Below are 54,430 nucleotides of genomic sequence, written 5' to 3' on the forward strand. Positions count from 1 at the left end.
GCTACCCGGCCTTGGAGATCCTGGACTTCCTGCCGCTGCTTTCGGCGTTTATCGCCCTGGCCGTCATTGTCGCCGTGAGCATCTCCCGGCGGCGGTTCTCTGTGGCTGTTATCGCCATCGCCACCATGGCCGGCGCGAACCTGGCTACCCAGCTGCTGAAGAACCTGCTGCTGGACCGGCCGTACCGCGGCGTGATCACCCTGGACTTCAATTCCCTGCCGTCCGGGCACACCACCATGGCCGCTTCCGCCATGGCCGCAGTGTTCCTGGTTTCAGCGCCGCGCTGGCGCCCCGCGGTTGCCGCACTGGGCGGCACCTACGCGGTCCTCGCCGGCGCGGCGACGTTCTTCAACCTCTGGCACCGCCCTGCCGACGTCGTCGCCGCCTTCCTGGTGGTCGCCACCTGCACCCTGGTGGGCGGGCTGGTCATGATGCGGACGAACCCTGAGTGGAACACCTTGCCGGCAGGCGGCCGTTCCGGCGGAAGGTTCTGGACCCGGCTCAGCGCCATTGTCGGTGCCCTGGCCCTCGCGGTATCGCTGGCGCTGTACGCCTACGCCACCTGGGGCAGCGGAATTGCCCTGCTGGATGACAAGCCGCTGTACTTCGCAGGCGGCCTGGCATTGGTCGTCGGGACCGGTTATGTGATCGCGGCGCTGGGCTCCTGGCTGTTTAGCCAGCAGGCGGGCGACCGCTAGCCGTTCCCCCCGGCGGCCGAAGAGGGCCGGCCCTTGGGAACGTAGCGCCACAGTACCGCGGCTCCGGCCAGGCCGAGCACCGCCGTCGCTCCGATGCCGGCCGCGAGCGAGAAAAGGGCGGTGACGCCGGAGAGTATTCCCGGTCCGCTGAGGATGCCGATGTCGGAGAGCAGCCGCCAGAGACCAAGGAACTGCGGGCGTCCCGGAGACGGGGAGAAATCTGCGCCCAGGGTCATGACGATTCCCGAGCCGATGCCGTTGCCGAAACCGATCAGCAGGGCGGCCAGCAGCAGTTCCAGCGGACTCGAGGTCAGCGGCAGCAAAGCGAGTCCGGCGGCCATGAAAAGCATGCAGGGAACCGCTACGGCACGGCGTCCGCGCAGGTCCATGACCCGGCCCGCAGGATAGAAGATCAGCATGTCGATGCCCGCGGAGATGCCGTAGATAATCGCCGTCTGTGCTGGGTCGATGCCCAGGTGCAGTGCCCAGAGCGGGATGACCGCCTGGCGCGTGGCCCGGACCGCGGCGATGAGCAGGACGCCGATCCCCACCGTGCGGAAGGTCCGTGAATGGCCGGAGAGGATCTGGCCGATTGCCGGAGACGCTGCGGCTTCCTCCCCCGGCTCTTCGCGGCTGCGCTGTCCGGGCCGCCGGGGACGAACCGTCAGTTCCGGGACCGTCAGGCTGAGCAGCCCTGCGCCCAGCGCCGCGGCAGCACCGACCCAGTACGCACCCGGGGTTCCCGCGAAGTGCATCGCTGCCGCGGCGGCGAACGGCCCCATGAACACACCGATCCGGTTTGAACCGCCCAGCGTCGAAAGCGCGCGGGCCCGGAAATGCAGCGGCACTGCTTCCGTGACGTAGGTCTGCCGTGCGAGGCCAAACACTGCACCCGCCATGCCAACCATAAAAACTGCCAGGGCAAAGACCCACAGCACCGGAACCGTGGCGGCGAGGACCATGGCCAGGGCACACCATCCGGCGGCGGCTACCAGTGCCCACTTTTCGCCGAAGCGGGTAGTGATCAGCGTGGCGGGAACGTTGGTGAGCAGGGACCCGACGCCGGTCAGGGTAATGATGAGCGCGGCCAGCGCCACTGTGGCGCCCAAGTCCCGTGCGGTCAGTGCGATCACCGGAAGGATCGCCCCAATGGCCGTTCCGTAAAGCACTGTCGGCCCGAAGGCCGGGACGGCGATGCCGCGGAGGCTGAAGTTCTCTATTGCTTCAGCCACTTCCACCGGGCCAGGGTCCGCAGCCGGGTCAGCAGCGCCCGGGACTGTTCGGGCCCGTACGGCAGGATGGGGATCGCCTTGGTCATGTCCACGGAGGCCTGGTCCATGGCGCTCCGGGTCACGGCGACAGCGGTGCGCATCTTGTTCATCTGGGTGGTGACGAAGTCCATGGTGACGGGTTTGCCGTGCCCCGGAATGACAGTCGCGTAAAGATCCTCGAGCGCAGCGATTTTCCCGAGCGTGCGGATCCAGTCCTTGGGGTAGGAATCCCCGAAATCCGGATCAGCGCCCTCCTCCACGAGGTCACCGGCAAAGACGACGTCCGGTGTTCCCACCAGCAGGTCATGGTCGGTGTGGCCCCGGCCAAGGTGGAACAGCGTCACGGATATGCCGCCGAGATCCAGGTCCACCGGAGCGCCGTCCACCAGCCGGTTCGGGCCGGCAATCGCGGTGTTCGCGCCGGAGCCCGCTGCCATCTCGGGTTCGTGCGCCGCGACCGAGGCCCGCTGCAACTCCGCCTCGGCTGCTATGGCCTTGGCACAGCCGCTGGTCGCCCAGATCTCCTCGACGCCGTTGGCCAGCAGGTAGGCGTTGCCGAAGTAATGGTCGTAGTGCGCATGGGTGTTAACCGCGGTCACAGGCAGGTCCGTCAGCTGCCGGACCGCCCCGAGGATAGCCTCGGCCTGCCGCGGACCGGCACCGGTATCCACCAGCAGGGCACGTTCGTCCCCAAGAACCAGTCCGGTGTTCATGGCCCAGCCGGGGTTGGTCCGCACATAAGTGCGCGGAGCTACCTCGAGCCAGTCGCCGGGTATCTGCGGGCTTGTCTGCATCATCGCGTCCGTCCTTCGGGTCTATGCGCTACCCAACTTACCGTGGAACGGCAGGTCACAGGTCGGCCAGGACGCTTCCGGGGTTCTCTATGGCGTCCGCGACGTAACGAAGGAAGCCGCCGGCCGTTCCGCCGTCGCAGACGCGGTGGTCAAAGACCAGCGTCAGCTCGGTCAGTTTGCGCACTGCCAGTTCGCCGTCCACTACCCAGGGCTTGTCGATGATGCGGCCGATTCCGAGGATGGCCGATTCGGGATAGTTGATGATGGCGGCACTGCCGTCCACGCCGAAGACTCCGTAGTTGTTCAGGGTGAACGTCCCGGAGGTCAGTTCGGCGGGAGTCGCAGCGCCGGAGCGCGCCGAGGCCGTGAGGCGCCGGATCTCGGCGTCGAGTTCCCGGGCGCTGAGTTTTTCCGCGTGCCGGATCGACGGGACCATGAGCCCGCGGTCGGTCTGCGCGGCAAAGCCCAGGTTGACGCCGTCGAACGAGACCAGCTCGGCATCGCCGTCCGGATTCGGAACGTAGCGTGTGTTCAGTTCCGGGAAGCGGCGCAGCCCGGCCAGGACGAACCGGGCCAGGAACGCCATCAGCCCGGGCGTGTTCTCCGGATCCCGGCGCTTGAGGCCGGCGCGCAAGTCAAGCAGTGCGGTGGCGTCGACGTCCACCCAGACCGTGGCCTCGGGGATCTCGGAACGGCTGGCGCTCAGGTTCGCTGCGACCGTGCGGCGCAGTCCCCGCACCGGGGTCCGTCCCGTGACGGCAAGGCCGGAACGGGCGTCGGTTCCCTCCGCGGGGGCCGAACCTGCCGGGGCAGCTGTCCGGACCGCGGTGTCCGCCGGGAGCATTTCAGTCGTTCCCGCGATAGCTCGCTCGACGTCGCGGCGCAGCACCAGTCCATCGGGACCGGACCCGTCCAGGTTGCGCAGCAGCAGGCCCGCGTCACGGGCAAGCTTGCGGACCAGCGGAGAGATACAGCGGGGTGCTTCGAGTGTGGCTACCGCGCTCCGGGACAGGTCACTGGCCGGCGACATGTCACTGACCGGCCCGGCCAGCGCAGCCGAAGCGGCGGGTACAGCGGAAACGGCCGGGGCAGCCCGGACCGCGGAAGCAACCGGGACCGCGGATCCTGCAGTCCGGCGCGGAGGGCGGGTCCGGCGGTTGATGCCGTGTCCTCCGGGAGTTCCATAGCCGATCAGGACGTTGCCTGAGCCGGCACGTTCTTCCTGCCGGTAGGCTTCACCCGCGGCATCAGCCGGAGAAGGAGCCGCTGCTTTCGCATCGGCGGCGGGAGCCGGCTCGGGAACGCCGGCCACCGCCGTCGTCCGCACTGAAATCAGCGGCTTGCCGACGTCGATGCTTTCGCCCGCAGCGCCGTGGAGGGTTTCCACGATTCCGGCATACGGCGAGGGAACCTCGACCAGTGATTTGGCGGTTTCCACCTCGGCGACCGGCTGGTCGACGGCGATCGTGTCGCCCTCGGCGACGAGCCAGTTCACCAGCTCGGCGTCGGTCAGGCCTTCGCCCAGGTCCGGGAGCAGGAAGGTACGCACGCTCACTGTTCCTCCCACTGGAGTTCGTCAACGGTGTCGAGGATGCGGTCCACTCCGGGGAGGAAGAAGTGCTCCAGCTTCGGTGCCGGATACGGGATGTCGAACCCGGTAACCCGCAGAACCGGAGCAGCGAGCGAGTGGAAGCAGCGTTCCTGGATGCGGGCGGTGATCTCGGAAGCGACGGAGGCAAATCCCGGTGCTTCGGAAATGACGACAGCCCGGCCGGTCTTGCGAACGGAGGCACAGATAGTTTCGTCGTCGAACGGAACGATGCTGCGCACGTCGATGACTTCCAGGCTGCGTCCCTCAGCGGCGGCAGCCTCTGCCGCGGCAAGGGCGGTGGGAACCGAGGGTCCGTAGGCGATCAGCGTGGCGTCGGAGCCCTGCCGGGCCACGGCGGCTGAACCGATGCCGGCGGCCGGCTGGACAGCGGCGCCGCCCTTGGCGCCGTCGTTCGCCCCGTCCCGCGACTGGTCGGAGGCCGCACGCAGTGCTGCCAGGTCCACTTCTTCCTTGGTCCAGTACAGCTTCTTGGGTTCCAGGAAGACCACGGGGTCCGGGAAGCGGATGGCTTCACGCAGCAGGGTGTAGGCGTCGGCAACAGTGGCCGGCGCCAGCACGGTCAGGCCGGGGGTGTGCGCGTAGTAGGACTCGGAGGAATCGCAGTGGTGTTCCACGCCGCCGATTCCGCCGGCGTACGGGATGCGGATGACCAGCGGCAGCTTGACCTTGCCGCGGGTGCGGTTGGACATCTTGGCCACATGGCTGACGACCTGTTCGAAGGCCGGGTAGGCGAAGGCATCGAACTGCATCTCCACCACCGGGCGCATGCCGTTCATGGCCATGCCCACGGCCATGCCCATGATGCCGGACTCGGCCAGCGGTGTGTCGAAGCAGCGGTCTTCACCGAAGCGTGCGGTGAGCCCGTCCGTGATGCGGAAGACTCCGCCGAGCGGTCCCACGTCCTCACCGAAGACGACGACGGCGGGATCGGCGCCGAGCTCATCGGCCAGCGCTGTGTTCAGCGCCTTCGCGAAGGTCAGGCTGACGCGTGTGTCCTCGGAGGCAGGCGCCTGTTCCATAACTGTCATTGTGCGCAGCGCTCCTTAGCCCTGGGTCCGTGCAATTTCGTCCTGCAGCAGGGCGGCCTGCTCGGCCAGCTGCGGGGTGCGCCGTTCATAGACGTAGTTGAAGAGGTCCATGGGTTCAGGCACGGTGTCGGTGTTCAGTCCGTCGCGGATGAGGGAGGCAGTCGTCTCGGCATCGGCAGCCATGGCTTCTTCGGCCGCGTCATCCAGCACGCCCAGTCCGCGCAGGTAGGTGCGCAGACGCTTCAGCGGATCCCGCGGTACCCACTTTTCGACGTCGGCCTCGTTGCGGTACCGGGTCGCGTCGTCCGCGTTGGTGTGCGCCTGCATCCGGTAGGTATGGGCTTCCACCAGTGCCGGCCCGCCGCCTTCACGGGCACGTTCGACGGCGGCGCCCAGGACGGCCAGCAGCGCGGCGGCGTCGTTGCCGTCCACCCGCTCACCCGGCATGCCGTAGCCGATGGCCTTGTGCGCCAGGGACGGTGCGACGCTCTGGTTCTTCAGCGGCACCGAGATGGCGTATTCGTTGTTCTGGACAAAGAAGACCACGGGAACGTGGAACACGGCGGCGAAGTTCAGCGCCTCGTGGAAATCGCCTTCGCTGGTGGCGCCGTCGCCGCACATGGCCAGCACCACGGTGTTCTCGCCGCGCAGCTTCGCAGCGTGGGCCACGCCGACGGCGTGCAGCAGCTGGGTGGCCAGCGGAGTCGCCTGCGGGGCCACCTGGTGCTCGTAGGGGTTGTACCCGGCGTGCCAGTCGCCCTTGAGCAGGGTCAGTACCTGGAGCGGATCCACGCCGCGGTGGATCACCGCCACGGTGTCGCGGTAGGTCGGAAAGAGCCAGTCGCCGTCGGAGAGCACTGCGGCGGCTGCGACCTGGCAGGCTTCCTGGCCGTGCGAAGAGGGGTAGACAGCCAGCCGTCCCTGGCGCACCAGGGCGTTGGCCTGGTCGTTGATGCGGCGGCCCGAGACCAGTCCCGCGTAGGCCGCCTGGAGTGCGTCGCCGTCAGGCAGAGGATATTTTCCGGAAGGCCGGTGGACGCCGTCTGCATCAATGAGCTGGACGGGCTCCGCCGAGGGAAGCATGGTGGCGGTGCGGTCCTCGTTATCCTCCGGACGCAGGCCCGGGGTGGACCCGGCGCGGGTGTTGCCGGTGGGAATAGTCATGGGTGCCTCCGTCAGCAAGCGGCGGATGCGGACGGCCCCGTGTACCTTTTCGAGGACCTCCGGCTCCACCCGCACGATGGAATTTCTGTAAGGCCAGTATGGGGAATCGCACCATTCGCATCCACCACTGCTCAAAATCCTAGATTTTTTGCACGCCTGACCGTATTGTGATGGACGAGTTGTAAATGTGAGCTGGATTACCATGAAGGACGTAGACACTATGGCGGAGACGCAAACGGCCCTGGATGACATCGACAAGCGGATCCTGGGCGAGCTGACCCGTGACGGACGGGCCTCCGTCAGCGCCGTTGCCGAAGCCGTGCATATTTCCCGCGCCCACGCCTACTCGCGCATTTCGAAGCTGACCAGCTCAGGGGTCCTCACCCGCTTTACGGCCCTTGTGGATCCGGCCAAGGCAGGGCTGCGGTCCAGCGCCTACGTCACCCTGAAGGTCCGCCAGCACTCCTGGCGCGAGCTCAAGGAACAGCTGCGCAAGATTCCCGAGATCCACCACATTGCCCTGGTGGGCGGCTCCTTCGACGTGATCCTGCTGGTCCGGGCCGAGGACAACCTCCACCTGCGCCAGGTGATCTTCGACCAGCTGCAGTCCATGCCCGGAGTACTGGACACCCAGACGTTCCTGGTCTTCGAGGACCTCGACGTCCGCTGACCCTCCTCTTCTATACCCGCGAGAGGCCAGTTACGGCTCGTCTCGCGCGGGAAACGAGCCGCAACTGGCCTCTCGGTGAGGGGAGGGGAGGTGAGGTGAGGTGAGGTGAGGTGGGGGTCAGTTTTCGTCGTGCCCCTGGTCCATGCTCATCTGGTTTTCGGCCGGAGGGGTTTCCCCCGGAGGCACGCCCCCGCCAGGCTCGAGGCCGGTGATGTTACCCTCTGCGGGATCGGGATTGGCGCGGCTGCCCTTTTCGCCGCTGCCGGCATGGTTGCCGGTGCCTTCTCCCGTACCGGGACCCTTCTGGGCCGATTCGGCGTCCTTGGGCTTGTCAGGATTCGCCGGATCATTGTTGGGATCGTAGCTCTGCGTCATCGTTGCCTTTCGTCTGCCCCGAAGGGGAAACCGGAAATCAATCAGCATGCTGATAATTCCAACCTAGCGCCGCCCCGGCAGCGGAGCAATCTTCAGCCGAAAAGCTGCTCTCCCACGAAACCGCCCTCCGGGGCGCCCGGAGGAACAGCAAAAACCGCTGAACCAATCGGCGTCGTCCATTCGTTGAGCAGGTCCAGTTTGTCCAGCCGCTCCTGGATGGGCAGGAACTGTGCTCTCACGTCAGCCTGGAAAGCAACGAAGATCTGGCCCGCGTCGGAAATGGTCCCGCCGGGTTCCGGAACGGCGTCGTAGTTGTAGCCCCGGCGGTAGATGCGCTGCCGCGGGTCCTCCGGACGGGCACGGCGCATGTGCGAATACTCCGGAATGACACGGAACCCTAGCGGGGTCACGGCGTCGAAATCCGGTTCGTCATGCTCGGCGGTCCCGGTCAGCGGCGCACCGTTGTCCAGTCTCCGGCCCACTGCTTCCTCCCGTCCGCGGCGGTCCAGTTCGTCCCAGGTGTCCAGGTTCATGGCGATTCGGCGGACCACCATGGACGTTCCGCCCTCCAGCCACGCGGGGATCTGTGTATCCCCCCAGACCACGCGGTCGAACTCAGGCGTGCCGGGCCGGGGATTCGCCGAGCCGTCCACCTGCCCAAAGAGATTGCGCATGGTGGTTCCCGCCGCTTCGCTGCCGTAGGCGTGCCGGAACCCGGTTTGGATCCAGCGCACGACGGCGAACGCACGGCTGTCCTTGAGCAGCATCCGCTGGGCGTGGGCAAGCGTGAGCGGATCATCTGCCCCGATCTGGAGCAGCAGGTCTCCCCCGCTCCAGCGGTCCTGCAGCGCATCGATGCTGAACGCCGGCAAGGGCCCCAGCCACGGCGGCGCCAGGTGCGGGGCGATGGCAGCAACGAGTCCGGGCCCGAATCCGAAGGTCACGGTGAGGCGTGCAGGATTGCCGGCCAGTTCCGGTTCCGTGTCCGCCAGCGCTGCCCGCCCCTGGGTGAGGGAGGCGGCGTCGTCGCTGAGCAGGCGCAGCCAGGACCGGATCCGCTCCCGTCCCACACCCCCGCGCAGGTCCAGCGCGACGAACGCTGCGTGCGCCTGCGGCGCCGTCGCGACGCCGGCCTGGTGCCTGCCGTAGAACGGGACAGTCTCGGCCCCGTTGGCCCCGGACGTATCCAGGGCGGTGCGTGTCAGCTCTGGACTGTCATTCCGGCCTCCGGCGAACTGTGCGCCCACCGCGGCAACCGCTCCCAGGCCCGCCGCCGCTCCTCCGAAAAGGAGGCGCCGGCGGCCAACCCCCTGCGCTTCTGCAGGACTCATCAGTTCTCCGCAGTGCCGTGGGTCTCCCCGGCGCCGTGGGTGTGCCCGTCGTCCGTGTGGCCGGCGTCCCCGTGTCCCGCATCTCCGTGGCCGGTTTCGGGCGCGTAGGTTTCATTGGCCCCGGCGAAGTCCTTGGCGGTGGCCTGGACGTCCAGGGTGCTGCCGTCAGCCAGTTCCAGCGTGATGTCCACCGTGTCACCGGCCAGCAGTCCGGCCTCCAGCTGCATCAGCATCAGGTGGCTGCCGCCGGGCTCGAGCACATATTCACCGCCTGCGGGAACGGTAAAGCCGCCTTCGATTTCCTGCATGGTCATGGCCCCGTCGGCGCCCATGGCCGTCTCGTGCAGTTCAACCATGCCGGCAGAAGGTGAGCTCGCGGCAACTACCGTGATGTCCTCAACTCCGGTGTTCTCCAGCGTGCCAAATGCTCCGGTCATGCCGTCGGCCTCGGCCGCCTTTGCCCACGCGCCGCTGACGGCCAGGGATGCCGCCTGCTCGGCGGCGGCCTGGGTCGGTTCGGCAGCGGGGCTGCCGGCTTCGGCGCAGCCCGCAAGTCCAGCTGCGGAGAGAGCGAGGACAGCTGCGGCAAGGGTAAGTTTCTTTTTCATTCTGGGTACTCCAATGGTGTGCTCGGCACGCTGTGCGGCACGAAAAAGTGGGTGAGGGCTGCTTTCGGGAAGGCCGAAGGCGCCGCTGCCGCGCTAAGTGCGGCCTGGCTGGTGGGTGCTAGCTGTGATTCCCGCGGCGCTTGCGCACCTGGACAACGATCGCCCACGCAGCGAGGGCAGCGGCAGCTCCTACGGCTGCGCCGGCAAGTGCCCACGGAACGTGCGACCCAACCGAGGAAGCATCCTCGGCGGCGTCCGACGGCTCCGCAGAGGCACTGGCAACGGCCGGTGCGCTGGAAGCGGTGCCCGCTGCCTGGGAGGTGGCCGGTGTTGCCGGCTCCGCCTCGGGGGACGCGACCGTGAAGCTGAACGAGCCCGTGATCGGATGTCCGTCGCCGGAAACGGCCCGCCAGTTGACCTGGTAGTCCCCGTTTTCCAGGGCCGGCAGCGCCTGGACCAGGGTTTCCCGGTTCAGGACAGGTTCGCCTTCTGCAACGGTGGTTCCCGCGGCGTCGACGACGATGACCTGGTTGCCGAGGTCCATCAGTTCGGAGCTGAAGACCAGGGCGATTTCCGCGGGCGCTGCTTCGAGGACGCTGCCGTCAGCGGGGGTGGAGGAGACAAGCTCATCGTGAGCCGACGCCGAAGGTGCGGCGGCGAGGGCCGCGGCGAAGGCGCCGAGAAGGACTGCGGCGAAGAGCAGGAATCGGGTGTGGGCGTGCCGGTAGAGAGAGGTAGCCATAGCTGCTTTCCGTTCCGTGGGGCGGAACTGGGATTCATTCGTGCGGGTGCGCGGATGCGCCTAGCGGGACACGAATGCTGCAGGAGGGCCGCGGTGGCGAAGCGTCAGGAGCGGAATGCCGAGGCTGCGCAGCCCCTGGGGCTGGATGGCCAGCACTGCGGCGGGGGCGGGAGGAAAATGGTGCGGCTGGAACAGCGGCAGCAGTGCGCCGGGACGCAGGCCGAGGGATTCCAGGAGCCTGCGGGCTGTTTGCTCGCCGAATGCCAGGATCCAGATGGTCGCCGCTGCGGCGAGGGCGTGGCTGAGCCACATGGCTGCCGCGGCGTCGACGGATCCGGCAGCGGTGACCGCGGCGGCGGCGGGACCGGCGGGGAAGGGCATTCCGTGGCCGGCATGGCCGGCGTGGGCGCCGATGGCCGCAGGTGCGGAGCCGATACTGAAAAGCAGATGGAACAAGCCCTGGCTAAAGACAACTGCTGCGGACAGCCTGCCCAGGGACAGGTTGCGTCCGGCAAGCAGGCAGCTCACCATGGCCGAGACTGCGAGGGAGAAAAGGACCAGCGCGGGCTCAGGCGCCGCGCCTCCGCCCAGCACGTGGGACGCTGCCGCAACGGCTGTGGCTGCGGATGCACCGGCCCAGCCGCGCACCAAGCGTGCGGCACGCGCTGTCATGTCTCCTCCTCGGGCACGAATGCCGGGAAGCAGTCCTCAACCGGCCCTGCCATTCTCCCGGAGTTTACCGGCGGTGTCGAATAACCGCCCTCCCCCGCTCAGCCCTTGAAGCTGGGCTTGCGCTTTTCGTTGAAGGCAGCGAAGCCTTCGGCGTAGTCGTCCGTGCCGCAGAGCATGCCCTGGGCCTTGTTCTCGTCCTCGATGGAATCCCAGAGCCCCAGCCGGGAATCGCGGATCTGGGCGACCAGTTCCTTCGAAGCGCGGAAGGCTCCGGTAGCGCCGGTGGCCACGCGGGCGACTGTGGCCCGGGTGGACTCCAGCAGCTCATCGGCCGGGAAGACCCGGCTGAACAGCCCGGCGGCCACGGCTTCGGATCCGCTCATCAGGTCGGCCGTGTAAATCAGGTCCAGCGTGCGGTGCGCACCGAGGCGTTCGGTGAACAGCCAGTGTCCGCCTGAGTCCAGGGTTGCCCCCAGGTTGGCGAACGGGGAACCGATCTTGGCGTTGTCCGCCACGTAGACCACGTCAGTTGCGACGAGCAGGCCCAGCCCGACGCCGAGGCACGCGCCCTGCGCCGCAGCGAAGGTGGGTGCCGGGAAGGATGCCATCTTCCTCAGCAGCGGAGTCACGAGTTCGCCAAGGTAGGCGTAGGCATCGTCATCGGCCGGAACGACGCCGGAGATGTCGCGTCCGGCGCAGAACGCCCTGCCTTCCCCGCGCAGCAGCAGCGCCCGCACCCCGGCGGCCTCGGCGTCGTCGTACGCCTTGTACAGATCTGCCAGCGCCGCCTCGTCCAGCGAGTTCAGTTTTTTCGGCGCGTTGAGGACAACCTCGGCCACGCCGTCGGCGATGTTCAGCTGGACCATGGACTCGGTGGGTGCGGGGCTCTGCTCGCTCATGGGTTCTGCGTACTCCTAGGCGTCGTAGTCGACGGTGACTTCGGGGCTGGTGGGACGGCTCTGGCAGGTCAGGATGTAACCCTTTTCGATTTCATCCGGTTCCAGCGCGTAGTTCTCTTCCATCTCGACCGTGCCGGAGACGACCTTGGCCCGGCAGGTGCCGCAGACGCCGCCGGCGCACGCGAACGGCACGTCGGGGCGGACGCGCAGCGCGGCGTTGAGGATCGATTCACGCGCATGGGTCGGGCTGGCAACCTTGCCCTGCAGTCCGTCCAGCCGGAAACTGATCTCGTAGTTGTCCGCCGAGGGATCCACCTCGACCGGCCGGCCGATCTGTCCCTCGGGCTTGCCCGGCTGGCCGGTGGTGAACAGTTCGAAGCGGACCTTCTCCGATTCGACGCCGCGCTCGGCCAGGGTGTCCCGGCACAGCTGCACGAGCTCGAACGGTCCGCAGAGGAACCATTCGTCGACGTCGCGGGTGGGCAGCACGGATTCAATCAGCGAGGAGAGCTTCTCGCCGTCGATCCGGCCGGAAAGCAGCGGCGAGATGCGCTGTTCGCGGGAAAGCACATGGTGCAGGGCGAACCGAGCCGGGTACTTGTCCTTCAGGTCTGCCAGTTCCTCCAGGAACATCACGTCCATGGCGGCCTTGTTGGCGTAGACCAGGTCAAACCGGACGTTCTCCGAGGCGGCCAGCACGGTGCGGGCGATCGAGATCACCGGGGTGATGCCGGAACCGGCGGCAACGGCCACGAACACGTTCTCATCCGTGACGTCGATGTCTTCGGGGTGGTTCAGCGCGGTCATGGGGTGCTTGGAGATGAAGCCGCCGGTGGGGCTCATGACGTCCAGGACGTCCCCGGCCTTGAGGTTCTCATTGGCCCAGGTGGAGAACTTGCCGCCGAGGTCGCGCTTGATGGCAACGCGGATCTCGCCCGGCTTCGGCTCGGCGCAGATGGAGTAGCTGCGGCGGATCTCCGCACCGTCCAGGGTGGTGCGGAGCGCAACGTACTGTCCGGGCAGGTAGTCGAAGGACCCGGCCAGTTCCTCGGGAACGGCAAAAGTGACCTCGATGGCGTCTTCGGTGAGCCGGCGGACAGCACTGACCGTCAGCGGGTGGAAGGCGGTGCGGCGCGAAGCCGGGGCTGCGCCGGCCTCGGTGGTGGAGGTTGTCATGGTTAGAGCACCTTGAAGTAGTCGAAGGGTTCCTGGCAGTCGCGGCAGACGTACAGCGCCTTGCAGGAAGTGGAGCCAAAGCGTGTCATTTCACGCGTATTCAGGGAGGAGCACTGCGGGCATTTGACGCTCATGCCCAGCCGGACGGGACCCGCGGCGGCCCGCCCGGTGGGCGGCGCGATTCCGTACTGGTTGAGCTTGGTCTTGCCGGCCTCGCTCATCCAGTCCGTGGTCCACGCCGGGGCCAGGACCAGGTCCACCTGGACCTGGCCGTAGCCCGAGGCGCGGAGGACAGCAGTTACGTCGTCGCGGATGGCGTCCATGGCGGGGCAGCCGGAGTAGGTGGGGGTGATGGCCACCCGCACCGCGTTCCCCGGCTGCACCTCGACGGCGCGCAGCACCCCAAGGTCCTCAATGGTAAGGACCGGGATCTCCGGATCGCAGACTGTGGCGGCAATGTCCCAGGCCGCGGCTGCTGCCGGGTCCTGCGGGCGCAGTTCCGTGCTTGCCGCCGGGTCCACGGGTACTGCCTGTGTCTCGTTCATGGCTGTTACCAGGTCGCGCCGGGGTGCTGGCGGGCCAGGACCTGCATCTCCGCCAGGATGTACCCGAGGTACTCGCTGTGGGCACCGCGGCGGCCACCGCCGGGCGCAGGCTGCACCACGGGAGCCTCAAGTTCGGCTTCAGCCAGGACTGCGCCGACCTTCTCGTCGAACGCTGCGCGGAGCGTCGAAGGCAGGACGGCGATCCCCTCGAGGGAGCGGACCAGGTCGTCATCCTCGAACAGTTCGGCAACGTGGGGCCAGACCAGTTCCAGGGCCCGGATCATCCGGGTGCGGGACTCTTCGGTGCCCAGGCCGAGGCGGAGGACCCACTGCGCGCTGTGGTCGCGGTGGTAATCGACTTCCTTCACTGCTTTGGCAGCGATGGCGGCGAGGGTCTCGTCCTTGGAGGAGAGCATCGCGGTGTAGAGCTCGTACTGGAAGAAGGAGACGACGAGCTGCCGGGCGATGGTCCGGGCGAAGTCGCCGTTCTCCTGCTCGAACATATGCGCCGAACGGTATTCTTCTTCGGTGCGCCAGTAAGCCAGGTCGTCCTCGGTCTTGCCCCAGGCCGTGCCGGCGTAGGTCAGGAAGGAACGGGCATGGCCAATCAGGTCCAGGGCAATGTTGGAGAGGGCAATGTCCTCTTCCAGTTCCGGAGCCCGGGAAATCCACCAGCCCAGGCGCTGGGCCAGGATCAGGGAGTCGTCACCCAGGCGCAGGGCGTATTCCGCAACTGCTTCCGGAGCCTTGACCTCAGAGGCTGCAATGTCCTCCGGACGGAGGGCGTTTCCGGGGGTAATCCGGGTGGCGCTGTCCGTGTTCACAGGTGCTTCACCCCTTCAGACTTGCGGTAGTACGTTGCGTGCCGGTAGTCCTTGCCCTGCGGGGACTCGAAGAACTGGCCCTTGGCGTCGGGGTCGGTGGAAATGATCGCCTCAGCCGGGACCACCCAGAGCGAAACTCCTTCGTTGCGCCGGGTGTAAAGGTCACGCGCGTTGCGAACTGCCATGTCGGCGTCGGGAGCATGCAGTGAACCCGCGTGGACGTGGGAGAGGCCGCGGGAAGAGCGGACAAATACTTCCCACAGCGGCCAGGCCGCGTTGACGCCTGTGTTCGGGGCAACCGAACCGGACGTTGCCGCCGTCTTGGTGCCGTCGTCGCCCGTTGTCGAACCGGAAACCATGCTTATGCCACCTCTGTCTTTCGTGCCTGTTTTGCCGCATAGGCGGCTGCTGCTTCGCGCACCCAGGCGCCGTCTTCGTGTGCCTCGCGGCGGCGGGCCAGCCGCTGGGCGTTGCAGGGACCGCGTCCTGCGAGGACTTCCTTGAACTCGTTCCAGTCCAGCGGTCCGTGCTCCCATTTACCGGTTTCTTCGTTGAACCGGATCTGGTCATCGGGGAGGGTCAGGCCAAGGACCTTGACCTGCTCGTAAATCATGCCGACAAAGCGCTGGCGAAGTTCATCGTTGGAGAAGCGCTTGATGTTCCACGCCATGGACTGGCGCGAGTTGGGGGAATCGTCATCCGGCGGGCCGAACATCATCAGCGCCGGTGCGTACCAGCGGTTGATGGAGTCCTGGGCCATCTGCTTCTGGGCTTCGGTGCCGCTGGCAAGCTCCAGCAGGATTTCGAAACCCTGTCGCTGGTGGAAGGACTCTTCCTTGCAGATGCGCACCATGGCACGGCCGTACGGGCCGTAGGAGGCACGGCAGAGCGGAACCTGATTGGCAATGGCCGCGCCGTCGACCAGCCAGCCGATGGCACCCATGTCGGCCCAGGTGCGGGTCGGGTAGTTGAAGATCGAGGAGTAGCGGGCCTTGCCCGCGATCAGGTCCTCGGTCATCTTGTCCCGCGGGGTGCCGAGGGTCTCGGCTGCGGAGTAGAGGTACAGGCCGTGGCCTGCTTCATCCTGGACCTTGGCCATCAGGATGGCTTTGCGCTTCAGCGAAGGTGCCCGGGTGATCCAGTTGGCTTCGGGCTGCATTCCGATGATCTCGGAGTGCGCATGCTGGGAGACCTGGCGGACCAGGGTCTTGCGGTAGCCTTCGGGCATCCAGTCCCGGGGTTCAATCCTCGAGTCCTGGGCGATGATTGCGTCAAAGGCTGCCTGTCCTGCCGCGTCATCGTCGCTGTTGGCCGGGACGGCGTACAGGTCGCGCTGGGCATCCATCTGCGTAGCCATATATGTCACCTCACTGTTTGTCCACGTGACCGCGGTCCGCTCCGCGGAAGTCGTCCGGCCAATAATTACCGACCGTTCGTTCAGAATATGCGTGTGAGCGGTGGCACGTCAAGACGGATGTGCTCTGTTGCGCCGGGCTGCCGGTTTTCGCCAGCCCGCCTGGTGGATCCGTGGCCGCGCCTGCGGTCCTGCAGGATCCTTCTCCTGTGGACCCTGCAGGAACCGGGCAGTCCGGATTCCTCCAGGGAGACCCCAACAGGAAACGGGCAGTCCTGCGGATTCCTCCAGGGAGACCCCAACAGGAAACGGGCAGTCCGGAAACGGCGGCCGAACGGGTTACCTTTGGAATGACATCCAGCAGGGAGGAGGCACGCATGGCCGACATCGGCTCATCGGAGCGGACGGAGCTCCAGGAAGACATCCGCAAGGACTTTTCGCCCGCCGCCCTCGTCTCCCAGCTGCTGGTACCCATCCTGCTCGGTCTTCTGGGATTCTGTGCGGTAGCCGCCGCCGTCTCGTCCACCGCCGGTGTCATGGGGGTCACCGTCAGCGGCTTGGCCGTCGTCGTGACCCTGCTTCTTGCTGCAGGACTGTCGCCGCGCTACCTTCCCGCCTTCAGCCGCGGCAGCTGGCCCAGGGTGTTTGCCGCCGCCGCAGCAGCCGGCGCCCTGCACCTTCTCCTGTACTGGACCGCCGGCAGCACGGTTCTGCTGAGCCTTCCGGCCTTTCCGATCGCCTTGGCCGGAGGCGCCCTGCTGCTGGCAACGTCTCTGTGGTCCCAGTTCCGGCGCGGCCCGGCCGCCGAAGATCCGGTGACGCTGCCGCAGACTCCAGCCCGCCCCTTCGCCCAAACCCTTGTGCTGGTCCTGGCGAACTGGGTGTTCTTTGCCGCCGCCGGTATGTTCAGCGCCTGGATCATGCTCGGGCGCTAGGGGCTGCGGCTTTCGGGCATTCCGGGGTCCTGGCGGAGCAGGTGTTCTTCGCCGTCGCCGGATTGTTCAGCGCCTGCATCGTGCTCGTGCAGCGCCCACTGCCGGCTCCCGGCGACTCCGCTGCGTCTTGTCCCTGCAACAACTGCGTTCCGGGAAAAGGCTGCAATCAGTGACACGGTTTTCCTGCACTTTGGGTATTTCGCTGCGTTCTGTGCATTTTGCAGCTCTGCGCCAAGCAGCAAAACGTACAAAGTGCAGCAAACCGGTCACATCGCAGCAAAACCCCGCAGGTCCGGACCCGGAGCCCGCAGCAAGCCTGCGCGCGACGCCGCCGTCGCCCCACGCGCCCCCATGCCGTCCCCGCCCGCGCCGTCGCGCGTCCACGCCCGCGCCACCCCGCCAGCACGCCGCCGTCACCCCACGCGCCCCCATGCCGTCCCCGCCCGCGCCGTTGCGCGTCCACGCCCGCGCCACCCCGCACCACCCGCCCCAGCTCCGCCCCGAGCGTAAAGGCGGCGCGCGCCGTCGCGGGCCGGTGGGCGGGTCGATATATTCGGGACCATGACTACACCCATTCCCCCGGTTGCCAAAAAAGTCCCCGTCGAACGCACCCACCACGGTCAGACGTTCACCGACGACTATGAATGGCTGCGGGAGAAGGAGAGCCCGGAGGTCATCACACACCTCCAGGCGGAGAACGCCTACACCGAGGCCGTCACGGCGGACCAGGAGCCGCTGCGCCAGCAGATCTTCGACGAGATCAAGTCCCGCACCGTGGAGACGGATCTTTCCGTACCGGCGCGCAAGCGCGGCTGGTGGTACTACACGCGGACCGAGGAAGGCCAGCAGTACGCCATCCACTGCCGCACCGCGGCACAGGACACCGGTGACCTGCACGCGGACTGGACTCCTCCCGTCGTCGAACCCGGGGTTCCCGTTCCGGGTGAGCAGATCCTCATCGACGGCAATGCCGAAGCCGAGGGCAAGCCGTTCTTCTCCCTCGGCGGCCTGGCGGTCACTGAGGACGGCAACCTGCTGGCCTACTGCGAGGACAATGCCGGGGATGAACGGTTCACGCTGCGGATCAAGGACCTGCGCACCGGCGAACTGCTGCCCGACGTCGTGTCCAACGTCTTCTACTCGCTCGCCTTCTCCCCGGACGGCACGCGGGTCTTCTATACCGTCGTCGACGATTCCTGGCGCCCGTATCAGATCAAGGCGCACACCCTGGGCACCGATGTCAGCGAGGACACCGTGATTTACCAGGAGGACGACGTCGCCATGTGGACGGGCTTCGACCTCTCGGCGGACCGGAAGCAGCTCCTGATCAGCATCAGCTGCTCCGAGTACAGCGAGTACCGGGTCCTTGATTTCGACGACGCCGCCGGCACCGTGCGCACCCTGATTCCGCGCAGCGAACGCATCCTGTACGAAGCCGAGCCGTTCACGCGCGAGGGCGAACGCCAGTACCTCATCACGCACAACCGAAACGCACTGAACTCCATGCTGTCCCTGGTCGCCGGCCCGGAGTTCTCCAAGCCGCTGGACGAGCAGGTTTGGCACACCGTGGTGGCGCACGACGACGAGGTGCGGGTCAACGGCGCCTCCGTCACCTCAACGCACGTGCTGGTTTCGGTCCGGAAGGACACCACGGAGCGGGTCCAGATCCTGCCCCTGGCCGGGATCGGCACGCAGGAGCAGGCTGAGCCGAGCGAACCGTCCTTCGACGAGGAGCTCTACACGGCCGGGCTCACCAACGCCGAGTACGATTCTCCGGTCATCCGGATCAGCTACACCTCTTACCTCACCCCGCCGCGCGTCTACGACTACGTCCTGGCGACCGGGGGGCTGGAACTGCGCAAGGAAACCCCCGTCCGCGGCGGCTACGATCCGGCCAACTACGCCGCGGAGCGGGAATGGGCGACGGCGCCGGACGGCACCCAGGTGCCGCTCTCGATCCTGCGCCGCCGGGAGGTGGAGCGGAACGGGTCCAACCCGGCCCTGGTCTATGCGTACGGCAGCTATGAGATCTCCATGGATCCGGGCTTCAACATTGCCCGGCTTTCCCTGCTGGACCGGGGCGTGGTGTTCGTCGTCGCGCATATCCGCGGCGGCGGCGAGATGGGCCGGGCCTGGTATGACCAGGGCAAGAAGCTGAACAAGAAGAACACGTTCACCGACTTCGTGGCCGCCACGGAGCACGTGGCTTCGACCGGCTGGGCCGATCCGGAGCGGATTGCGGCCATGGGCGGATCGGCCGGCGGCCTGCTGATGGGCGCCATCGCGAACCTGGCTCCCGAGAAGTACAAGGCCATCGTGGCGCAGGTTCCGTTCGTGGATGCCCTGACCACCATCCTTGACCCGGAGCTCCCGCTCTCGGCCCTGGAATGGGAAGAGTGGGGCAACCCGATCACCGATCCCGACGTCTACCAGTACATGAGCGAGTACAGCCCGTACGAGAATGTCCGGGCCGTGGACTACCCGCGGATCGCCGCCGTCACCAGCTTCAACGACACGCGTGTGCTGTATGTGGAGCCAGCCAAGTGGGTCGCCAAGCTACGCGAAACCGGAACGGGTTCCGAACCGGTGGTGCTCAAGATCGAGATGGACGGCGGCCACGGCGGGGCTTCCGGCCGCTACGAGGCGTGGAAGGACCGGGCCTGGGACTACGCGTTCGTGCTAGCTGCGCTCGGCGCCCGGGAACTGCTGCCCGGCGTCGATTCCCCGGTTCCGGCGCAGTAAAGCCGCAAGGACGACGACGGCGGGGGCCCGGGTGTGCAACGGCACCCGGGCCCCTTTCGTTGGGACCCGCTCGCCGGGGTTAGTCGAGGCCGCCGGCTTCCGGGGACTGCGGGCGGGGGCGCGGCCGGGTTTCCTTGCCGCGCGGCCGGCGTCCCGGCCGGAACAGCCCTGCGACGACGAAGGCCAGGGTCAGCGCGATGACGCCCAGGACAATGAGGTCGAGGTTGTCCCGGACAAAGGGAACCCGGTCACCCAGCAGGTAGCCGAGCAGCGTCACGCTCACTGCCCAGACCGCCGCTCCGATGGCGTTGTAGGCGATGAAGGTGGGGTAATGCATCCGGCCCACCCCGGCCACCACGGGTGTGAAGGTCCGGACGACGGGCACGAACCTGGCCAGGACCACGGCCTTGCCGCCGTGTTTGGCGAAGAACTTCTCGGCGCGGGTGACGTTATCCCGGCTGAAGAACCTGGACTCGGGCCGGTTGAAGACCACCGGGCCTGCCTTGCGGCCGATGTAGTAGCCCAATTGATCCCCGGCAAAGGCGCTCAGGGCAACCAGCAGGATCAGCAGCCAGACGTTGATCTGGATAGCGCCCGTAGCCACCAGCAGTCCGGCGGTGAAGAGCAGGGAATCGCCGGGCAGGAAAAACCCAATCAGCAGCCCGGTCTCCACAAAGACGATGCCGCAGACCAGCAGCACAACCCAGGGGCCGATCGCCGGCTCCGACAGGAACACCTGCGGATCGAGCCAGTCCGGCAAAAGCGAGGACATGACAGGCTGCAGCGCTCCCGGCGCTGCCGTGGCAAGGATCACTTTCACAGGGTAAGCCATGGGCCGCAAGAGAGTCTGGGAGCGCCGTCACGGACGCTCTTCGACTTGACAGTGACTGCGCTCACAGGATTACCTAATGAACATTCGGTAATGAAAAGTGAGGGATCCCATTGGCTGACTCTGTCACCGCTGCTGCACGCGAAACGCGCCCGGCGCACCCCATCCTGGAACATGACGCTACGTCCGAATGGCTGGGGATCGACGTCGTCTCCCTGGGCGACGGCACGGCAGTGACCACCATGGAACTGCGTCCCGAGATGCTCAACGGCTTCGCCATCGCCCACGGCGGCATGGTTTTCGCTTTCGCTGACACGACTTTCGCGCTTGCATGCAATCCAGGGGGCGCAGAGTCGCTCGCTGAAATGGAGAGCATCACGGTGGCTGCCGGAGCCGACATCAACTTCATCTCCTCAGCCCGCGCCGGCGATAAGCTGCGGGCAGAAGCCAGCCGCCGGGCAGCGGCAGGCCGCAGCGGCGTTTACGACATTGAGGTCACTGCCGAATCACCGGACGGTTCTACCCGGGTCATCGCTGAATTCAGGGGCCGCTCACGTACTATTCCAAATCCCGCCCGCCGGAACTGATGCCCGCCCGGCGGTCCGCGCTTTCGCCTTCTCAGCTTCCCCGTCATACCCGCAGAATTGCACCCCACCCCCTCTCAAAGGTTCCACGCATGAAAACTGTTGCCCCTCTCAAGGCCACTGCTGCTGATCCCGCCACCCTCGACGCCGAGGAGCTCATGAGCCGGGACCAGATCGAGGCACTGCAGCTCACCCGTCTCCAGGAGACGGTGCGCTACGCCTACGACCGCGTTCCGCTGTACACCAAGAAGTTCGACGACGCCGGTGTCCACCCGGACGACTTGAAGGAACTCTCCGACCTGGCGAAGTTCCCGTACACCACCAAGGAAGACCTCCGCCAGAGCTACCCGTTCGGCATGTTTGCCGTGCCGATGGACCAGGTCTCCCGTATCCACGCGTCCTCCGGCACCACGGGCCGGCCCACGGTCGTTGGCTACACCAAGGGCGACCTGGACCGCTGGGGCACCCTGGTGGCACGGTCCCTGCGTGCCTCCGGCGTGAAGTCCAACTACAAGGTCCACAACGCTTACGGTTACGGCCTGTTCACCGGCGGACTGGGTGCGCACTTCGGCGCAGAGAAGCTCGGCTGCACTGTCATCCCTATGTCCGGCGGCCAGACCGAACGCCAGATCCAGCTCATCCAGGACTTCCAGCCGGATACGATCCTTTCCACCCCGACCTACCTGCTGACGATCGCTGACGCCATGAAGCGCGCCGGAATCGATCCGCGCTCCACCTCGCTGAAGAACGCAGTTCTGGGTGCCGAGCCGTGGACCGAGGAGATGCGCCACGAACTGCAGCAGACCATGGAGATCGACGCCTGTGACATCTACGGCCTGTCCGAGGTCATGGGTCCCGGCGTCGCCGGCGAGTGCGTTGAGACCAAGGACGGCGCCCATATCTGGGAAGACCACTTCCGTCCGGAAATCATCGACCCGTTCGACGAGACCAAGGTCCTGGACGACGGCGAGCACGGAGAACTCGTCTTCACGTCCCTCACCAAGGAAGCCCTGCCGATTATCCGGTACCGCACGCATGACCTCACGCGTCTGCTCCCGGGCACCGCACGCCCCGGCATGCGGCGCATGGGGCGCATCACCGGCCGCAACGACGACATGATCATCCTGCGCGGCGTCAACCTCTTCCCGAGCCAGATCGAAGAGATCGCCCTGCGGATCCCCGCCCTGAGCCCGCACTTCCAGCTGGAAATCACCCGGCCCGGCCGGATGGATGAGCTGGCGGTGAAGATCGAACGCCGCAGCGAGTCCAGCGCGGACGAATGCGCCAAGGCCGCCGCGGAACTCAAGAGCCAGATCAAGATCCACATTGGTTCGTCCTGCGCCATCCACGTGGTCGAGCCCGGATCGCTGGCCCGTTCCAGCGGCAAGCTCCGCCGCATCTACGACCTGCGCAAGCAGGAGAACACGCCGGCCTAGCAGCCGGGAACGTTCGGTTGGCCGGAAATGCTCCGGCCAACCGAACGTTCATGCGAAAATATCCAGATGCCTAGCCCATCGAATTCCGCGCCTTCATCCTCTTCCGCTGCCAACGGCACCCGCAGGGGACGTCCGGGATATGACCAGCAGACGGTGCTGAACATCGCCGTCGACGTGTTTAACCGCCACGGCTACGAAGCGACCTCGATGGGCATCCTCGCAGAGAACCTGGGCATCACCAAGTCAGCGATTTACCACCATGTTCCGTCCAAGGGCGATCTTCTGCGCCTGGCCCTGGAAAACGCGCTCGGCGGCCTGGAGGGCGTGCTGGATGATCCGCGTGCCTCCACCGGCCCCGCGGATGCCCGCCTGGAATTCGTGCTCCGCGGCACCATCGAAGTCCTGACCGAGCGGCTGCCGTTCGTCACGCTCCTGCTGCGCCTGCGCGGCAACACCGAAATTGAACGCGATGCCCTGGAGCGCCGCCGCCAGTTCGACCGCCGTGTCTCTGAACTGGTGGACGCTGCCCGCGCCGAAGGCTCCCTGCGCAGCGACATCGATCCGCGCACCACTACCCGCCTGCTGTTCGGCACAATCAACTCAATCGTCGAGTGGTACAAGCCCGGAGGGTCCCTGAGCGGCCAGAAGCTCGCCGACGACATTATCTCGATGGTCTTCGAGGGCCTGCACGACAAGCGCTGACCCGTTCTTCATTCCTGAACCTCCCCCTACGTCGAGAGGCCAGTTACGGCCCGTTTGGTGCGCCAAACAAGCCGTAACTGGCCTCTCGATGGGTGTGGGGAGGCTAGGCGCGCTTCTTCTCCACGAGAGTCAGCACGTCGTAAGTGGCGACGATCTCGTCGTTCTGGTTGTGCAGGACAGCATCCCAGGCAACCTCGCCGTACTCGTCCGTTTCACGCGGCGTGATCTTCTTCGCCGTGAGGGTGACCCGGATGGAGTCGCCGGCGGCCACGGGGGTGATGAAGCGCAGGTTTTCCAGGCCGTAGTTGGCCAGTACCGGTCCCGGAGCGGGTTCCACGAACAGTCCGGCGCCCCAGGAAAGCAGCAGGTAGCCGTGCGCCACGATGCCCGGGAAGAACGGGTTCGCCTCGGCTGCTTCCTGGTTGGTGTGGGCGTAGAACGTGTCGCCGGTGCTGTTGGCGAAGGCGGTGATGTCCTCGAGCGTGACCTCACGCAGTTCCGAGGCCATGGCGTCGCCGACCTTCAGCGTCGAGAGGTCCTTGCGGAACGGATGCGTCTCGTCGAAGAACTGGTCAGCACCGGTGTGCCAGACCCCGGTAATGGCCGTCAGCATGTTCGGCGAACCCTGGATGGCGGTGCGCTGCATGTGGTGCTTGACGGCGCGGATGCCGCCGAGCTCCTCGCCGCCGCCGGCGCGGCCGGGGCCGCCGTGGACCAGGTGCGGCACGGGCGAGCCGTGGCCGGTGGAGGTACGGGCAGTTTCGCGGTTCAGCACGTGGACGCGGCCGTGGTGGCCGGCGATTCCGGTCACCAGTTCGCGGACGGTCTGCGGATCGTTGCTGCAGACCGTGGCCACGAGCGAGCCGCCGCCGAGTGCTGCCAGGCGCACGGCGTCGTTCGTATCCTCATAGCCCACCACCGAGGCAACCGGACCGAAGGCCTCAACGGAGTGCAGTGCCTCTGCGTTGGGATCATCCCAGGTCAGCAGTACGGGAGCCATGAAGGCCCCGTCTTCAGCGACGCCGCGGCTGCCGTCTGCCTGGACGCTCTCCGGAGCGTCGAGGGAGCCGAATGCGATCTTGGCGCCGGCGTCGAGCAGGGCCTGGACAGAGGAGCGGACACCGTCGCGCTGCTCCACCGAAGCCAGGGCACCCATGGTGACACCCTCGGCCCGCGGGTCACCGAGGACAACGCGCTCTTCGATGCGCTTGGCGGCGGCGGCAACGACGTCGTTCACCAAAGCCTTGGGCACGATGGCGCGGCGGATCGAGGTGCACTTCTGGCCGGCCTTGACGGTCATTTCCGTGACCAGCGACTTTACGTACGCATCAAATTCCGGGGTGCCGGGAACGGCGTCCGGGCCGAGGATGGAGGCGTTCAGCGAATCGGTTTCGCTGGTGAAGCGCACCCCGCCTTCGATGACGTTGGTGTGGTTCTTCAGCTTGTTGGCGGTCGACGCCGAGCCGGTGAAGGAGACCATGTCACGGTAGTCGAGGTGGTCCAGCAGGTCCCGGGCGGAGCCGGAGATCAGCTGCAGCGAACCTGCCGGAAGGATCCCGGATTCGATCATCATGCGCACTGCGGCTTCGGAGAGGTAGCCGGTGGGCGTTGCGGGCTTCACGATGGTGGGAACGCCGGCGATGAACGCAGGAGCGAACTTCTCGAGCATGCCCCAGACCGGGAAGTTGAACGCGTTGATCTGCACGGCGACGCCGGGGATCGAGGTGTAGACATGCTCGCCGATGAAGGAGCCGTCCTTGGAAAGCACCTCGGCGGCACCGTCGATGACGACCGTGGAGTTGGGCAGTTCGCGGCGGCCCTTGGAACCGAACGTAAAGAGCACACCGATGCCGCCGTCGATGTCCACCAGGGAGTCGATCTTGGTGGCGCCGGTGCGGGCGGAGATTTCGTAAAGTTCCTTCCGGCGGCCGTTCAGGTACTGGGCCAGTTCCTTCAGCTTCAGCGAACGCTGGTGGAAGGTGAGGCCGGCCAGTCCGCGGTGGCCCACGGTGCGGCCGTGCTCCACGGCGGCGGCAATGTCCAGTCCGTCGGTTGACACCAGGGCGAGGATTTCACCGGTGCTGGCGTCCCGGACCTCAGTTGGGTTTGCGGCGGCGCTTTCCGGGGTCCACCACTCGTCCTGGACGAAGCTGGGGACGACTTGCACGTCTATGGCGGTTGAGGTCATCTTTGACGGACCCTTTCGATACTGGACGTTCGTTTTCCTGACCGGGCGAGTTCCGCTGGCTGCGGCTTCCGCCGGACACAGCGATAACTGACCGGACGGTCGGTAATGAATCCAGCCTACATGAGAGTGCCCTGCGGCACACTATGCCAAGCCCGGGATCCGGCTTTTTGACTCGCGGCTGCCCCGGCTGCCACACCACGTGTTTGCTCCTGTCCGCGGCGGCGCTACCGTGGGCCCGGACGACGACGGAAGGTACGACGATGAACCGGAACCCGATGCGCGGCTGGACGAAAGCAGGCCTGGTGCTGCTTCTCGGAAGTGTCCTAACTGCCGGCGGGGTTGCGGCTCCGGCGGCTGCGGGCGGCCAGGACCGCGGCCACCACCGCGGGTGGGACCGGGACCGCGGGTGGGACCACCACCGCGGCTGGGATCGGGGCTGGGATCGGGGCTGGGATCGAGGCTGGGATCGAGACAGGGACCGCGGCGGAGAAGTGGATTACGTTGCCCTGGGTGACTCCTACGCGTCGGGCTTTGGCGGCGGGCCGCTCCTCGATGCCTGCGGCCGGACTGCAGAAGGGTACCCGGCCCTGCTGGATGCCCTTCGCCGGGTGGATCGGGAGGCGGATGTGACGTGTGCCGGGGCGACGGCGTCGAGCACTCCCCCGGGCGCTCCAGCCGGACCCGTGGACCTGCCGGAGCAGATCGCCGCCCTGCGCGCGGATGGTTCCCTGAACCGGGGCACCGACCTGGTCACCGTCACGATTGGCGGCAATGACGTTCAATTCGGCGCCGTCGTCCAGGCCTGCATCGGTCCGGTGCTGCCGGAAACCTGTGCACCCGCCATTGCGAGTGCGACCGCTTACGCGCAAACCACCCTCACGGCGCAGCTGCAGGAATCCCTCCGCCAGGTTCGTGAACTCGCGCCGCGGGCCGAACTGGTACTCGTCGGTTATCCGTACCTGTTCGAAGCCGGAACCGCGGGACCGCTCAGCCCGGAGGCGGTGGCACTGTTCAGCCAGGGGACGGACGCGCTGAACGCGGTGCTGGCCGGACAGGTACAGCGCGGAGAAACCTTCGTGGATGTCACGGATGAGTTCGCCGGGCACGGCGTGGGGTCCGCGGATCCATGGATCATCGCCCTGGGCAGCGAGTTTCAGCTGCACCCGAATGCCACCGGCTACCGCGAAGGCTACCTGGCGGCCATCACCGCAGATGTCCATCTGGGGCATGGGAAGGGCCACTGCCGCGGCCGGCGGTAACCGTTGTCATTGCCGAAACAAGACGCGGCAAGGGACGGGTGCCACCGGCACCTGCTAACGTAATCAATGCTTCACGAGACATGGCCTCCGCACCTTCCCGGTGCGGAAAAGCTCCGACTGGCCATGCACCAACCCCACTGTTCGGCGGGTGGTTCGGATGACGAAGCGGCCCGCGTCCAACCGGAGCGGGCAAGGACACTCTCTTTCGAAGGACACGCTGTGCTTCCCTCCAGTGACCCGCGCTGCACCGCCTTTTCCCCCGGCCACAAGATCCATTGGATCCACGGCGGCCGGCTCAACCGCTACGAGGACTGGATCGACGTCGAAGTCCACGCCGATCCGGAGCTGGACCTGATCTACCTGATAATCGCCGGGCAGCAGCAGCTTATGTGGCACCACGACATTCCGCTCCTCGCCGAAGCCCTCGCGCTCAGCCCCGGGCAGCCCCAGTGGTGCCCCCGGTATTCGTCCCTGATGGTCCCGGGCGCCTTCGAAGGCCGCAACCGGAGTTCTTTTTTCTACTTGGCTACTACCGGGCGGGCGGCTCCCTGCCGGGGACGGGTTCCGCGACATGATCTGAGGATGCAGGACAGCGATTCCGCGTAGGGCAATACTTGGGCGGATTGTTCAGGGGAAGGGGCCGGATGGACACAGCCGAGGTGCGGTTGTGGTGGCTCCCGGTTGGTGCCGGCGGCCATCTGGTGGTCCGCACCAGCCGTTGGTGGGAGCTCTGGCGCGCGCTGCGCGAGCGGCGACGTCCCCGGCCCCTGTTCCACGCAGCACTGGAAGTCACCGCGCGCGGTTCCCGCTATGCGATTGAAATGACCCCGGCGTGGGGCCAGGGCACCGGTCCGCGCGGAGTCGTGGCCACGGGACCAGTGGGACTCCGGTCCCTCGGACGGCTCAGGCTGTTCCGGTACGAGGTGCGGTGCTGGCCGAACGGGGTCATACCGGACCTCGCCTTTGCGCCGGAACCGGCCCTCGTGTTCAATCTGGACGCTGCCGGTGCCGAGGCCCTGCTTGCCCGGGTGCCGCAGGTGCCCCTGAAGGTGTGGGGCGCGAAGGTGCCCGGCGGCGACATGTGGAACTCGAACTCCCTGGTTTCCTGGCTGCTGCAGACCAGCGGTTTTGACGCCGCGGCCCTGCAGCCCCCGCAGGGCGGCAGGGCTCCAGGCTGGCTTGCCGGCATTGATGCCGCACGCCCGCAGTCTCCCCCGGCAGAAGCCGGACAGCGGCCTTAACGGCAGCAGCCCGCATGCTCCGGCCTCAAAGGGGCGAAGGATGCGGGCTGCCGCTCGTTATGAAACTAGCTCCAGTCGAAGAACCCCTTGCCGGTCTTGCGGCCAAGCTCGCCGCGGGCCACCTTGTCCCGCAGGATCTGCGGCGGCTCGAAGCGCGGGCCGAGTGTGGAGGCCAGGTACTCGGCGATGCCGAGGCGCACATCCAGCCCTACAATATCCGTGGTCTTCAGTGGGCCGGTCGGGTGCTTGTAGCCCAGGACCATGGCCGCGTCGATGTCTTCAGCGGACGCAACACCCTCTTCCACCATGCGCATCGCCTCGAGCGCGATCGCCACACCCAGGCGGGAGCTGGCGAAGCCCGGAGCGTCATTGACGACGACGGGAGTCTTGCCCAGGTCGGCCACCCAGGTTCGGGCGGCCTCGGCGAGCTCTTCGGAAGTCTGCTTGCCCAGGACCACCTCGATCAGGGTGGAGGCAGGAACCGGGTTGAAGAAGTGCAGGCCGCAGAAGCGCTCCGGACGCTGCAGCTTTTCGGCCAGCTCCGAAACTGAGAGCGAGGACGTGTTGGAGGCGAGCCAGGCGCCGTCGCCCAACTGCTCCTCCACAGCGGCCAGCGCGGCAGCCTTCAGGGCGAAGTCTTCCGGAACTGCCTCGACGACCAGGCCTGAGCCGGCGAAGTCTGCATAATCGGTGGAGACGCTGAGCCTGGCAACCAGGGCATCGAGGGTCTCGTCCGTGGTGCCGCGCTCAACGCTCTTGGCGAGGTTGGAGGCAACGCGCTCGTACGCTGCGCTGGCTGCCTGCTCATCGCGCTCAACCACGACGACGGCGGCACCGGCGGTGCAGAAGGCGTGGGCAATGCCCGCGCCCATACGGCCGCCGCCGAGGACACCGACCTTGGAGGGAACTGTCATTTGTTTTTCTTCCTTTCCAGGAAAGCCTGCATGCGGTCGAACTTCGCCTCGGACTCGAAGAGGATGCCCTGGGCGAGGGTGTCGATCACGGGGTGCGCCTCGGCGGGCGCGTGGAACACGGACTTGGTGATGCGTACGGCCAGCGGGTCCTGCTTGGCGATCCGGTCAGCTAGTGCGTTGGCGGCGTCCATCAGGTTTTCCGCCTCGTGGACCTCGGTCACCAGGCGGGCTGCCAGGGCTTCCCCGGCGTTCAGGATGCGCCCGGCAAGGAGGATTTCCTTGGCCAGGGGTTCGCCGACGAGTTCCTTCAGCCGCCAGGTGGCGCCGGCTGCGGCCATGATGCCGAGCGAAGTTTCCGGGTTGCCGATCTTCACGGTCGGGGTGGCGATGCGGAAGTCGGCGGCGAAGGCCAGCTCCGCTCCCCCGCCCAGGGCGTAGCCGCCCAGCGCCGCGATGACCGGCATGGGCAGCTTGGCGATGCGGTGGAAGATCGTCGAGTTGATCCCGCGCAGGGCATCCTCGCGGCGGCGTTCGCGCAGCTGGGCGATGTCCGCCCCGGAAGCGAAGATCCCGTTGGTGCCGGAAAGGATCAGGATCTTCGGGTTGTTTTCCAGTTCGGCGCAGAGGGCGTGCAGCTCATCGACCATGGCCTGGTCAATGGCGTTGCGGACCTCCGGACGGTTCAGGACCGCGGAGATGCGGTCTTCCCCGATGGTGACCTTGAGCGTGGTGAAGTGAGCGGAAACTTCCGCGAAGTCCTGCACTACACGGCCTCGATCAGCATGGCGGTGCCCTGGCCCACGCCGACGCACATGGTCGCAATGCCGCGGGAAGCACCTTCGCGTTCCATGCGGCCCAGCAGGGTGATGGCGATGCGCGAGCCGGAGGAGCCGAGCGGGTGGCCGAGGGCGATGGCGCCGCCGTCGTTGTTCACGATTCCTTCGTCCAGGCCCAGGCGGCGGATGCAGGCCAGGGACTGGGTGGCGAAGGCTTCGTTGAGTTCCACGGCGCCAACCTGGTCCAGGCGGATGCCGCTGCGCTGCAGGACCTTCTGCGTGGCCGGAACCGGGCCGATGCCCATGATCTCCGGGGCGACGCCGGCGGAGGCGCCGTCGACGATCCGGGCGCGGGCGGTGAGGCCGTATTCCTTGATAGCGCGCTCGGAGGCGATAATGATCGCCGAGGCGCCGTCGTTCAGGGAGCTGGCGTTGCCTGCAGTGACAATGCCGCCGGGCTTGACCACGGGGCGCAGCTTGCCGAGAACGTCCAGCGTGGTGCCTTCGCGGGGGCCTTCATCGGTGTCCACGACGGTGTCGCCCTTGCGGCCCTTGATCGTGACGGGAACGATTTCGTCCTTGAAGCGTCCGGCAGCGATGGCGGCCAGCGCGTTTTCGTGGGAGCGGACGGCGAACGCGTCGGCGTCTTCACGGGAGATGCTGTCCGTGGAGGCCAGTTCCTCGGCGGTTTCCGGCATGGAGTAGGTCATCTTGCCGTCACGGGAGAGGTCGCCGGAGGCGAAGCGTTCGTTGGCGAAGCGCCAGCCGATCGAGGTGTCGAACGTGTCGCCGGGCTTGGCGAAGGCCTTGGTGGGCTTTTCTGTGACCCAGGGGGCACGGCTCATGGATTCGGTGCCGCCTGCGATCACGATGTCCGCAGCGCCGGCCTTGATCATGTGCGAGGCCATGATGATGGCGGACAGGCCCGAGGCGCAGAGCCGGTTCACGGTAATGCCGGGAACGGTGTCCGGGAAGCCTGCGAGCAGGGCTGCCATGCGGGCCACGTTGCGGTTTTCCTCACCGGCACCGTTGGCGTTGCCGAGGATTACTTCGTCAACGACGGCGGGATCCAGGCCTTCTCGGGCCACGAGCTCGCGCAGCGTCAGTGCTGCCAGGTCATCGGGACGGACGCTGGAAAGCGCACCCCCGTAGCGGCCTACCGGAGTCCGTACTCCGCCAACGAGAAAAGCCTCAGCCATGTCTGCTCCCATGTAATCGCGTCTCTGCCGGCGGGCGTCGCGGCCCACACGGCTGCCGGATTTACCGACCAATCGTTCTATAAACAATCGCAGAACCGGCCGGGACGGTCAAACAGGTGAAGAATAATCCGAAACGCCGGGGTAACGCACGCGCATCCGGCGCCGGTACTCGCCGAGGTCTATGTCGCCGGAAAGCTCCGCGACGAGGTCGGCAACATCCCGGCGGTCCGGAGCTGCCCATCCCGCGTACCAGATCGCCGAGCATGTCTGGCGGACGGCGGTGGTTGTCTCGGACGGCAGGTGCCGGAAGAGTTCCGGCCACCGGACCAGGGCATCGAGGCCTGGGGGAATGGTTCCCGGGTCCATCCAGTTTGGCTGCCGGCCGACAAGCCGCAGCATGACGTCGTCGTGGAATTCCAGCATGCTTCCCCCCTTCTCGGGTGGGCCCCAGTCTAGGCGCGCTTCTCAGGGTGCCGCTGCCACCGGGGAACCCGTTTCCTGTTGCGGACAGAAAATGTCCGCAACCCCGCGACGTACCGGTGCGCAGCGGCCTAGGTTTAGCCCTATGGCTTACGACATCCAGATCTGCATCGACTGCGAAAACGCCCACGCCCAGGCCGACTGGTGGGCACAAACCCTCGGCTGGCCGGTGGAGGAACCGGACCAGGACTTCATCGACGAGATGCTCGCCAAGGGATATGCCGCGCCGGAGGACCTGATCGAGCACAACGGTGTCCGGATGTGGAACGCGGGCTCGGCGATCCTCCAGCCGGTTCCTGCCGGTTCTGCCCTGGCTCCGACAAGGATCCTGTTCCAGCCGGTGCCCGAGCCCAAGACGGTCAAGGACAGGATCCACCTGGACATCCGGCTGGCCGGTGACGACGTCGACGCCACGCGGAGTGCCTTGGAAGCCCGGGGTGCGAAGTTCCTCTGGGAAGCCCGCCAGGGCCCGCATCTCTGGTACACCATGGCAGATCCCGAAGGCAACGAATTCTGCATCAGCTGAGCAGCCGCAGCACGCCGGCGGTGCCTCCCGCTGTCAGGAGCACCACAATCAGGGGCAGCTGCAGCACTGCGGCCGCAGCACCGGCGAGCACCCCGCCAATCCTCTGCCAGTCCGCCGGCAGCTGTCCGTCGTAGAGAGTTGACGTGGCGGCGACGCCCGCAAGAACCAGTGCGATTGCGGTATCAGCTGTCCGGTCACCAGGTTCGGAGAAGCTGCCCCATTGTCCGAGGGTCACTCCGGCCAGCCGCACCAGATAGGTAGCGCCGGCCAGAACTGCACAAGCAACCAGCAGCTCAGCGTCCACCATGACGCCCTCCCGCCGGAAGCAGCAGCAGAGCGAGTGCCGCCAACCCCACCATGGGAGCCACCCCGCCGGGAACCAATGGGACAGCGGCTGCCGCGATCACCACTCCTCCGGCAACGGTTACGGTTGTGCGCCGGTCCCGCAGCTTCCCCAGCAGCATGACCAGAAGAACCGTGGGGAAGACGGCATCCAGCCCCAGTACGGCAGGGTCGGCGACATTCCCCAGAACTGTTCCCAGCCCGGCACCGAGGGGCCACGCGCACAGGACCGCCCCGCCCATTCCCCAGAAGGCCTTGCGCTGTGCGCTCAGGCCGTCCGCCCTCGAGGCATAGGCGACCGTCTCATCATTGACCAGGTGTGCTCCGGCCAACCGGGTCCATCCCGACCCGAGGTACCGGGACGCTGCAAATCCATACAGGCCGTTCCGCAGGTTCACCACCAGCGCTCCCAACGCGGCTACCATCGGTGAGGCTTCCGCCAGGAGGCCGCCCACAAACAGGAGTTCAGCGGAGGCAGCCAGCACGGTGAGGGCCAGCGCAACCGTCAACCACGGGGGAAACCCGGCCTGGACGGCCAGTGCACCATAAGAAATTCCGACAACCAGCACGGCACCTGCCAGCGACGATATCTCGACGGCACTCCGCACTGAGAATGTCATTGAACCCATGTTCATTATAATGAACCAAGTCTTCCAGGTTCGTCAACGGCCTGGGGCAGTTTCGTATAGTGAACGAATGGCAGATCCCGAACTTCAACAGCGCATTGGTGCAGCAGTCCGGAGGGAACGGCTCCGCGCCGGCTGGAGCGCAGCAGAGCTGGCTCGGCGGGCGGGCATCTCCAAGGGGAACGTCTCCCAGCTCGAATCGGGAGCGGGCAACCCGACCGTCGAGACCCTGTGGGCGCTCAGTGATGCGCTCGGCCTCCCGTTCTCCGCACTGGTGGACCCAGGGTCGGCCGGACCGATTCTGGTCAGGGCAGACACTGCCCAGGAGGTTCCCGCAGCGTCGGCCAGCTACAACGCGTCACTGCTCTCGGCATGCCCTCCGGGAGCACGTCGGGACTTATACCTGGTAAAGGCCGAACCAGGCGAGGCAAAGCGGTCCGCGCCGCACCAGCCAGGCACTATCGAGCACGTGGTCCTTGTCACCGGATCCGCCGCCGTCGGCCCGGATGCGGAAGCTGTGCTGCTGCAGCCGGGTGATTATCTGGCGTACCGCGGGGATGCCCCGCACGTTTTTCACGCCATGGAGCCCGGCACTACGGCGATTATCGTGTCCGAACTGCGCTGATCGCCCGGCCTGGAGGCCTGACCCGGACTGAGAGAACCGCCAGGCACCCGGCACTACTGCTGCAGCAGTTCCACCGGGACCGCGTAGGTCAGCAGCACGGCCAGCAGGTTCTTCGCCGCGTGTACGGCGTAGGAAAGCATGAAGTTGTTCCCTGCCCAGATGTAGACCCCGACCAGCACCGCACCCATGGCCAGGTACGGAGCCACCACCGGAAGGGAGAAGTCCGCTTCCTGCACCACGTGGATTGCGGAGAACAGCATCAGGGAGAGCAGGGCACAGACCCAGATGTTCCAGCGGCGGGACAGCTTGCCGATCAGCAGGTGCCGGAAGATGTACTCCTCCACAAAGGGGGCCAGCACCACAAAAAGCGGAACGATGAGCCACGGTGACACCGAAGTCATGAGGTCCTGAGCTGCAGCCTGGTTCACCGAGGTCTGCGGCGGGCCGGTGATCAGCACCAGGACCATGGTCGCCACCAGCATCGCGATGACGGACAGCGGAATCACACCCAGCGTCAGCCAGGGCCGGGTCAGCAGGATCCGGGTTTCACGCACCACGTAGGCCCGGGCGGCGATCACCGCCAGGAACCCTGCGATGAGGTAGAACGTGAAGTTCACCGCGTAGGACGCCAGCACGGGATCTTCGATTACAGCGGTAACCGCGAGCGCCGCGGGAGTCAGGCTCAGAAGCAGCAGCGCACCCACATAGAACGCGAGCGCGGCGCCGTCGACCCTGGTGAACCGGTAACTCAGCGGAGGTTCGCTCAGGACAGCCGGGCGTCCGGGACGGGCCGGAATTTCAGGTGAGGCCATCAATCAACAGTATCGGTCCGGGGGTGCGCAGGCATCAGGCGCCTGCCGATTCCCGTTCCCGCACCAGGAGTCCTTCCAGCCCGTCCAGAATGATCCCCAGGCCAAATCCGAACTCTTCTCCGAAGGCGTAGCCGGGCTGCATCACGCGGTACATGGCCGTTTCGGCGAGGTAGGGCAGGTCGGACGGAGCGAAGGACCGCGCCATGGCCTCCACCACCTCGGGGTCTGAATCCGGAGTGCCAACGGGCAGGCCCGCTTCCTGCAGCGCGAACCCGTAGATATAACTGTCGAGCAGCGCATACGCATGTCCTGCTCCCTCAATGCTGAAACCGGCCTCCCGCAGCACGCGCAGCACAGCGTTGTGGTGCTCCAGGGTTGCAGCGCCCGGAGACGTGCGCGTTTCCAGCAGCCCCACCGACCACGGGTGCCTGGCAAGGGCGCTCCGCAGGGATGCCGCCCGGCGCTCCATCTCCCGGCGCCACGGCCCATCCGACGGGAGGTCAACTTCTGCGAAGACAAGGTCCACCAGACCGTCCAGGATTTCCTCCTTGTTGGCAACGTGGTGGTAGAGGGACATGGGCTTGACCCCCAGTGCCTGCGCCAGGGAGCGCATGGTGAGCGCGCCAAGCCCACCTTCATCGGCAAGCCCGACGGCGCGGAGGAGCACCAAATCGCGGGTCAGCGGCAGGCGGGCGGAGTCCAGTCGTTCATTCATTTCCGCCAACCCTACCGCAGCCATACTTTGTAAGGTAGCGTGCGCCGTACTAAGTAAGGGTGATTCTTCGAAGCGAAAGGCAATGCCATGTCCGGAACGAACGCCAAGCTCCCGCTGAACCGACCCGGGGAGATGCAAGATGACCCCCTGCCTGCCCGCATGCAGGCCGTGGTCCAGGACGGCTACGGCGGACCGGAGGTCCTCAAACTGCAAACGGTCCCCCTTCCTGCCGTCTCCGAAAAGGATGTGCTCGTTAAGGTGCATGCCGCCGGACTCGCCAAGGGAACCTGGCACGTCATGACGGGCACTCCCTACCTGCTGAGAGTGTTCTTCGGCATCCGCAGCCCGCGCCGGCCCGTGGCAGGGCTTAACCTTGCCGGAGTCGTCGTCTCCGTCGGCGCGGGGGTCACGCGGTTCAAGCCCGGAGACCGGGTCTACGGAATCGGAAAGGGATCCTTCGCCGGGTATGCCGCGGCCCGGGAAAGCAAGCTGGCACCCATGCCCGCGCACCTCGATTTTGACCAGGCAGCGGTGGTACCGGTCTCCGGGCTGACGGCACTTCGGGCAGTAACCGATATTGCACGGGTGTCCGCTGGACAGCGTGTTCTCGTCCTTGGAGCGGCCGGCGGAGTGGGCAGCATCGCGGTGCAGCTCGCTGCGGCGGCAGGCGCCGAGGTTACGGGTGCATGTTCCGCAGGCAAGGCCGGCTTCGTCCGGGAGCTCGGCGCCCAGAGAACCCTCGATTACCGGACCGAAGACTTTGCGGCTAAGGAGGGCTTCTACGATGCGGTCATCGATATCGCCGGGAACCCTTCCCTGGGGCGGCTCCGCCGGGCACTCAAGCCGGGTGGCACCGCGGTGCTGGTCGGCGGCGAGGGTGGCGGCAGCCTGACCGGAGGAATGATTGAACGCCAGATCGGCGGCCGGATCCTTGGTGTGTTCGACCGGGGGCGCCGGCACTTCCTGAACGCCCTCGCCAAGGAAAGCGGCCGTGAATTGGAACGGCTCTCACCGCTCCTGGAATCCGGTGCCCTGGTACCCCCGATCGACAGCCGCTTTCCCCTGCATGAGACAGGGGCCGCCATGCAGCGGCTTGAATCAGGCACAGTTCAAGGCAGCATCGTCCTGTTGGTTACGGGGAGCTAACAGCGGCGAAGGGCTCAGACCGTCAGCTCCGTCATCACCTGGGGCATGGCTTCGAGCAGTTCGCTCGCCAGGAAACTCAGCGGACCCTTCGCAGAAGAGAGCCGGTCCCCGGCTGTGGCGTGCAGGTACGTGCCCCAGCAGGCGGCCTGCTCCGGCGAGGCGCCGCGGGCGAGGAATCCGGCTACCGCGCCCGCCAGGACATCACCGCTGCCCGAGGTAGCGAGCCCCGGGTTACCGGCCGGCACTTCCCAGGCGCGTCCGTCGGGCGCGGTGATCCTCCCCCGGCTGGTCACTACGGCGCCATACCGGCGCGCAATCTCCGCAGCGCCAGCCCCGGCGTCGTCCACTGTCTCTTCACCGAGCAGCCGGGCCGCCTCCGCCCGGTTCGGTGTCAGGACGAGCCGGCCCGAGAGGGCGGCGTGGAGTTCGGGCAGGCCCGGAAGCACACCCAGGGCGTAAGCGTCGAGGATGACGGACGCCGCGTCCGCGATCCCCGGGACAAGGCCGCGCAGCAGCTCGGCTGTGTCCTCGGCGTTGTCCAGGCCCGGGCCCACCACTACCACGTCGGCGCCGGGCAGGTCTGTGCCCAGCGCTTCGGCTGCTGCCGCTCCGTCAATGCGCAGTCCGTTTTCCGGCAGTCCCACAGCCCCGCACTCGGGAAGCCCCACGGCGGAGGCGACCGCAGCCGACTCGGCAACGGCCAGTGTCAGGCGCCCCGCCCCGGCCCGCAGCGCTGTCCTGCCGGTGAGGATCGCCGCTCCGGGAGTGCGCCGGGCACCCCCGACCACCAGCACGGTCCCGCGGTCGTCCTTGCCCTCGGCGTCGCGGGAAACCTGCCAGGACCGCAGCAGAGCAGGAGTGAGCAGTTCAGCGGGGGTGGACATTGTCATCTCCTGCATGTTCGGTAACGGGGGCTCCGCCGGTGGCCAGATGGTCCACTGTGTTGAACACTGCCACTTCCCAGGGGCCCGTCCCGGAGGGGCGCACCAGCCGGGTGACCGAGCCGTTGCGGACACTGTTCGCGGCGGCGATATCCAGCAGGTCCGCTTCTAGCAGCCCCTCGCAGACGTAGCGCAGCAGCAGGATCACCGCGTCGTGGCAGACCACTGCCACGCGCCGTCCGTCCTCGCCGTCGTCGAGGTCGCGGAGCAGCGAGCGCAGCCGCAGCGCCACGTCCGCCCACGACTCCCCGCCCGGCGGGCGGTAGGCGAACTTGCCCAGCCACTGCTTGCGCTCGGCTTCTGCGGGATAACGCGCCGCGACGCCGCGGGAGGTCAACAGATCCAGGATGCCAAGTTCCCGGTCACGCAGGCGTTCATCCACCCGGAACGGTGCCAGCCCGGCAATTTCCGCAGTCTGCCGGGCCCGGAGGTAGGGAGAGCACCACACCGACTCAGGGCGCTCATCCGGCGCGATGCCGGCCAGCCAGGCACCCAGCGCGGCCGCCTGGGCTTCGCCGTCCGGGCTGAGCGGTACATCCGGATCCCGGAGTCCGACGTCGATCACCTCCGCGCCCGTGCGCTGGGCCAGCGTGGCAGCAACGTTGCCGGCGCTCTCGCCGTGACGGATGAGGATCAGCTCTGTGGCACCCATTCGTCCGACTCTACTCAGCAGCCGCTCCGTGCCAAGGGCTTAGGCCGGGGCCTTGAGCCGTTCGTCGGTTTTTCCGCCGTTGCGAACGGTGAACGTCAGCAGCAGCGCCAGGGCGGCAAAGACGGCCAGGAGGGTCAAGCCCACGAAGTAACTGGCGTGTTCGGCGTCGTAGGTGGCTCCCATGACCAGCGGCGGGAAGTAGCCGCCCAGCCCGCCTGCGGCGGCAATGATGCCGCCAACGGTGCCAACATCCTTGGGCGGTGCCGCCCGGCCCACCCACGCGAACACCCCGCCGGTGCCCAGGCCCAGGAAAAGGGCCATCAGCAGGAACGCTGTTCCATAGACGCGTTCCTGGCTGGGCTGGAACGCCACCACCATGGCCAGCACCACCGTCCCGGCAAAGGAGGTAAGCGTGACGAGTTTCGGCCCGATCTTGTCCGCGATGGTCCCGCCGATCGGCCGGGCAATCACGGCGGCGACGGCGAAGCCGGCCGTCCTGGTGCCGGCCGCCGTCGCATCGTAGTCATACACGTTGCCCAGATAGGTGGGCAGGTAGTTGGAGAACGCCACGAAGGCTCCGAAGACCACGCCGTAAAGGAAACACAGCTGCCAGGTGACCTTGAGCGTAAAGGCATGCCGGATTTTCGGCAGGGTGGGCTCGGTCGGGCGGCTCCAGGCCGGAGACTCGCGCAGCACCAGCCAGCTGAGCACAGCCATGAGCCCCACGACGCCGGCAATGATCAGGTGGGCATTGAAGTAGCCGACGCCGCTGACCAGCCGGGGAGTGAAGAAGGCCGACACCGCGGTACCCACCATGCCGGCACCGAAAACCCCGGTGGCGAAGCCCTTGCGGCTGCGGTCGTACCAGGCGGAACAGAACGGGATTCCGATAGCGAACACCGTGCCGGCGATTCCGAGGAAAAACGCCACCACGATGATCAGACCGTAGCTGCCGGTCTCCCCGGCGACGGCGGTGAGCAGCACCAGCGGTGCGGTCACGCCCAGCACAATGGTGAACATCCGCCGCCCGCCGTACCTGTCGGTCCAGGCGCCCACCGGAATCCGGGCGATGGAACCCACCAGGATCGGCATGGCAACCAGGATCGAAGCCTGGCTTGGATTCAGGTCCATGGACTGGGTGTACCGGGCGGACAGCGGGCCGATGATGGTCCACGCCCAGAACCCCACGGTGGAAGCAACCGTGGCGGTGATCAGGTTCAGCAGCTGTCCGGACTTGAGGTCCGGCGCCGCGGATGCGGATGGTGCCGATGCCATGGCCGTCCTATCTCTCTACGGATTCCTCACTGCGGGGGAACGCCTTTCCGGTCCCGGTCCGGTGTTCCCACCGGGGCCCAGCCGCGGCGGGGAGGCACCGCGCCGGGAGCCCCGCGCTTCCCGCGGGAGCGGTAGACGATGTAGGGGCGGAAAAGGTACTGCAGCGGAGCTGTGAAGGCATGCACCAGCCGGGTGAAGGGCCAGATGGCGAACAGGGCCAGCCCCCACAGGGTGTGGATCTTGAAGGACAGGCTCGCCGCGGTCATCGCCGCAATGTCCGGCTGGAAGATGAAGATGGACCGGAACCAGGGCGAGACCGTTTCGCGGTAGTCGGTAATGCCCGGATCGAACACTGAAATCAGGGTGGTTGCCAGCCCGGCGAACAGCGCCGCGACCAGGACGACGTACATCAGCTTGTCATTCCGCGTCGTCGCCATGAATACGGGCCCGGTGGTGCGGCGCCGGTAAATCAGCAGCACGATCCCCACCATGGTCCCTACCCCGGCGATCAGCCCGATTCCCAGGGCCATCGCGTGGTAAAGCCCCTCTGAGATGCCCACGTCCCTGGTCCAGGACTGGGGAATCACGAGGCCGATGAAGTGCCCGGCAATCACTGCCAGGATCCCGAAGTGGAAAAGCGGCGAGGCGATGCGCAGGATGCGGGCCTCGTAGAGCTGGGAGGAACGGGTGGTCCAGCCAAACTGGTCATACCGGTACCGCCAGATGGAGCCGAGCACCAGGACGGCGATCACCACGTAGGGAAGCACCCCCCAGAGCATGACATCACCCAGGGTGACCTGCACGTTTTCCGGCGGCGGCACATCCAGCGGGACAGCGGGCGCGGCGCTTCTCATGGCCGGGTCCTCTCCGAGAGCGGCAGCAGCCGGGAGCTGTAGGGTTCCAGTCCCACGGATTCGGTGGGCGGGCCGTACCCGGCGGTGCGCATCACGGTCTGGGCATCTTCCGGCGAGACACCCGGCAGGGTGGAGCAGACCAGGGCCAGCACATGGTGATAGGGCAGGTCAGCGTCCCGCAGCGCCAGGCGCAGCAGCTCCAGCGACGGGCGGTAACGCTGCAACAGCTCATACCCGTCGGGCGGTGAGACCTTCGCGGCGAATTCCAGGACCAGCGGCAGGTAGTCGGGCAGTTCCGTGCCTTCGGGGAGCATCCCGTGTTCCCGGTAGACCTCCTTGAAAGCGGCCAGTGCCTGGCCGCGGCGGCGGGTGTCACCGTCCGTCCAGTAGGTCAGGTGCAGGCTGTGCCGTTTGGACAGGTCGAATTCCTGGACGTAGTCCGCCTGGACGTCACGCAGCGGGCGCGCGGTCAGCCAGGCGAAGAGTTCCTGCATCCCCGGGTCCAGGGCGCCGGCTTCCTCCAGCGCAGTGCGCAGCACCGGCGCTGATTCCAGAAGGTGCTCCTCCGGATACTGCAGCAGCAGCGAGGCCACCTGGCGGACGACGGCGCTGCGCCCGGGAGTGCGGTCCGCGTAGGCTTCCGGGGCCATCGTTCCCTTGCCGGGTTTGCCCAGCAGCTTCTCCAGCAGGCTCATCTGCGCTCACCGCCATTGCCCTGTCCCGGGGGAAACAGACCGCGGGGCGAACCGCGGCCGTCCCAGTTCAGCAGGTTCACCCGCCCGGCCATGTCCCGGTTCCCGGCCGGATCATCACCTCGCTGGCGCGCTTCAAGGGCGGCGAAGTTCTCCACCGCCACCGGCATGGGCCGTCCGGAGGCTTCACCGAACACGCCGGTCTGGCCCATGCCCGGTCCGCCGTCAGTGTCCAGGGAGCAGCCGATTTCCTCGAGGTTGTGGGCGTCCTCCAGATGGGCGCTGGGGATGACGTAGCGCTCTTCGTACTTGGCGACAGCCATCAGCCGGTACATCCTCACGATGGCCTCGCCGGTCATGCCGGCGTCTTCGGCGATGGATTCGTCCGGCGGGTCCCCCAGCGTGATGTCCCGCATGTAGGCACGCATTGCGGCGAGTTTCCGCAGCACCAACGTCACCAGGTCCGTGTCCCCGGCCGTGAACAGTTCGGCCAAGTACTCCACGGGGATGCGCAGCGCTTCGATGGCACCGAACAGGTTGGCTGCGTCCTCGCCGTCGTGCCCCTGGTCCTTGAGCACATCCACGATCGGAGAGAGCGGCGGCACGTACCAGACCATGGGCATGGTCCGGTATTCGGGATGCAGCGGGAGGGCCACCCGCAGTTCCTTGGCCAGGGTGTAGACCGGGGAACGGCGGGCCGCGTCCAGCCAGTCCTCCGGAATGCCTTCGGCCCGGGCTGCGGCGATGACCTCCGGGTCGTTGGGATCCATCATCAGGTCCAGCTGCGCCTCGTAGAGATCCTGCTCGTTGGGGGTTGCCGCCGCTTCGGTGACCCGGTCGGCGTCGTACAGGAAAATCCCGATGTACCGCAGCCGGCCCACGCAGGTCTCCGCGCACACGGTGGGGATCCCCACCTCGATCCGCGGGTAGCAGAAGGTGCACTTCTCGGCCTTGCCGGAACGGTGGTTGAAGTACATCTTCTTGTAGGGGCAGCCGGTAACGCACTGCCGCCAGCCGCGGCAGCGGTCCTGGTCCACCAGGACAATGCCGTCCTCCTCGCGCTTGTAGATCGCGCCCGAGGGGCAGGAGGCCATGCAGGACGGGTTGAGGCAGTGCTCGCAGATCCGCGGCAGGTAGAACATGAAGGTCTGGTCGAACTCGAACTTGACCTTGTCCTCGGCATCGCGGCGGAGCTTTTCCACCACGGGGTCCTGGCTGGCGTGCTCCGGGGCGCCGCCAAGATCGTCATCCCAGTTGGCCGACCAGGTGATCTTCGTGTCCTCGCCGGTGATCAGGGATTTCGGGCGCGCGACCGGGAAGTCGTTGCCGGCGGGCGCCTGGATCAGGTTCTCATAGTCGTAGGTCCAGGGTTCGTAGTAGTCGCTGAGTTCGGGCTGCACGGGGCTGGCGAACAGGCCGAAGAGTTTTGCCATCCGCCCGCCGGCCTTCAGCTTCAGGTTTCCCCGGCTGTTCAGCTCCCAGCCGCCCTTCCACTTCTCCTGGTCCTCGTAGCGCCGCGGGTAGCCCTGGCCCGGGCGGGTTTCGACGTTGTTGAACCAGACGTACTCCGTGCCGGCACGGTTGGTCCACGCCTGCTTGCAGGTCACCGAGCACGTGTGGCAGCCGATGCACTTGTCCAGCGCCATCACCATCGCCGTCTGCGCCATGATCCTCATCAGTAGCTCACCTCCTGCGAGCGCCGGCGGACCACCGAGACGATGTCCCGCTGGTTGCCCGTGGGGCCCAGGTAGTTGAAGGCCCAGGAAAGCTGGGCGTAACCGCCGATCATGTGGGTGGGTTTGACCAGGATCCGCGTCACGGAGTTGTGGATGCCGCCGCGGCGGCCCGTGGCTTCGGACTTCGGTGTGTCGATGATCCGCTCCTGCGCGTGGTGGACGTAGACGACGCCGGCCGGCATGCGGCTGCTGACGATCGCCCGTCCCACCAGGACCCCGTTGGTGTTCACGCACTCCACCCAGTCGTTGTCCCGCACCTGGATCAGTTCCGCGTCCTGCGGACTCATCCACACCGCTGTCCCGCCGCGTGAGAGGGAAAGCATGAACAGGTTGTCCTGGTATTCGGAGTGGATGGACCACTTGTTGTGCGGCGTCAGGTAGCGAACGGCCACGGACAGCTCGCCCCGCGTGCCGAGCTGCGGTTCACCGAACAGGCGGGCCATGTCCAGCGGCGGCCGGAACACCGGCAGTGCCTCGCCCATGTCCCGGATCCAGTCGTGGTCCAGGAAGAAGTGCATCCGGCCGGTGAGGGTGTGGAAAGGTTTCAGCCGCTCGATATTGATCGTGAACGGCGCATAGCGGCGTCCGCCGGATTCCGACCCGGACCATTCCGGGGAGGTGATCACCGGCGTCGGACGGTCCTGAGTGTCCCGGAACGTTATCAGTTTGTCCTGTGCACCGATGGCCAGGTCTGCCAGCGGCGTTCCGGTGCGTTTTTCCAGGGTTTCGAAGCCCTGGACCGCGAGTTCACCGTTGGTCGTTCCGGAGAACAGGAGGATCGCCTCGGCCATCCGGGCGTCGGTGTCGACGGCGGGGCGGCCGCGGGCTGCGCCGGAGTCGAACACCCCGTGCTTTGCGGCCAGCTGCCGGACCTGCTTGGAAACGTCATAGGTGACGTACTTCGTGGTGAAGCCCAGCTTTTCGGCCAGCGGGCCCATTGCCACGAATTTGTCCCCGATCGCCGTGTAGTCCCGTTCCACCACCGCCAGGTTGGGCAGGTTCACTCCCGGGACCGCGGGAATCTCCGTGTCTTTCCAGTCGGGGGCATGGCCGCCGGGCTGCGCAATTTCACCGGGGGTGTCATGGGTCAGGGCAGTGGCGACCAGGTCCTTCCGCACGCCCAGGTGCCTTCCGGCCTGCCGCGAGAACTCCTCGGCGAGCAGCCGGAACAGGTCGAAGTCCGATTTCGCTTCCCACGGCGGGGCAATGGCAGGTGTGAAGGCATGCACGTAAGGGTGCATGTCCGTGGAGGAGAGGTCGTACTTTTCGTACCAGGTCGCCGCGGGGAACACGACGTCGGAGAGCAGGGTGGAGCTGGTCATCCGGAAGTCCGCAGAGACCAGCAGGTCCAGCTTTCCCTGCGGCGCGTCCTCCCTCCAGACCACGTCCCTCGGCCGGGCATCGCCGTGGTCCTTCCCCATGACGTTGTTCAGGGTGCCGAGGAGATGCTTCTGGAAGTACTCCTCCCCCTTGGCCGAAGAGCCCAGCAGGTTGGAACGCCAGAGGATCAGCGTCCGCGGCCAGTTCTCCGGTGCGTCAACGTCCTCCACCGCAAAGCGCAGCTTCCCCTCCTTGAGCCGGTCCGCAACCCAGCGGGCCTCGGTGGGCGCTTCACCGCGCGCGACGCCGCCGGCTGCCTCATCCGCCACGTCCAGGGAGTTTTTGGCGTCGAACTGCGGAAAGAACGGCATCCAGCCCATCCGGGTGGACTTGGCGATCACGTCCGCCGAATGCATGCCGCGAAGGTGTCCCTCCGCCAGCGGGGACTGCACGGCATCGGTGGAATACCCGTCGGAGCGGAACTGGTCGGTATGCATGTACCAGAATGCCGTGCCGATCATGAACCGCGGCGGACGGTTCCAGTCCCCGGCAGAGGCCATGGCCGCCCAGCCGGTGATCGGGCGGCACTTTTCCTGCCCCACATAGTGCGCCCAGCCCCCGCCGTTGCGGCCCTCGCAGCCGGTCAGCATCAGCATGGCCAGGATCGCCCGGTACGTGACGTCCCCGTGGTACCACTGGCAGATCCCGGCACCCAGGATGATCATCGACCGGCCTTTGGATTTCTCCGCGTTGGCGGCGAACTCCCGGGCGGTCCGGATCACTGCCGAGGGTTTGACCGAGGTCAGTTCCTCCTGCCAGGCGGGCGTGTAGGCCGTGGCGGCGTCGTCGTACCCCGCCGCCCAGTCCCCGGGCAGACCCTCCCGGCCCACGCCGTACTGGGCCAGCATCAGATCAAAAACGGTGGTCACCCGTTTCCCCGCCACGGTTGTTACCGGCACGCCGCGGTGCACCACTGACCCCGCCCCGGACGGGTCGGAGAACACCGGCAGGTCCACGCCGCTGGTCTCTCCCAGCCAGCCGGCGGCGTCGGCCAGGGAGAGGGCGGGCACCACGCCGTCCAGGTCCAGGTTCCACTTGCCGGCGTCGTCGTCGTTGTACCGGAAACCCAGGGAACCGTTGGGCACCACCGGTGCACCGCTGGTCCGGTCCAGCAGGACCGTCTTGAAGGCGGCGTCGGCTGCCTCTCCGGCGTCACCGCCCAGATCCTGCGCGGTGAGGAACTTGCCCGGGACCGTTGTCCCGCCGGGACCGTCCACCAGCGTCACCAGGAACGGCAGGTCCGTGTACTGCAGGACGTAGTCCTCGAAGAACGGCACCCGCCGGTCCACGAAGTTCTCCTTCAGGATCACGTGCCCCATAGCCATGGCCATGGCGGCGTCGGAGCCCGCCTGGACCGGCAGCCATTCATCGGCGAACTTGGTGTTGTCCGCGTAGTCCGGGCTCACCGACACCACCTTGGTGCCGCGGTAGCGCCCTTCGACCATCCAGTGCGCATCAGGGGTCCGGGTCACCGGAATGTTCGAGCCCCACATCATCAGGTAGGTCGCGTCCCACCAGTCACCGGATTCCGGAACGTCGGTCTGGTCGCCGAAGACCTGCGGACTGGCTACCGGAAGGTCCGCGTACCAGTCGTAGAAGCTGTTCATCACCCCGCCGATGAGATTGATGAACCGGGCGCCGGCCGCGTGGGACACCATCGACATGGCAGGAATCGGAGAGAAACCGGTACACCTGTCCGGGCCGAAGTTCTTGACCGTGGAAACGTGCGCCGCCGCCGTCATCTCCAGGGCTTCCTGCCAGCTGGACCGGACCAGGCCGCCCTTGCCGCGCGCCTGCTGCCAGGTGCGGCGCTTCTCCGGATCTGCAATGAGCGATTCCCAGGCCAGCACCGGATCGCCGCCGGAAGACCGCTTTGCGTCCCGGTACATTTCCAGCAGGACCGCGCGGATATAGGGAAAGCGGACCCGTGTGGGCGAATAGGTGTACCAGGAGAAGGCGGCGCCGCGCGGGCAGCCCCGGGGTTCGTACTCGGGCCGGTCCGGGCCGACGGTGGGATAGTCGGTTTCCTGCGCCTCCCAGGTGATGATCCCGTCCTTGACATAGACCTTCCAGGAGCAGGACCCTGTGCAGTTCACGCCGTGCGTGGAGCGGACCACCTTGTCGTGGCTCCAGCGGTTCCGGTAGAAGGCATCGCCCTTCCGTCCGCCTTCACGGAAAACCGCCCGGCCGTCGGCGGTTTCATCCCAGCGAGTGAAGAACCTGCCGAGTTTGAGAAGTGCGTCTGATGCGGGGCCGTCTGTCCCCGTAGCGGAGCTGCTAGCCATTTCTACAAGCTACGCCTGGCCCCCGGACGCTCATAGGATACCGGTCGAAAACCGTCCGGACCGGGCCCAGATGCCGCCGCGATAAACTCGAGACCGTGAGCACACATCTTCCCGAGCAGGTTTCTGACATCTTCGATCCCCGGCAGTGGAGGGTGGTTGGCGGCTTCGACGATTTCCAGGACATGACCTATCACCGCCAGGTGGAGCGCGACGCCGACGGCGCCGTCGTGCGTGACCTTCCCACGGTGCGGATTGCCTTCAACCGCCCGGAGGTCCGCAACGCGTTCCGTCCCGGTACCGTTGACGAGCTGTACCGGGCCATGGACCATGCCCGGATGACCCCCGACGTCGCGACAGTGCTGCTGACCGGCAACGGTCCCTCGCCGAAGGACGGCGGGCACTCCTTCTGTTCCGGCGGCGATCAGCGGATCCGCGGCCGGGACGGGTACCGGTATGCAGACGGGGAGACCCAGGAAACCATCGATCCGGCCCGCGCCGGACGGCTGCACATCCTGGAGGTCCAGCGCCTGATGCGGACCATGCCCAAGGTGGTCATCGCCGTCGTCAACGGCTGGGCTGCCGGCGGCGGACACAGCCTGCATGTGGTGGCGGACCTGACCATCGCTTCGCGCCAGTACGGCAAGTTCAAGCAGACCGACGCCACTGTGGGCAGCTTCGACGCCGGCTACGGTTCGGCGCTGCTGGCGCGCCAGATCGGGCAGAAGCGTGCCCGTGAGATCTTCTTCCTGGCCCGCGAGTATTCCGCCGAGGACATGGTGGCCATGGGCGCCGTGAACGAAGCCGTGGACCACGAGAACCTGGAAAAGGTGGCCCTGGAATACGCCGCCGACATCGCGCGGCAGTCCCCCCAGGCGATCCGTATGCTGAAGTTCGCGTTCAACCTGCCCGACGACGGCCTGGCCGGCCAGCAGGTCTTCGCCGGTGAGGCGACGCGGCTGGCCTACATGACGGATGAGGCGGTCGAAGGCAAGGAAGCGTTCCTGGCCAAACGGGACCCGGACTGGTCCTCCTTCCCCTACTACTTCTAGGACGCCATGGAACTGCTTCCCGTCCACACTCCCGCCGGCTTCAATGCCGGTGACCTGCTGCCCCCGTTGGCAGCAGCGCTGGCCGGGGAAGGTCCTGCCGTGGCTCCGCATGCTGACCCGGCGCAGACCTTCACCGGGGAACTGCCCAATGACGATATTGCGCTGGTGATCAGTACGTCCGGTTCCACCGGGACCCCGAAACAGACCATGCTCAGCACCGATGCCCTTGCGGCCTCCTCGATGGCGACGGCGATGCATCTGGGCAGGGACGGCCAGTGGCTGCTGGCCCTGCCGGTCCACTACATTGCCGGTGTCCAGGTCCTGGTCCGCTCCCTGTTTGCCGGAACGGAGCCGGTCCTGCTGGACACCGGATCCCCGTTCAGCCCGGAGGCCTTCACAACGGCGGCCCAGGCGATGACAGACCGCACACGGCTCACGTCCCTGGTTCCCACCCAGCTGCACCGCCTGCTCACCGATCCCGCGGAGGACACCTTGTCCGTGCTGCGCAGGTTCGACACGATTCTGCTCGGCGGAGCGGCCGCCAGCCCGGCGCTGCTGGCCGAAGCCGCTGCCCTGGGCCTGAATGTGGTGCGCACCTACGGCATGAGCGAGACCGCGGGCGGCTGCGTGTACGACGGGGCTCCCCTGCCCGGCGTCGATGTGCAGGAGGACCAGGGACGGCTGTGGATCGCCGGGGACATGCTGGCCGACGGTTACCTCGGTGCTCCCGAGCTCACTGCGGAGCGGTTCGCCTTCCACTCCGGCAAGCGCTGGTTCCGCACTGATGACACCGGGTCCGTTGCCGCAGACGGAACCGTATCCGTCTCCGGAAGGCTCGACGACGTCATTGTCACCGGCGGGGTCAAAGTCTCCGGCACTGCCGTTGCCGCCGCGGCCGAGCAGCTCGCCGAGGTCCGCGAGGCAGTTGCCCTCGGGCTTGAGGACCCCGAATGGGGCGCCGTCGTGGGCATCGTCGTCGTCGGCTCCGTGGAAGCTGACCGGCTGCGGAACACGATCCGCTCCGTCCTTGGCGCGCCGGCGGTCCCGAAGGTCGTTGTGGAACTGGAGCGGATGCCGCTGCTGCCCGGCGGCAAGACCGACCGCGTGGCCATCCGCAGGCTGCTCGCCGCCGCCCGCGGCTAGCCCAGCTCACCCCTCCCCCTCCCAGCCCACCCCATCGAGAGGCCAGTTACGGCTCTTCTCAGCGCTGGGATGAGCCGTAACTGGCCTCTCGACGCACGGTGGAAGGCGTTTTCGCGCTCCCGGCGGCCGTGCGGGAGAATGAAGCTGGCCGGCAGGAGCGCATCCTGGCGGCCAGCATCAGCCTAAAAAAGCCAACGAAGAAGGATTAACTGTGGCCACACCGGCGCAATGGTTCGAAGGAGCACGTCCGAGGACTCTGCCGATGGCGGTTGCCCCCGTCATCATCGGTACGGCAGCGGCGTATGACCTCGGAGGCCTCCGCTGGGTGAACGCCCTGCTGGCCGCCGTTGTGGCGATCCTCCTGCAGGTGGGCGTGAACTATGCCAACGACTATTCCGACGGCGTCCGCGGCACCGATGACAACCGGGTGGGCCCGCTGCGGCTCACCGGTTCGGGCGCGGCCGCGGCGAAGCACGTCAAGTACGCAGCGTTCGCCTGTTTCGGTGTTGCCATGGCTGCAGGCCTGGCACTCGTGGTCCTCTCCCAGGCCTGGTTCCTGCTGCTGGTGGGAGTGGGCTGCATCGCCGCTGCATGGGGCTACACCGGCGGGCGCAACCCCTACGGCTACATGGGCCTGGGCGACGTCTTCGTCTTTGTGTTCTTCGGCCTGGTGGCGACGCTCGGAACCACGTTCACCCAGGCCGGGCAGGTCAGCGGCGCGGCATGGATCGGTGCCGTCTCGACCGGCCTGATCGCCACAGCGCTCCTGATGGCCAACAACGTCCGCGACATTCCCACCGACCGAGAGTCGGGTAAACGGACCCTGGCCGTACGTCTGGGGGACGACGCCGCGCGGATCAGTTACGTGATGATGCTCGCGCTGGCACTGCTGCTTCCGCTGCTGCTGGTGGGCGATTACCCGTGGGTGCTGCTGGTCCTGCTGCTGCTGCCTGCGTGCCTGATGCCCAGCTGGCTGATGCTCAAGGGCAAAAAGCGCCGCAGCCTGATTCCGGTGCTCAAGCAGACCGGCCTGATCAACCTGGGCTTCAGCGTGATCTACGGACTAGCCCTGGTGCTGACCCGCCTGCTGGCTTAGCTAGCCCCGTAAGCCCTGACCAGAGAGCAGGCACGTCCGGCGGTCTCGGCGTCCGGCATCGAAATGACGCACTTCGGCCTGGAGCCGCCTGTCAGGATCAGAGCGGGACCGCTGCGCACAATGAACCCGGTTCCGGCCGGGCTGATCCGGTAGCCCCAGCCGCCAAAGTCCAGCGCCTGTATATCCTGCACGGACACACTGGTGATTTCCCGGTATTCAAGCGGCATCAGTTTCCAGAACCCACCAGCCAGAACCCGCACGCCGGCGTCGTCAATTACTGCATTTCCCGAGCAGAAGATCCAGATCAGCGCGGCGGCGGGAAGCCCCAGCAGGGCCAGGGCCGGATGGACAAAGACGAGGCTCATGGCTACCGCGGCGCCGGTGCCCAGGCTGAGCAGCCAGCTGACCGGCCCCATTGAGATCTTGATGACCATGCTTTCCCGGTTGGCGGCAGCCCGACGCGCAGCTGCGGCTACGGCTGAGTCTTCACTGGCTGCGTCGGCGTCGGCGGCCACAGTATCTGCGTCGGGAGTACGGTCCACCTCCCCAGGCCTGTACAGCCAGCCGCAGACAGCACCGGCCACACAGCCTGCGACGGCGGATATCCACATCACCGGGGAATCGATCTCAGCTTGTGAAGCATCAGCGAGCCCAATCTGTCCGGCGACGACGGCGACGGCCAGACCAGTCATCAGCACGCCAAGGGCGATTCCGAGCCCAACCCCGATGCGGGCAATGACCGCCGAATAGCCACGGGTCAGGACGGACAGGCCCGCGACGACAGCACCGGTTCCTCCGCTGGCAAAAACCGCAACGGCCGCCATGCCCCACAACGACGAGTACCCGTCGACACCGTCGGGGCCCCAGTGGCTCGCCAGCTGGTCGGGAAGGCTGCCGGCCACCGTGGCCATCCACCCTGCGGCAGTCAGTCCCAGGGCCAGCGGGCCGGCAATCACTGCGAGCAGCCAGCGCCGGTTGTAGGTGCTTTCGCTCTGCTCTGATCGGTTGCTGAGTTCTGTATTTGCCATGCGCTCCCCCACTGCTTACCCGGCGTTTGGCGGGTAGGACTGTCCGTCGACCCTAACAGGGACGCACGGAGGGTCCGGTGTCAGTTCTCGCGGGGTTTGCGGTCGGCGTCGATTGTGACGTCCGGATTGCTGTCCAGCATGGAGTCCTCGGCCGCCGAATCGTCGAGCTCTGCCCGGTTGCGCGACGGCGGAGTTTTTTCGCTGAAACGGCTCTGCAGGGTGACGGCAGCGGCGTCGCGCATATCGCGGAAGAACAGGTACGTAACGCACCAGGCCAGGACCGCTGCCACCAGGGCAGACAGCACGAGACCCAGCTGCAGGTACAGCCCTGCAACAAAGAAGACGGCCACCAGACCAAGGCGGAGAGCGGTAAATTTCCAGAAAGCCACGTTCCTATTCTACGGGCACGCCCGGACCCTGCCTTCCGGATCGCACGGCCGGGCATGGAGGTCACGCAGATTGCCTTGAACAGCACCCAGTCAGCCCTCAGCTCACTCCACTACACTGGGGTCATGCCCCGCCTCGTACTCCTCGGCGTCATCGTCGTCGCAGCCGTCATCATCTACGCGGTCATTGACTGCCTTATGTCCTCTGCCCGGGAAGTGCGCAGCATCTCCAAGCCGGCCTGGCTCGCCACGATTGTGCTGCTGCCGGTCTTGGGTGCCATCCTGTGGTTCCTTTTCGGCCGGCCGGGCCGACGGCCGGAGCCCAGGCCCCGTGCCAACCGGCACCCCACTGCCCCGGACGATGATCCCGAGTTCCTCCGCAACCTGGAGATCCGCCGCCGGCAGAAAGAGAAGGAAGCGGAACTCAAGCGCCGCGAGCAGGAACTGGCCGACCGCGAGAAGCGCTCAAAGCAGAACGACGACGAGAAGCCCAGCAGCAACTAGCTCAAGCTCCAATGCAAAAGCCCCGTTCCGGATCCGGAGCGGGGCTTTTGCTTGCCCTGCGATCTTTTCGGACGCAGCGTTCCATGCCCGGCCGCCGGACGTACAATTCCTGCATCGCGTCGTGGCGGCTGGCGTCCCGGGGCCTGAAATCTCCCGGGTCTGAAGGGAGCTATCACATGACCGACAGCCCTGATGCCGAACGGAAGGCCGCGGCGGCCTCCTCCGGAGCGCATGCCAGGAAATGGAGTGTGGACATTGGCCCTGTCTGGGCCGGTTTGATAACGGGCGGGCTGGCCCTGGCCGGCACGGCCATCGGTATCGTCGTCAGCGGCCAGCAGGAACGCGAAAGTTTCCTGCGCGATGAGCGGCTGGACAGATACTCCTCCCATGCCAGTGCAACGCAGATCTTCCTGGTGGACCTTGATACATGGGCGGCAGCCGCAGAATCCCAAAGCGACGGCGAAGCACAGGCACGGGCCGACGTCGAAGAGTCCTACCGGACGGCCGTTGAAGCGGCCTGGGATGTCCGCCTTATCGCACCCGCCGAAGCCGAAGAGCTAAACCAGCTCATTTCCCAGAAAGTGGACAGCGCCTACACCTACCTGAAGGACGGATACACCGAGGGAGAGAGCGAGAACCTGAAGGCCCTGGGCGCCGAGGTGAATCGACTCGTCTCAGACCTGGCGGAGCACGCCGCCACCGGGATCCGGCCGTCCGCGCCCGCCGGGGAACACCAACTGTCCCTGACCGCAGATGGCGGAGACATCTACACCTGTGAGCGGGCACCGTGAGCTGCTGAAAACCCCGCCCCGGCCGAAGCCGGAACGGGGTTCTGCGAAAGCCGGGGACAGGGTGGGAGGCGCAATCCCCGCCGCCCGAAGGCAGTGCCTAGACGCCGGAGTAGCTGTGCAGCCCGGCGAAGTAGACGTTCACGATGGTGAAGTTGAAGACCACGCAGAGGTAGCCGACGATCGAGAGCCAGGCGGCACGGGTGCCGGTCCAGCCGCGGGTGGCGCGGGCGTGCAGATAGCCGGCGTAGACAACCCAGATCACGAACGTCCAGACTTCCTTGGTGTCCCAGCCCCAGTAACGGCCCCAGGCCTGTTCGGCCCACACGGCGCCGGCCATCAGGGTGAACGTCCACAGCACGAATGCAACGGCGTTGATGCGGTAGGAGAAGTTCTCCAGCGACTGGGCGGACGGAACGATCTTCAGGAACGCCAGGCGCTCCTTGGCTCCGGCACGGACCTTGGCCTCGCGGTCGGCCTGCAGCAGCTGCAGGACGGACATGGCGAAGGTCAGCGTGAACAGCGCCGAAGCAATGACGGCAACCGACACATGGATGATCAGCCAGTAGCTCTGCAGTGCGGGGATGAGGTGGCCTACCGGGGTCGGGAAGCCGATGGTCGCAGCCATCATCATGATCAGGACCAGGCCGATGACGAAGGTACCGAGGAAACGCAGGTCCCGCCGCAGCAGTACCAGCAGGAAGATCACGGAAACCACCAGGGCGCCGGTGGTGCAGAACTCGTACATGTTGCCCCACGGCACACGGTGGGCGGCCATGCCGCGCATGACGACGGCGGCGGCATGGATCAGCGTGCCAAGCACCGTGAGGGCCACGGCAACGCGGGCAGCGTTGCGGCGCGCACCGGTGTAGCCCATGGCATCGTCGGCAGTGACGGCTTCGCCGCCTCCCCACTGGCGTGCTGATCCTTCAGGGCCCGCAGGAGCGCCGGCGGTCGCCATGACGCGCTGCGCCGGTGCTGCGGATGCAGCTTTCTGGTCGATCGCCTTCAGGGTCTTGCTGCTCTTAGCCAGGTCCCAGGTGAACGCAAGGAACGCCACCGTGTAGGTGAAAGCGGCGAGCAGCATGAAGAGGTCGCTGTACTCCGCAAGTTGGTAGTCGATGGAGGGCATTAGGAGTCCTTACCTGTTTCTTCCGTGCGTCCGGCCTTGCCGGCCACTGATGCGTCAGCCAGGTCGCCCGGGCCTTCCGCCTGTGCTGCGGCGGGTCCGCCCGCCAGCCACTTCTTTTCGAGCAAACCGCGCAGGGCTTCGGCTTCGGCTTCAAGGCGCGGATCCTCGCCGCGGGCCAGCAAACCGTACTCGACCATTATGCGGCCATCCCCGCTGGTCCCTGTACGCACCCACACCCGTCGGCGGGCGAGGAACAGGGAAGCGGACAGTCCGGCAAGGCTGAGTACCGAGAAGATCAGCACCCCTACCTTGGCCGGATCGTAGTGGATGTCCAGAGCTGCGTAGCGCAGCAGTCCGTCGAAACTGATCGATCCCTTGCCCTCGGGCAAGTCATAGATCTGGTTCATGCCGAGCACGATTCCGCCGGCATCCAGGTCCCTGTTGTTCAAGGGGGTGAGGTCGTCGGTATCGAGGACGAAGACATTGCTCGGGACACCGTTGTCCAGGCCGAGGTCGCCGTAGTAGGAGTTCAGGTTCAGCTGCGGGTTGACCGGATCGGGGTCGCCGGAGAAAGCGACACCCTCGGGGTCCAGCATGGCGGTGGGCAGGAAGAACCCGACGAAACCGAGCTGGTCGGGCTTGGCGTCCGGTGCCTTGATCACCATCAGGGAGGTGTAGACGCCGTCCGTGGGAACGCCTACCACCGGGCCCTGGAAGGCGATGTCTCCGGCGCCGTCGCGCACCGTGACCACCGGCGCGTAGCCGTTGCCCACCAGGTAGACCTTTGTTCCGCCGATGCTCAGCGGCTTGTTGACCTTCAGCGTCTCGGACCGCGGAGCCTCATCGGGGTCTTCCTGCACGGTGACGCTGGCGGTGAAGTCCAGCGGCTGGACGTTGCCGTTGGCCTGCCGGTCGAAGGTGACGTCGAAGTCGTCCAGGGTCAGGGAGTACGGGGCCAGCTGGGACTCGGAGAAGTTGGTGCCGGGGCTGAAAGTGTCATAACCCACGAGGGTATTCACAAAGGTGTCCCCTTCGACCACCACGCGCTGGCCGTTGTAGCCCACGAGCCCGCCGATCGCCACAGAGGCCAGGACCCCGATCAGCGATACATGGAAGACAAGGTTGCCGGTCTCCTTGGCGAAGCCGCGTTCGGCGCCCACGGAGGGACGGTCCGAGTCCAGGTCACGGGCCTCCACCCGGTAGCCGCGCTTGCGCAGGACCTGGGCAGCGTCGCGGGCTGCCTGCCCGGCGGTGAGGCCGGTGCCGGCGGGAACCACCATGGTTCCGTATTCCGGAAGCCGCGAAAGCTTCGTGGGAGTCCTCGGGGGCTTGGAGCGCAGCGCCTTCCAATGGACCTTGGCGCGCGGAATCACACAGCCGATCAGGGAGATGAAGAGAAGCAGGTAAATGGCCGAGAACCAGATGGAGGAGTACACATCGAACAGCTGGAAGCGGTCCAGCCAGGGTCCTGTGCCCGGGTTGTCCTGAATGTACTGCGTGACAGCTGCGGGGTTGGCCGGGCGCTGCGGGAAGAGTGAACCCGGCACCGCCGCCACCGCCAGCAGCAGCAGCAGGAACAGCGCCGTGCGCATGCTCGTGAGCTGGGTCCACGCCCAGCGCAGCGTGCCCAGCAGGCCGAGGGAGGGAAG

Annotated in this window: 56 protein-coding genes and 1 riboswitch (2 of these 57 only partly in view); of the genes, 18 read left to right on the forward strand and 38 right to left on the reverse strand. The window is 66.7% G+C overall.

The annotated features are described in order from the left end of the window. Nucleotides 1-698, forward strand: the 3' portion of a protein-coding gene (locus NF551_RS13440; protein ID WP_227894158.1) for a phosphatase PAP2 family protein. It extends 199 nt beyond the left edge of the window; 698 of the gene's 897 nt are visible here — the last part of the coding sequence; its start codon lies off the left edge, out of view; it ends in the stop codon at nt 696-698. Here the strand turns inward: NF551_RS13440 and NF551_RS13445 are convergent. From NF551_RS13445 to pdhA, 5 genes are read right to left on the reverse strand one after another with little or no spacing between them, the layout of a single operon-like run. Next, entirely contained in the window at nt 695-1,936 is a 1,242-nt protein-coding gene (locus NF551_RS13445) for an MFS transporter (RefSeq protein ID WP_227894157.1), read from the reverse strand. The genes NF551_RS13440 and NF551_RS13445 overlap by 4 nt on opposite strands. Beyond that, a complete protein-coding gene (locus NF551_RS13450) occupies nt 1,915-2,766 on the reverse strand; it encodes an MBL fold metallo-hydrolase (RefSeq protein WP_341482250.1) in 852 nt (283 codons plus the stop codon). The genes NF551_RS13445 and NF551_RS13450 overlap by 22 nt, the downstream gene beginning before the upstream one ends. A 52-nt stretch (nt 2,767-2,818) precedes the next feature. Beyond that, nucleotides 2,819-4,312 carry a dihydrolipoamide acetyltransferase family protein gene (locus NF551_RS13455; protein ID WP_227894576.1) on the reverse strand — a complete coding sequence of 498 codons (1,494 nt, stop codon included), beginning with the start codon at nt 4,310-4,312 and terminating at the stop codon, nt 2,819-2,821. Nucleotides 4,313-4,314: 2 nt separating this feature from the next. Next, the gene (locus NF551_RS13460) at nt 4,315-5,403 is read right to left on the reverse strand and encodes an alpha-ketoacid dehydrogenase subunit beta (RefSeq protein ID WP_227894156.1); all 1,089 of its coding nucleotides are present in this window, start codon (nt 5,401-5,403) and stop codon (nt 4,315-4,317) included. Nucleotides 5,404-5,418: 15 nt separating this feature from the next. Continuing rightward, nucleotides 5,419-6,567 (reverse strand): pyruvate dehydrogenase (acetyl-transferring) E1 component subunit alpha, encoded by a 1,149-nt coding sequence (pdhA, locus tag NF551_RS13465; protein WP_423720990.1) that lies wholly within the window; start codon nt 6,565-6,567, stop codon nt 5,419-5,421. Between the two features lie 220 nt (nt 6,568-6,787). On the opposite strand from pdhA, the gene NF551_RS13470 reads away from it, so the two are divergent. Further along, a complete protein-coding gene (locus NF551_RS13470) occupies nt 6,788-7,237 on the forward strand; it encodes an Lrp/AsnC family transcriptional regulator (RefSeq protein WP_227894155.1) in 450 nt (149 codons plus the stop codon). A gap of 117 nt (nt 7,238-7,354) precedes the next feature. Here the strand turns inward: NF551_RS13470 and NF551_RS13475 are convergent, their stop codons facing one another. The 11 genes from NF551_RS13475 to paaA form a co-directional block, all read right to left on the reverse strand. Then, nucleotides 7,355-7,612: a DUF6480 family protein gene (locus tag NF551_RS13475; protein ID WP_227894154.1), complete on the reverse strand. Its 258-nt coding sequence runs from the start codon at nt 7,610-7,612 to the stop codon at nt 7,355-7,357. 92 nt (nt 7,613-7,704) lie between these two features. Next, nucleotides 7,705-8,943, reverse strand: coding sequence for a Dyp-type peroxidase (locus NF551_RS13480; RefSeq protein ID WP_227894153.1), 1,239 nt, complete (start codon nt 8,941-8,943; stop codon nt 7,705-7,707). Further along, the gene (locus NF551_RS13485) at nt 8,943-9,551 is read right to left on the reverse strand and encodes a copper chaperone PCu(A)C (protein ID WP_227894152.1); all 609 of its coding nucleotides are present in this window, start codon (nt 9,549-9,551) and stop codon (nt 8,943-8,945) included. The genes NF551_RS13480 and NF551_RS13485 overlap by 1 nt, the downstream gene beginning before the upstream one ends. Before the next feature lie 118 nt (nt 9,552-9,669). Beyond that, the gene (locus NF551_RS13490) at nt 9,670-10,293 is read right to left on the reverse strand and encodes a copper resistance CopC family protein (RefSeq protein WP_227894151.1); all 624 of its coding nucleotides are present in this window, start codon (nt 10,291-10,293) and stop codon (nt 9,670-9,672) included. A gap of 60 nt (nt 10,294-10,353) precedes the next feature. After that, nucleotides 10,354-10,965 (reverse strand): hypothetical protein, encoded by a 612-nt coding sequence (locus NF551_RS13495; protein WP_227894150.1) that lies wholly within the window; start codon nt 10,963-10,965, stop codon nt 10,354-10,356. A 98-nt stretch (nt 10,966-11,063) separates the two neighbouring features. Beyond that, on the reverse strand, nt 11,064-11,831 hold the full coding sequence (locus tag NF551_RS13500) for an enoyl-CoA hydratase/isomerase family protein (RefSeq protein WP_227894574.1): 768 nt from the start codon (nt 11,829-11,831) through the stop codon (nt 11,064-11,066). A 48-nt stretch (nt 11,832-11,879) separates the two neighbouring features. Then, a complete protein-coding gene (gene paaE, locus NF551_RS13505) occupies nt 11,880-13,040 on the reverse strand; it encodes a 1,2-phenylacetyl-CoA epoxidase subunit PaaE (protein ID WP_227894149.1) in 1,161 nt (386 codons plus the stop codon). Nucleotides 13,041-13,042: 2 nt separating this feature from the next. Continuing rightward, nucleotides 13,043-13,585 carry a 1,2-phenylacetyl-CoA epoxidase subunit PaaD gene (gene paaD, locus NF551_RS13510; RefSeq protein WP_227894148.1) on the reverse strand — a complete coding sequence of 181 codons (543 nt, stop codon included), beginning with the start codon at nt 13,583-13,585 and terminating at the stop codon, nt 13,043-13,045. A gap of 5 nt (nt 13,586-13,590) precedes the next feature. Next, the gene (gene paaC, locus NF551_RS13515; RefSeq protein WP_227894147.1) at nt 13,591-14,409 is read right to left on the reverse strand and encodes a 1,2-phenylacetyl-CoA epoxidase subunit PaaC; all 819 of its coding nucleotides are present in this window, start codon (nt 14,407-14,409) and stop codon (nt 13,591-13,593) included. Beyond that, on the reverse strand, nt 14,406-14,768 hold the full coding sequence (paaB, locus tag NF551_RS13520; RefSeq protein ID WP_227894146.1) for a 1,2-phenylacetyl-CoA epoxidase subunit PaaB: 363 nt from the start codon (nt 14,766-14,768) through the stop codon (nt 14,406-14,408). The genes paaC and paaB overlap by 4 nt, the downstream gene beginning before the upstream one ends. Before the next feature lie 2 nt (nt 14,769-14,770). Then, nucleotides 14,771-15,766, reverse strand: coding sequence for a 1,2-phenylacetyl-CoA epoxidase subunit PaaA (gene paaA / locus NF551_RS13525; protein ID WP_227894145.1), 996 nt, complete (start codon nt 15,764-15,766; stop codon nt 14,771-14,773). A 374-nt stretch (nt 15,767-16,140) separates the two neighbouring features. Here paaA and NF551_RS13530 point away from each other — a divergent pair, with 374 nt between their 5' ends. Further along, a complete protein-coding gene (locus tag NF551_RS13530; protein WP_227915575.1) occupies nt 16,141-16,698 on the forward strand; it encodes a hypothetical protein in 558 nt (185 codons plus the stop codon). On the opposite strand, the gene NF551_RS13535 is transcribed toward NF551_RS13530, so the two are convergent. Beyond that, the gene (locus NF551_RS13535) at nt 16,695-16,874 is read right to left on the reverse strand and encodes a hypothetical protein (RefSeq protein ID WP_227894143.1); all 180 of its coding nucleotides are present in this window, start codon (nt 16,872-16,874) and stop codon (nt 16,695-16,697) included. The two genes, NF551_RS13530 and NF551_RS13535, sit on opposite strands and share 4 nt — an antisense overlap. Before the next feature lie 385 nt (nt 16,875-17,259). On the opposite strand from NF551_RS13535, the gene NF551_RS13540 reads away from it, so the two are divergent. Further along, nucleotides 17,260-19,440, forward strand: coding sequence for a S9 family peptidase (locus NF551_RS13540; RefSeq protein WP_227894142.1), 2,181 nt, complete (start codon nt 17,260-17,262; stop codon nt 19,438-19,440). 79 nt (nt 19,441-19,519) lie between these two features. Here NF551_RS13540 and NF551_RS13545 read toward each other — a convergent pair whose 3' ends face one another. Then, complete coding sequence (locus NF551_RS13545; RefSeq protein ID WP_279324712.1) at nt 19,520-20,254, reverse strand: DedA family protein; 735 nt, start codon at nt 20,252-20,254, stop codon at nt 19,520-19,522. 128 nt (nt 20,255-20,382) lie between these two features. Here NF551_RS13545 and NF551_RS13550 point away from each other — a divergent pair, with 128 nt between their 5' ends. The 3 genes from NF551_RS13550 to NF551_RS13560 all read left to right on the forward strand — a co-directional run bounded on the left by NF551_RS13550 (nt 20,383) and on the right by NF551_RS13560 (nt 22,991). Beyond that, nucleotides 20,383-20,856, forward strand: coding sequence for a hotdog fold thioesterase (locus tag NF551_RS13550; RefSeq protein WP_227894140.1), 474 nt, complete (start codon nt 20,383-20,385; stop codon nt 20,854-20,856). A gap of 89 nt (nt 20,857-20,945) precedes the next feature. Then, nucleotides 20,946-22,289: a phenylacetate--CoA ligase PaaK gene (paaK, locus tag NF551_RS13555; protein WP_227894139.1), complete on the forward strand. Its 1,344-nt coding sequence runs from the start codon at nt 20,946-20,948 to the stop codon at nt 22,287-22,289. Nucleotides 22,290-22,355: 66 nt separating this feature from the next. Further along, nucleotides 22,356-22,991 carry a TetR/AcrR family transcriptional regulator gene (locus tag NF551_RS13560; protein ID WP_227894138.1) on the forward strand — a complete coding sequence of 212 codons (636 nt, stop codon included), beginning with the start codon at nt 22,356-22,358 and terminating at the stop codon, nt 22,989-22,991. A 103-nt stretch (nt 22,992-23,094) separates the two neighbouring features. Here the strand turns inward: NF551_RS13560 and paaZ are convergent, their stop codons facing one another. Beyond that, on the reverse strand, nt 23,095-25,179 hold the full coding sequence (paaZ, locus tag NF551_RS13565; RefSeq protein WP_227894137.1) for a phenylacetic acid degradation bifunctional protein PaaZ: 2,085 nt from the start codon (nt 25,177-25,179) through the stop codon (nt 23,095-23,097). A 260-nt stretch (nt 25,180-25,439) separates the two neighbouring features. Here paaZ and NF551_RS13570 point away from each other — a divergent pair, with 260 nt between their 5' ends. The 3 genes from NF551_RS13570 to NF551_RS13580 all read left to right on the forward strand — a co-directional run bounded on the left by NF551_RS13570 (nt 25,440) and on the right by NF551_RS13580 (nt 27,679). Next, entirely contained in the window at nt 25,440-26,438 is a 999-nt protein-coding gene (locus NF551_RS13570; protein WP_227894136.1) for an SGNH/GDSL hydrolase family protein, read from the forward strand. Nucleotides 26,439-26,507: 69 nt separating this feature from the next. Further along, nucleotides 26,508-26,640: riboswitch (SAM riboswitch) on the forward strand. A gap of 17 nt (nt 26,641-26,657) precedes the next feature. Beyond that, entirely contained in the window at nt 26,658-27,044 is a 387-nt protein-coding gene (locus NF551_RS13575; protein ID WP_227894135.1) for a hypothetical protein, read from the forward strand. Nucleotides 27,045-27,082: 38 nt separating this feature from the next. Then, complete coding sequence (locus tag NF551_RS13580) at nt 27,083-27,679, forward strand: hypothetical protein (protein ID WP_227894134.1); 597 nt, start codon at nt 27,083-27,085, stop codon at nt 27,677-27,679. A 65-nt stretch (nt 27,680-27,744) separates the two neighbouring features. On the opposite strand, the gene NF551_RS13585 is transcribed toward NF551_RS13580, so the two are convergent. From NF551_RS13585 to NF551_RS13600, 4 genes are all read right to left on the reverse strand, one after another. Next, nucleotides 27,745-28,593, reverse strand: a complete 849-nt coding sequence (locus NF551_RS13585) for a 3-hydroxyacyl-CoA dehydrogenase family protein (protein ID WP_227894133.1) — start codon at nt 28,591-28,593, stop codon at nt 27,745-27,747. Further along, the gene (locus NF551_RS13590; protein ID WP_227894132.1) at nt 28,590-29,357 is read right to left on the reverse strand and encodes an enoyl-CoA hydratase/isomerase family protein; all 768 of its coding nucleotides are present in this window, start codon (nt 29,355-29,357) and stop codon (nt 28,590-28,592) included. The genes NF551_RS13585 and NF551_RS13590 overlap by 4 nt, the downstream gene beginning before the upstream one ends. Continuing rightward, on the reverse strand, nt 29,357-30,568 hold the full coding sequence (locus NF551_RS13595) for a thiolase family protein (RefSeq protein WP_227894131.1): 1,212 nt from the start codon (nt 30,566-30,568) through the stop codon (nt 29,357-29,359). Before NF551_RS13595 ends, NF551_RS13590 begins: the two co-directional genes overlap by 1 nt. Nucleotides 30,569-30,676: 108 nt before the next feature. Next, on the reverse strand, nt 30,677-30,991 hold the full coding sequence (locus NF551_RS13600; protein WP_227894130.1) for a hypothetical protein: 315 nt from the start codon (nt 30,989-30,991) through the stop codon (nt 30,677-30,679). Between the two features lie 142 nt (nt 30,992-31,133). Here NF551_RS13600 and NF551_RS13605 point away from each other — a divergent pair, with 142 nt between their 5' ends. Then, nucleotides 31,134-31,574 carry a VOC family protein gene (locus NF551_RS13605; RefSeq protein ID WP_227894129.1) on the forward strand — a complete coding sequence of 147 codons (441 nt, stop codon included), beginning with the start codon at nt 31,134-31,136 and terminating at the stop codon, nt 31,572-31,574. Here NF551_RS13605 and NF551_RS13610 read toward each other — a convergent pair. Together NF551_RS13610 and NF551_RS13615 are read right to left on the reverse strand one after the other, a co-directional pair. After that, the gene (locus NF551_RS13610) at nt 31,567-31,881 is read right to left on the reverse strand and encodes a hypothetical protein (RefSeq protein ID WP_227894128.1); all 315 of its coding nucleotides are present in this window, start codon (nt 31,879-31,881) and stop codon (nt 31,567-31,569) included. The two genes, NF551_RS13605 and NF551_RS13610, sit on opposite strands and share 8 nt — an antisense overlap. Then, nucleotides 31,868-32,536 (reverse strand): AzlC family ABC transporter permease, encoded by a 669-nt coding sequence (locus tag NF551_RS13615; RefSeq protein WP_227894127.1) that lies wholly within the window; start codon nt 32,534-32,536, stop codon nt 31,868-31,870. Before NF551_RS13615 ends, NF551_RS13610 begins: the two co-directional genes overlap by 14 nt. Before the next feature lie 76 nt (nt 32,537-32,612). Between NF551_RS13615 and NF551_RS13620 the strand changes: the two genes are divergently transcribed. Further along, nucleotides 32,613-33,167 carry a helix-turn-helix domain-containing protein gene (locus NF551_RS13620; RefSeq protein ID WP_227894126.1) on the forward strand — a complete coding sequence of 185 codons (555 nt, stop codon included), beginning with the start codon at nt 32,613-32,615 and terminating at the stop codon, nt 33,165-33,167. Between the two features lie 53 nt (nt 33,168-33,220). Here the strand turns inward: NF551_RS13620 and NF551_RS13625 are convergent, their stop codons facing one another. Together NF551_RS13625 and NF551_RS13630 are read right to left on the reverse strand one after the other, a co-directional pair. Beyond that, nucleotides 33,221-33,979 (reverse strand): CPBP family intramembrane glutamic endopeptidase, encoded by a 759-nt coding sequence (locus NF551_RS13625; protein ID WP_227894125.1) that lies wholly within the window; start codon nt 33,977-33,979, stop codon nt 33,221-33,223. A gap of 34 nt (nt 33,980-34,013) precedes the next feature. Next, nucleotides 34,014-34,694, reverse strand: coding sequence for a TetR/AcrR family transcriptional regulator (locus tag NF551_RS13630; RefSeq protein ID WP_227894124.1), 681 nt, complete (start codon nt 34,692-34,694; stop codon nt 34,014-34,016). A gap of 87 nt (nt 34,695-34,781) precedes the next feature. Between NF551_RS13630 and NF551_RS13635 the strand changes: the two genes are divergently transcribed. Next, nucleotides 34,782-35,840: an NAD(P)-dependent alcohol dehydrogenase gene (locus tag NF551_RS13635; protein ID WP_227894123.1), complete on the forward strand. Its 1,059-nt coding sequence runs from the start codon at nt 34,782-34,784 to the stop codon at nt 35,838-35,840. Between the two features lie 14 nt (nt 35,841-35,854). Here the strand turns inward: NF551_RS13635 and NF551_RS13640 are convergent, their stop codons facing one another. From NF551_RS13640 to NF551_RS13670, 7 genes are read right to left on the reverse strand one after another with little or no spacing between them, the layout of a single operon-like run. Next, nucleotides 35,855-36,724: an NAD(P)H-hydrate dehydratase gene (locus NF551_RS13640; protein WP_227894122.1), complete on the reverse strand. Its 870-nt coding sequence runs from the start codon at nt 36,722-36,724 to the stop codon at nt 35,855-35,857. After that, complete coding sequence (locus tag NF551_RS13645; protein ID WP_227894121.1) at nt 36,708-37,433, reverse strand: histidine phosphatase family protein; 726 nt, start codon at nt 37,431-37,433, stop codon at nt 36,708-36,710. The genes NF551_RS13640 and NF551_RS13645 overlap by 17 nt, the downstream gene beginning before the upstream one ends. Before the next feature lie 39 nt (nt 37,434-37,472). Further along, nucleotides 37,473-38,708 (reverse strand): nitrate/nitrite transporter, encoded by a 1,236-nt coding sequence (locus tag NF551_RS13650; protein ID WP_227894120.1) that lies wholly within the window; start codon nt 38,706-38,708, stop codon nt 37,473-37,475. Nucleotides 38,709-38,734: 26 nt separating this feature from the next. Further along, nucleotides 38,735-39,562: a respiratory nitrate reductase subunit gamma gene (gene narI / locus NF551_RS13655; protein WP_227894119.1), complete on the reverse strand. Its 828-nt coding sequence runs from the start codon at nt 39,560-39,562 to the stop codon at nt 38,735-38,737. Next, nucleotides 39,559-40,257 (reverse strand): nitrate reductase molybdenum cofactor assembly chaperone, encoded by a 699-nt coding sequence (narJ, locus tag NF551_RS13660; RefSeq protein ID WP_227894118.1) that lies wholly within the window; start codon nt 40,255-40,257, stop codon nt 39,559-39,561. Before narJ ends, narI begins: the two co-directional genes overlap by 4 nt. Next, the gene (gene narH / locus NF551_RS13665; RefSeq protein ID WP_227894117.1) at nt 40,254-41,930 is read right to left on the reverse strand and encodes a nitrate reductase subunit beta; all 1,677 of its coding nucleotides are present in this window, start codon (nt 41,928-41,930) and stop codon (nt 40,254-40,256) included. The genes narJ and narH overlap by 4 nt, the downstream gene beginning before the upstream one ends. After that, the gene (locus tag NF551_RS13670; RefSeq protein ID WP_227894116.1) at nt 41,930-45,655 is read right to left on the reverse strand and encodes a nitrate reductase subunit alpha; all 3,726 of its coding nucleotides are present in this window, start codon (nt 45,653-45,655) and stop codon (nt 41,930-41,932) included. The genes narH and NF551_RS13670 overlap by 1 nt, the downstream gene beginning before the upstream one ends. 95 nt (nt 45,656-45,750) lie before the next feature. Here NF551_RS13670 and NF551_RS13675 point away from each other — a divergent pair, with 95 nt between their 5' ends. The 3 genes from NF551_RS13675 (at nt 45,751) to NF551_RS13685 (ending at nt 48,943) form a co-directional block, all read left to right on the forward strand. After that, nucleotides 45,751-46,704 (forward strand): 1,4-dihydroxy-2-naphthoyl-CoA synthase, encoded by a 954-nt coding sequence (locus NF551_RS13675; RefSeq protein ID WP_227894115.1) that lies wholly within the window; start codon nt 45,751-45,753, stop codon nt 46,702-46,704. Between the two features lie 6 nt (nt 46,705-46,710). After that, nucleotides 46,711-47,847: an AMP-binding protein gene (locus NF551_RS13680; RefSeq protein ID WP_227894114.1), complete on the forward strand. Its 1,137-nt coding sequence runs from the start codon at nt 46,711-46,713 to the stop codon at nt 47,845-47,847. A gap of 211 nt (nt 47,848-48,058) precedes the next feature. Then, complete coding sequence (locus NF551_RS13685) at nt 48,059-48,943, forward strand: 1,4-dihydroxy-2-naphthoate polyprenyltransferase (protein ID WP_227894113.1); 885 nt, start codon at nt 48,059-48,061, stop codon at nt 48,941-48,943. On the opposite strand, the gene NF551_RS13690 is transcribed toward NF551_RS13685, so the two are convergent. Together NF551_RS13690 and NF551_RS13695 are read right to left on the reverse strand one after the other, a co-directional pair. Then, complete coding sequence (locus tag NF551_RS13690; RefSeq protein ID WP_227894112.1) at nt 48,940-49,971, reverse strand: SdpI family protein; 1,032 nt, start codon at nt 49,969-49,971, stop codon at nt 48,940-48,942. The two genes, NF551_RS13685 and NF551_RS13690, sit on opposite strands and share 4 nt — an antisense overlap. Nucleotides 49,972-50,051: 80 nt before the next feature. Beyond that, a complete protein-coding gene (locus NF551_RS13695; protein WP_227894111.1) occupies nt 50,052-50,360 on the reverse strand; it encodes a DUF4229 domain-containing protein in 309 nt (102 codons plus the stop codon). Between the two features lie 123 nt (nt 50,361-50,483). Between NF551_RS13695 and NF551_RS13700 the strand changes: the two genes are divergently transcribed. Beyond that, nucleotides 50,484-50,861 carry a PLD nuclease N-terminal domain-containing protein gene (locus tag NF551_RS13700; protein ID WP_227894110.1) on the forward strand — a complete coding sequence of 126 codons (378 nt, stop codon included), beginning with the start codon at nt 50,484-50,486 and terminating at the stop codon, nt 50,859-50,861. Between the two features lie 176 nt (nt 50,862-51,037). Further along, a complete protein-coding gene (locus NF551_RS13705) occupies nt 51,038-51,652 on the forward strand; it encodes a hypothetical protein (RefSeq protein ID WP_227894109.1) in 615 nt (204 codons plus the stop codon). 97 nt (nt 51,653-51,749) lie between these two features. On the opposite strand, the gene ccsB is transcribed toward NF551_RS13705, so the two are convergent. Both ccsB and resB read right to left on the reverse strand, forming a co-directional pair. Beyond that, on the reverse strand, nt 51,750-52,781 hold the full coding sequence (gene ccsB, locus NF551_RS13710; RefSeq protein ID WP_227894108.1) for a c-type cytochrome biogenesis protein CcsB: 1,032 nt from the start codon (nt 52,779-52,781) through the stop codon (nt 51,750-51,752). Then, nucleotides 52,781-54,430, reverse strand: the 3' portion of a protein-coding gene (gene resB / locus NF551_RS13715; protein WP_227894573.1) for a cytochrome c biogenesis protein ResB. The gene runs 90 nt beyond the window's last position; 1,650 of the gene's 1,740 nt are visible here — the last part of the coding sequence; its start codon lies off the right edge, out of view; its stop codon occupies nt 52,781-52,783. Before resB ends, ccsB begins: the two co-directional genes overlap by 1 nt.

This window comes from Arthrobacter caoxuetaonis, assembly GCF_023921125.1.
Lineage (GTDB): Bacteria > Actinomycetota > Actinomycetes > Actinomycetales > Micrococcaceae > Arthrobacter_B > Arthrobacter_B caoxuetaonis.

What these genes read in the sequence shown, in the direction of transcription:
- NF551_RS13495 (WP_227894150.1), bottom strand. Translation starts at nt 10,965, where the DNA reads ATGACAGCGCGTGCCGCACGCTTGGTGCGCGGCTGGGCCGGTGCATCC.
- NF551_RS13580 (WP_227894134.1), top strand. Translation starts at nt 27,083, where the DNA reads ATGGACACAGCCGAGGTGCGGTTGTGGTGGCTCCCGGTTGGTGCCGGC.
- NF551_RS13460 (WP_227894156.1), bottom strand. Translation starts at nt 5,403, where the DNA reads ATGACAGTTATGGAACAGGCGCCTGCCTCCGAGGACACACGCGTCAGC.
- NF551_RS13485 (WP_227894152.1), bottom strand. Translation starts at nt 9,551, where the DNA reads ATGAAAAAGAAACTTACCCTTGCCGCAGCTGTCCTCGCTCTCTCCGCA.
- NF551_RS13605 (WP_227894129.1), top strand. Translation starts at nt 31,134, where the DNA reads ATGGCTTACGACATCCAGATCTGCATCGACTGCGAAAACGCCCACGCC.
- NF551_RS13480 (WP_227894153.1), bottom strand. Translation starts at nt 8,943, where the DNA reads ATGAGTCCTGCAGAAGCGCAGGGGGTTGGCCGCCGGCGCCTCCTTTTC.
- NF551_RS13700 (WP_227894110.1), top strand. Translation starts at nt 50,484, where the DNA reads ATGCCCCGCCTCGTACTCCTCGGCGTCATCGTCGTCGCAGCCGTCATC.
- NF551_RS13670 (WP_227894116.1), bottom strand. Translation starts at nt 45,655, where the DNA reads ATGGCTAGCAGCTCCGCTACGGGGACAGACGGCCCCGCATCAGACGCA.
- NF551_RS13490 (WP_227894151.1), bottom strand. Translation starts at nt 10,293, where the DNA reads ATGGCTACCTCTCTCTACCGGCACGCCCACACCCGATTCCTGCTCTTC.
- NF551_RS13585 (WP_227894133.1), bottom strand. Translation starts at nt 28,593, where the DNA reads ATGACAGTTCCCTCCAAGGTCGGTGTCCTCGGCGGCGGCCGTATGGGC.
- NF551_RS13640 (WP_227894122.1), bottom strand. Translation starts at nt 36,724, where the DNA reads ATGTCCACCCCCGCTGAACTGCTCACTCCTGCTCTGCTGCGGTCCTGG.
- paaZ (WP_227894137.1), bottom strand. Translation starts at nt 25,179, where the DNA reads ATGACCTCAACCGCCATAGACGTGCAAGTCGTCCCCAGCTTCGTCCAG.
- NF551_RS13625 (WP_227894125.1), bottom strand. Translation starts at nt 33,979, where the DNA reads ATGGCCTCACCTGAAATTCCGGCCCGTCCCGGACGCCCGGCTGTCCTG.
- pdhA (WP_423720990.1), bottom strand. Translation starts at nt 6,567, where the DNA reads ATGACTATTCCCACCGGCAACACCCGCGCCGGGTCCACCCCGGGCCTG.
- narH (WP_227894117.1), bottom strand. Translation starts at nt 41,930, where the DNA reads ATGAGGATCATGGCGCAGACGGCGATGGTGATGGCGCTGGACAAGTGC.
- NF551_RS13560 (WP_227894138.1), top strand. Translation starts at nt 22,356, where the DNA reads ATGCCTAGCCCATCGAATTCCGCGCCTTCATCCTCTTCCGCTGCCAAC.
- paaK (WP_227894139.1), top strand. Translation starts at nt 20,946, where the DNA reads ATGAAAACTGTTGCCCCTCTCAAGGCCACTGCTGCTGATCCCGCCACC.
- NF551_RS13540 (WP_227894142.1), top strand. Translation starts at nt 17,260, where the DNA reads ATGACTACACCCATTCCCCCGGTTGCCAAAAAAGTCCCCGTCGAACGC.
- paaB (WP_227894146.1), bottom strand. Translation starts at nt 14,768, where the DNA reads ATGGTTTCCGGTTCGACAACGGGCGACGACGGCACCAAGACGGCGGCA.
- NF551_RS13500 (WP_227894574.1), bottom strand. Translation starts at nt 11,831, where the DNA reads ATGGTCCAGCTGAACATCGCCGACGGCGTGGCCGAGGTTGTCCTCAAC.
- NF551_RS13635 (WP_227894123.1), top strand. Translation starts at nt 34,782, where the DNA reads ATGTCCGGAACGAACGCCAAGCTCCCGCTGAACCGACCCGGGGAGATG.
- narI (WP_227894119.1), bottom strand. Translation starts at nt 39,562, where the DNA reads ATGAGAAGCGCCGCGCCCGCTGTCCCGCTGGATGTGCCGCCGCCGGAA.
- NF551_RS13650 (WP_227894120.1), bottom strand. Translation starts at nt 38,708, where the DNA reads ATGGCATCGGCACCATCCGCATCCGCGGCGCCGGACCTCAAGTCCGGA.
- narJ (WP_227894118.1), bottom strand. Translation starts at nt 40,257, where the DNA reads ATGAGCCTGCTGGAGAAGCTGCTGGGCAAACCCGGCAAGGGAACGATG.
- paaE (WP_227894149.1), bottom strand. Translation starts at nt 13,040, where the DNA reads ATGACAACCTCCACCACCGAGGCCGGCGCAGCCCCGGCTTCGCGCCGC.
- NF551_RS13680 (WP_227894114.1), top strand. Translation starts at nt 46,711, where the DNA reads ATGGAACTGCTTCCCGTCCACACTCCCGCCGGCTTCAATGCCGGTGAC.
- ccsB (WP_227894108.1), bottom strand. Translation starts at nt 52,781, where the DNA reads ATGCCCTCCATCGACTACCAACTTGCGGAGTACAGCGACCTCTTCATG.
- paaA (WP_227894145.1), bottom strand. Translation starts at nt 15,766, where the DNA reads ATGGCTACGCAGATGGATGCCCAGCGCGACCTGTACGCCGTCCCGGCC.
- NF551_RS13475 (WP_227894154.1), bottom strand. Translation starts at nt 7,612, where the DNA reads ATGACGCAGAGCTACGATCCCAACAATGATCCGGCGAATCCTGACAAG.
- NF551_RS13610 (WP_227894128.1), bottom strand. Translation starts at nt 31,881, where the DNA reads ATGGTGGACGCTGAGCTGCTGGTTGCTTGTGCAGTTCTGGCCGGCGCT.
- paaD (WP_227894148.1), bottom strand. Translation starts at nt 13,585, where the DNA reads ATGAACGAGACACAGGCAGTACCCGTGGACCCGGCGGCAAGCACGGAA.
- NF551_RS13530 (WP_227915575.1), top strand. Translation starts at nt 16,141, where the DNA reads ATGGCCGACATCGGCTCATCGGAGCGGACGGAGCTCCAGGAAGACATC.
- NF551_RS13645 (WP_227894121.1), bottom strand. Translation starts at nt 37,433, where the DNA reads ATGGGTGCCACAGAGCTGATCCTCATCCGTCACGGCGAGAGCGCCGGC.
- NF551_RS13630 (WP_227894124.1), bottom strand. Translation starts at nt 34,694, where the DNA reads ATGAATGAACGACTGGACTCCGCCCGCCTGCCGCTGACCCGCGATTTG.
- NF551_RS13690 (WP_227894112.1), bottom strand. Translation starts at nt 49,971, where the DNA reads ATGGCAAATACAGAACTCAGCAACCGATCAGAGCAGAGCGAAAGCACC.
- NF551_RS13705 (WP_227894109.1), top strand. Translation starts at nt 51,038, where the DNA reads ATGACCGACAGCCCTGATGCCGAACGGAAGGCCGCGGCGGCCTCCTCC.
- NF551_RS13595 (WP_227894131.1), bottom strand. Translation starts at nt 30,568, where the DNA reads ATGGCTGAGGCTTTTCTCGTTGGCGGAGTACGGACTCCGGTAGGCCGC.
- NF551_RS13615 (WP_227894127.1), bottom strand. Translation starts at nt 32,536, where the DNA reads ATGACATTCTCAGTGCGGAGTGCCGTCGAGATATCGTCGCTGGCAGGT.
- NF551_RS13620 (WP_227894126.1), top strand. Translation starts at nt 32,613, where the DNA reads ATGGCAGATCCCGAACTTCAACAGCGCATTGGTGCAGCAGTCCGGAGG.
- NF551_RS13570 (WP_227894136.1), top strand. Translation starts at nt 25,440, where the DNA reads ATGAACCGGAACCCGATGCGCGGCTGGACGAAAGCAGGCCTGGTGCTG.
- NF551_RS13470 (WP_227894155.1), top strand. Translation starts at nt 6,788, where the DNA reads ATGGCGGAGACGCAAACGGCCCTGGATGACATCGACAAGCGGATCCTG.
- NF551_RS13600 (WP_227894130.1), bottom strand. Translation starts at nt 30,991, where the DNA reads ATGCTGGAATTCCACGACGACGTCATGCTGCGGCTTGTCGGCCGGCAG.
- NF551_RS13450 (WP_341482250.1), bottom strand. Translation starts at nt 2,766, where the DNA reads ATGATGCAGACAAGCCCGCAGATACCCGGCGACTGGCTCGAGGTAGCT.